This window comes from Sphingomonas changnyeongensis, assembly GCF_009913435.1.
In the GTDB taxonomy this organism is placed as follows: domain Bacteria; phylum Pseudomonadota; class Alphaproteobacteria; order Sphingomonadales; family Sphingomonadaceae; genus Sphingomonas_B; species Sphingomonas_B changnyeongensis.
The window spans coordinates 658,808-713,986 of the sequence record NZ_CP047895.1 but is presented as its reverse complement, the minus strand read 5'-3'; the positions used below and the strand labels follow the sequence as shown (position 1 = coordinate 713,986).

Annotated in this window: 56 protein-coding genes and 1 pseudogene (1 of these 57 running past the window's edge); 21 read left to right on the top strand and 36 right to left on the bottom strand. The window is 69.1% G+C overall.

Translation table 11 applies throughout. The annotated features are described in order from the left end of the window. The 5 genes from GVO57_RS03675 to GVO57_RS03655 form a co-directional block, all read right to left on the bottom strand. Positions 1–75, bottom strand: the 5' end (the start) of a protein-coding gene (locus GVO57_RS03675) for a hypothetical protein (protein ID WP_160591943.1). It extends 105 nt beyond the left edge of the window; 75 of the gene's 180 nt are visible here — the first part of the coding sequence; it begins with the start codon at positions 73–75; its stop codon lies off the left edge, out of view. Between the two features lie 29 nt (positions 76–104). Next, positions 105–764 carry an HAD-IA family hydrolase gene (locus GVO57_RS03670; protein ID WP_160591941.1) on the bottom strand — a complete coding sequence of 220 codons (660 nt, stop codon included), beginning with the start codon at positions 762–764 and terminating at the stop codon, positions 105–107. A gap of 6 nt (positions 765–770) precedes the next feature. Beyond that, complete coding sequence (locus GVO57_RS03665; RefSeq protein WP_160591939.1) at positions 771–1,859, bottom strand: RluA family pseudouridine synthase; 1,089 nt, start codon at positions 1,857–1,859, stop codon at positions 771–773. After that, on the bottom strand, positions 1,856–2,239 hold the full coding sequence (gene crcB / locus GVO57_RS03660) for a fluoride efflux transporter CrcB (RefSeq protein ID WP_160591937.1): 384 nt from the start codon (positions 2,237–2,239) through the stop codon (positions 1,856–1,858). The genes GVO57_RS03665 and crcB overlap by 4 nt, the downstream gene beginning before the upstream one ends. A gap of 84 nt (positions 2,240–2,323) precedes the next feature. Then, positions 2,324–2,776, bottom strand: coding sequence for a peptidylprolyl isomerase (locus tag GVO57_RS03655; RefSeq protein ID WP_160591935.1), 453 nt, complete (start codon positions 2,774–2,776; stop codon positions 2,324–2,326). Between the two features lie 122 nt (positions 2,777–2,898). On the opposite strand from GVO57_RS03655, the gene mgtE reads away from it, so the two are divergent. Together mgtE and GVO57_RS03645 are read left to right on the top strand one after the other, a co-directional pair. Further along, entirely contained in the window at positions 2,899–4,296 is a 1,398-nt protein-coding gene (gene mgtE, locus GVO57_RS03650) for a magnesium transporter (RefSeq protein ID WP_160591933.1), read from the top strand. Between the two features lie 2 nt (positions 4,297–4,298). Then, positions 4,299–4,691 carry a DUF1489 family protein gene (locus tag GVO57_RS03645; protein WP_160591931.1) on the top strand — a complete coding sequence of 131 codons (393 nt, stop codon included), beginning with the start codon at positions 4,299–4,301 and terminating at the stop codon, positions 4,689–4,691. Here the strand turns inward: GVO57_RS03645 and GVO57_RS03640 are convergent. The 5 genes from GVO57_RS03640 to GVO57_RS03620 form a co-directional block, all read right to left on the bottom strand. Then, complete coding sequence (locus tag GVO57_RS03640) at positions 4,683–5,375, bottom strand: GIN domain-containing protein (RefSeq protein WP_160591929.1); 693 nt, start codon at positions 5,373–5,375, stop codon at positions 4,683–4,685. The genes GVO57_RS03645 and GVO57_RS03640 overlap by 9 nt on opposite strands. A gap of 246 nt (positions 5,376–5,621) precedes the next feature. Beyond that, entirely contained in the window at positions 5,622–6,161 is a 540-nt protein-coding gene (locus tag GVO57_RS03635; RefSeq protein ID WP_160591927.1) for a CarD family transcriptional regulator, read from the bottom strand. A gap of 291 nt (positions 6,162–6,452) precedes the next feature. After that, on the bottom strand, positions 6,453–6,791 hold the full coding sequence (fdxA, locus tag GVO57_RS03630; RefSeq protein WP_160591925.1) for a ferredoxin FdxA: 339 nt from the start codon (positions 6,789–6,791) through the stop codon (positions 6,453–6,455). Positions 6,792–6,824: 33 nt separating this feature from the next. After that, on the bottom strand, positions 6,825–7,127 hold the full coding sequence (locus tag GVO57_RS03625) for an RNA-binding S4 domain-containing protein (RefSeq protein ID WP_160591923.1): 303 nt from the start codon (positions 7,125–7,127) through the stop codon (positions 6,825–6,827). Then, positions 7,124–9,631, bottom strand: coding sequence for a helicase-related protein (locus GVO57_RS03620; protein ID WP_160591921.1), 2,508 nt, complete (start codon positions 9,629–9,631; stop codon positions 7,124–7,126). Before GVO57_RS03620 ends, GVO57_RS03625 begins: the two co-directional genes overlap by 4 nt. A gap of 204 nt (positions 9,632–9,835) precedes the next feature. Here GVO57_RS03620 and GVO57_RS03615 point away from each other — a divergent pair, with 204 nt between their 5' ends. The 4 genes from GVO57_RS03615 to rarD all read left to right on the top strand — a co-directional run bounded on the left by GVO57_RS03615 (position 9,836) and on the right by rarD (position 14,095). Next, entirely contained in the window at positions 9,836–11,476 is a 1,641-nt protein-coding gene (locus GVO57_RS03615) for a M23 family metallopeptidase (RefSeq protein ID WP_233281458.1), read from the top strand. A gap of 375 nt (positions 11,477–11,851) precedes the next feature. Continuing rightward, positions 11,852–12,985 (top strand): GNAT family N-acetyltransferase, encoded by a 1,134-nt coding sequence (locus tag GVO57_RS03610; protein WP_160591916.1) that lies wholly within the window; start codon positions 11,852–11,854, stop codon positions 12,983–12,985. Positions 12,986–12,995: 10 nt separating this feature from the next. Next, positions 12,996–13,217: a hypothetical protein gene (locus GVO57_RS03605; RefSeq protein ID WP_160591914.1), complete on the top strand. Its 222-nt coding sequence runs from the start codon at positions 12,996–12,998 to the stop codon at positions 13,215–13,217. Further along, on the top strand, positions 13,214–14,095 hold the full coding sequence (gene rarD, locus GVO57_RS03600; protein ID WP_160591911.1) for an EamA family transporter RarD: 882 nt from the start codon (positions 13,214–13,216) through the stop codon (positions 14,093–14,095). The genes GVO57_RS03605 and rarD overlap by 4 nt, the downstream gene beginning before the upstream one ends. A 12-nt stretch (positions 14,096–14,107) precedes the next feature. Here rarD and GVO57_RS03595 read toward each other — a convergent pair whose 3' ends face one another. From GVO57_RS03595 to GVO57_RS03575, 5 genes are all read right to left on the bottom strand, one after another. Continuing rightward, a complete protein-coding gene (locus GVO57_RS03595; RefSeq protein ID WP_160591909.1) occupies positions 14,108–14,635 on the bottom strand; it encodes a hypothetical protein in 528 nt (175 codons plus the stop codon). A 59-nt stretch (positions 14,636–14,694) separates the two neighbouring features. Then, entirely contained in the window at positions 14,695–15,423 is a 729-nt protein-coding gene (locus tag GVO57_RS03590; protein WP_160591907.1) for a DUF4893 domain-containing protein, read from the bottom strand. A 207-nt stretch (positions 15,424–15,630) separates the two neighbouring features. Next, on the bottom strand, positions 15,631–16,068 hold the full coding sequence (locus tag GVO57_RS03585) for a DUF1330 domain-containing protein (protein ID WP_160593807.1): 438 nt from the start codon (positions 16,066–16,068) through the stop codon (positions 15,631–15,633). A gap of 91 nt (positions 16,069–16,159) precedes the next feature. Beyond that, positions 16,160–17,212 (bottom strand): ribonucleotide-diphosphate reductase subunit beta, encoded by a 1,053-nt coding sequence (locus GVO57_RS03580; RefSeq protein WP_160591905.1) that lies wholly within the window; start codon positions 17,210–17,212, stop codon positions 16,160–16,162. Positions 17,213–17,261: 49 nt separating this feature from the next. Next, the gene (locus tag GVO57_RS03575) at positions 17,262–17,465 is read right to left on the bottom strand and encodes a hypothetical protein (RefSeq protein ID WP_233281457.1); all 204 of its coding nucleotides are present in this window, start codon (positions 17,463–17,465) and stop codon (positions 17,262–17,264) included. A 74-nt stretch (positions 17,466–17,539) separates the two neighbouring features. Between GVO57_RS03575 and GVO57_RS03570 the strand changes: the two genes are divergently transcribed. Continuing rightward, entirely contained in the window at positions 17,540–17,806 is a 267-nt protein-coding gene (locus GVO57_RS03570; RefSeq protein WP_160591901.1) for a DUF2171 domain-containing protein, read from the top strand. 76 nt (positions 17,807–17,882) lie between these two features. On the opposite strand, the gene GVO57_RS03565 is transcribed toward GVO57_RS03570, so the two are convergent. Both GVO57_RS03565 and GVO57_RS03560 read right to left on the bottom strand, forming a co-directional pair. Then, on the bottom strand, positions 17,883–18,209 hold the full coding sequence (locus GVO57_RS03565) for a hypothetical protein (RefSeq protein WP_233281456.1): 327 nt from the start codon (positions 18,207–18,209) through the stop codon (positions 17,883–17,885). Continuing rightward, positions 18,191–20,083 carry a ribonucleoside-diphosphate reductase subunit alpha gene (locus tag GVO57_RS03560; protein ID WP_160593805.1) on the bottom strand — a complete coding sequence of 631 codons (1,893 nt, stop codon included), beginning with the start codon at positions 20,081–20,083 and terminating at the stop codon, positions 18,191–18,193. The genes GVO57_RS03565 and GVO57_RS03560 overlap by 19 nt, the downstream gene beginning before the upstream one ends. A gap of 459 nt (positions 20,084–20,542) precedes the next feature. On the opposite strand from GVO57_RS03560, the gene GVO57_RS03555 reads away from it, so the two are divergent. Continuing rightward, complete coding sequence (locus tag GVO57_RS03555) at positions 20,543–22,063, top strand: fumarate hydratase (protein WP_160591899.1); 1,521 nt, start codon at positions 20,543–20,545, stop codon at positions 22,061–22,063. Between the two features lie 63 nt (positions 22,064–22,126). Here GVO57_RS03555 and GVO57_RS03550 read toward each other — a convergent pair whose 3' ends face one another. Beyond that, positions 22,127–23,116, bottom strand: a complete 990-nt coding sequence (locus GVO57_RS03550; RefSeq protein WP_160591897.1) for a P-loop NTPase — start codon at positions 23,114–23,116, stop codon at positions 22,127–22,129. Positions 23,117–23,189: 73 nt separating this feature from the next. On the opposite strand from GVO57_RS03550, the gene hflK reads away from it, so the two are divergent. The 5 genes from hflK (at position 23,190) to GVO57_RS03525 (ending at position 29,134) form a co-directional block, all read left to right on the top strand. Continuing rightward, the gene (hflK, locus tag GVO57_RS03545) at positions 23,190–24,293 is read left to right on the top strand and encodes an FtsH protease activity modulator HflK (protein ID WP_201752682.1); all 1,104 of its coding nucleotides are present in this window, start codon (positions 23,190–23,192) and stop codon (positions 24,291–24,293) included. Next, positions 24,290–25,156: a protease modulator HflC gene (gene hflC, locus GVO57_RS03540; protein ID WP_233281455.1), complete on the top strand. Its 867-nt coding sequence runs from the start codon at positions 24,290–24,292 to the stop codon at positions 25,154–25,156. The genes hflK and hflC overlap by 4 nt, the downstream gene beginning before the upstream one ends. A 110-nt stretch (positions 25,157–25,266) precedes the next feature. Beyond that, on the top strand, positions 25,267–26,772 hold the full coding sequence (locus GVO57_RS03535) for a Do family serine endopeptidase (protein WP_160591893.1): 1,506 nt from the start codon (positions 25,267–25,269) through the stop codon (positions 26,770–26,772). Between the two features lie 128 nt (positions 26,773–26,900). Continuing rightward, positions 26,901–28,460 carry a helicase HerA-like domain-containing protein gene (locus tag GVO57_RS03530; protein WP_160591891.1) on the top strand — a complete coding sequence of 520 codons (1,560 nt, stop codon included), beginning with the start codon at positions 26,901–26,903 and terminating at the stop codon, positions 28,458–28,460. A 41-nt stretch (positions 28,461–28,501) separates the two neighbouring features. After that, positions 28,502–29,134 carry a hypothetical protein gene (locus tag GVO57_RS03525; RefSeq protein ID WP_160591889.1) on the top strand — a complete coding sequence of 211 codons (633 nt, stop codon included), beginning with the start codon at positions 28,502–28,504 and terminating at the stop codon, positions 29,132–29,134. Between the two features lie 6 nt (positions 29,135–29,140). Here GVO57_RS03525 and GVO57_RS03520 read toward each other — a convergent pair whose 3' ends face one another. Both GVO57_RS03520 and queF read right to left on the bottom strand, forming a co-directional pair. Further along, complete coding sequence (locus GVO57_RS03520; protein ID WP_160591887.1) at positions 29,141–29,563, bottom strand: acyl-CoA thioesterase; 423 nt, start codon at positions 29,561–29,563, stop codon at positions 29,141–29,143. A 35-nt stretch (positions 29,564–29,598) separates the two neighbouring features. After that, positions 29,599–30,044: pseudogene (gene queF, locus GVO57_RS03515) on the bottom strand (preQ(1) synthase). Between the two features lie 160 nt (positions 30,045–30,204). Here queF and GVO57_RS03510 point away from each other — a divergent pair. Further along, positions 30,205–31,722, top strand: coding sequence for a S10 family peptidase (locus GVO57_RS03510; protein WP_233281454.1), 1,518 nt, complete (start codon positions 30,205–30,207; stop codon positions 31,720–31,722). 205 nt (positions 31,723–31,927) lie between these two features. Then, the gene (locus GVO57_RS03505) at positions 31,928–34,651 is read left to right on the top strand and encodes a TonB-dependent receptor (RefSeq protein ID WP_160591885.1); all 2,724 of its coding nucleotides are present in this window, start codon (positions 31,928–31,930) and stop codon (positions 34,649–34,651) included. 122 nt (positions 34,652–34,773) lie between these two features. On the opposite strand, the gene GVO57_RS03500 is transcribed toward GVO57_RS03505, so the two are convergent. Then, the gene (locus GVO57_RS03500; protein ID WP_160591883.1) at positions 34,774–37,524 is read right to left on the bottom strand and encodes a [protein-PII] uridylyltransferase; all 2,751 of its coding nucleotides are present in this window, start codon (positions 37,522–37,524) and stop codon (positions 34,774–34,776) included. 70 nt (positions 37,525–37,594) lie between these two features. Then, positions 37,595–40,192, bottom strand: coding sequence for a DNA mismatch repair protein MutS (gene mutS, locus GVO57_RS03495; protein WP_456115033.1), 2,598 nt, complete (start codon positions 40,190–40,192; stop codon positions 37,595–37,597). 84 nt (positions 40,193–40,276) lie between these two features. Here mutS and GVO57_RS03490 point away from each other — a divergent pair, with 84 nt between their 5' ends. From GVO57_RS03490 to GVO57_RS03470, 5 genes are all read left to right on the top strand, one after another. Next, the gene (locus tag GVO57_RS03490) at positions 40,277–41,392 is read left to right on the top strand and encodes a type III polyketide synthase (protein ID WP_233281453.1); all 1,116 of its coding nucleotides are present in this window, start codon (positions 40,277–40,279) and stop codon (positions 41,390–41,392) included. Then, positions 41,389–42,093, top strand: coding sequence for a methyltransferase domain-containing protein (locus tag GVO57_RS03485; RefSeq protein WP_201752681.1), 705 nt, complete (start codon positions 41,389–41,391; stop codon positions 42,091–42,093). Before GVO57_RS03490 ends, GVO57_RS03485 begins: the two co-directional genes overlap by 4 nt. Beyond that, a complete protein-coding gene (locus GVO57_RS03480) occupies positions 42,072–43,160 on the top strand; it encodes an NAD(P)/FAD-dependent oxidoreductase (protein WP_160591881.1) in 1,089 nt (362 codons plus the stop codon). The genes GVO57_RS03485 and GVO57_RS03480 overlap by 22 nt, the downstream gene beginning before the upstream one ends. Before the next feature lie 63 nt (positions 43,161–43,223). After that, a complete protein-coding gene (gene msrB / locus GVO57_RS03475; protein WP_160591879.1) occupies positions 43,224–43,619 on the top strand; it encodes a peptide-methionine (R)-S-oxide reductase MsrB in 396 nt (131 codons plus the stop codon). Positions 43,620–43,722: 103 nt separating this feature from the next. Further along, on the top strand, positions 43,723–45,840 hold the full coding sequence (locus GVO57_RS03470; protein ID WP_160591877.1) for a transglycosylase domain-containing protein: 2,118 nt from the start codon (positions 43,723–43,725) through the stop codon (positions 45,838–45,840). On the opposite strand, the gene GVO57_RS03465 is transcribed toward GVO57_RS03470, so the two are convergent. The 3 genes from GVO57_RS03465 to GVO57_RS03455 are packed head-to-tail and all read right to left on the bottom strand — an operon-like array spanning position 45,769 to position 47,525. Then, positions 45,769–46,527, bottom strand: coding sequence for a M48 family metallopeptidase (locus GVO57_RS03465; protein WP_160591875.1), 759 nt, complete (start codon positions 46,525–46,527; stop codon positions 45,769–45,771). The genes GVO57_RS03470 and GVO57_RS03465 overlap by 72 nt on opposite strands. Continuing rightward, complete coding sequence (locus tag GVO57_RS03460) at positions 46,490–46,927, bottom strand: YcgN family cysteine cluster protein (protein ID WP_160591873.1); 438 nt, start codon at positions 46,925–46,927, stop codon at positions 46,490–46,492. Before GVO57_RS03460 ends, GVO57_RS03465 begins: the two co-directional genes overlap by 38 nt. Before the next feature lies 1 nt (position 46,928). Next, positions 46,929–47,525, bottom strand: a complete 597-nt coding sequence (locus GVO57_RS03455; RefSeq protein WP_201752680.1) for an SCO family protein — start codon at positions 47,523–47,525, stop codon at positions 46,929–46,931. Positions 47,526–47,586: 61 nt separating this feature from the next. Between GVO57_RS03455 and GVO57_RS03450 the strand changes: the two genes are divergently transcribed. Then, positions 47,587–48,177 (top strand): ankyrin repeat domain-containing protein, encoded by a 591-nt coding sequence (locus GVO57_RS03450; protein ID WP_160591870.1) that lies wholly within the window; start codon positions 47,587–47,589, stop codon positions 48,175–48,177. Positions 48,178–48,205: 28 nt separating this feature from the next. On the opposite strand, the gene GVO57_RS03445 is transcribed toward GVO57_RS03450, so the two are convergent. The 11 genes from GVO57_RS03445 to GVO57_RS03395 form a co-directional block, all read right to left on the bottom strand. Beyond that, positions 48,206–48,715: an MmcB family DNA repair protein gene (locus GVO57_RS03445; protein WP_160591868.1), complete on the bottom strand. Its 510-nt coding sequence runs from the start codon at positions 48,713–48,715 to the stop codon at positions 48,206–48,208. Between the two features lie 71 nt (positions 48,716–48,786). Further along, positions 48,787–49,416, bottom strand: coding sequence for a cell wall hydrolase (locus GVO57_RS03440; protein WP_233281452.1), 630 nt, complete (start codon positions 49,414–49,416; stop codon positions 48,787–48,789). A 205-nt stretch (positions 49,417–49,621) separates the two neighbouring features. Next, a complete protein-coding gene (locus GVO57_RS03435; protein WP_201752679.1) occupies positions 49,622–49,963 on the bottom strand; it encodes a DUF1491 family protein in 342 nt (113 codons plus the stop codon). Further along, on the bottom strand, positions 49,960–50,433 hold the full coding sequence (locus tag GVO57_RS03430; RefSeq protein WP_160591864.1) for a PaaI family thioesterase: 474 nt from the start codon (positions 50,431–50,433) through the stop codon (positions 49,960–49,962). The genes GVO57_RS03435 and GVO57_RS03430 overlap by 4 nt, the downstream gene beginning before the upstream one ends. Next, entirely contained in the window at positions 50,423–50,890 is a 468-nt protein-coding gene (locus GVO57_RS03425) for a PTS sugar transporter subunit IIA (RefSeq protein WP_160591862.1), read from the bottom strand. Before GVO57_RS03425 ends, GVO57_RS03430 begins: the two co-directional genes overlap by 11 nt. Before the next feature lie 113 nt (positions 50,891–51,003). Beyond that, the gene (gene hpf, locus GVO57_RS03420; protein ID WP_160591860.1) at positions 51,004–51,585 is read right to left on the bottom strand and encodes a ribosome hibernation-promoting factor, HPF/YfiA family; all 582 of its coding nucleotides are present in this window, start codon (positions 51,583–51,585) and stop codon (positions 51,004–51,006) included. A gap of 50 nt (positions 51,586–51,635) precedes the next feature. Further along, the gene (gene dnaQ / locus GVO57_RS03415) at positions 51,636–52,349 is read right to left on the bottom strand and encodes a DNA polymerase III subunit epsilon (protein WP_160591858.1); all 714 of its coding nucleotides are present in this window, start codon (positions 52,347–52,349) and stop codon (positions 51,636–51,638) included. Further along, positions 52,262–52,951 (bottom strand): dephospho-CoA kinase, encoded by a 690-nt coding sequence (gene coaE / locus GVO57_RS03410; RefSeq protein ID WP_160591856.1) that lies wholly within the window; start codon positions 52,949–52,951, stop codon positions 52,262–52,264. The genes dnaQ and coaE overlap by 88 nt, the downstream gene beginning before the upstream one ends. Beyond that, the gene (locus GVO57_RS03405; RefSeq protein ID WP_160591855.1) at positions 52,948–53,757 is read right to left on the bottom strand and encodes a shikimate dehydrogenase family protein; all 810 of its coding nucleotides are present in this window, start codon (positions 53,755–53,757) and stop codon (positions 52,948–52,950) included. The genes coaE and GVO57_RS03405 overlap by 4 nt, the downstream gene beginning before the upstream one ends. Then, positions 53,754–54,347, bottom strand: a complete 594-nt coding sequence (locus tag GVO57_RS03400) for a Maf family protein (RefSeq protein ID WP_160591853.1) — start codon at positions 54,345–54,347, stop codon at positions 53,754–53,756. Before GVO57_RS03400 ends, GVO57_RS03405 begins: the two co-directional genes overlap by 4 nt. Then, positions 54,341–55,156 (bottom strand): pyruvate, water dikinase regulatory protein, encoded by an 816-nt coding sequence (locus GVO57_RS03395; protein WP_233281451.1) that lies wholly within the window; start codon positions 55,154–55,156, stop codon positions 54,341–54,343. Before GVO57_RS03395 ends, GVO57_RS03400 begins: the two co-directional genes overlap by 7 nt. Positions 55,157–55,179 lie beyond the last annotated feature (23 nt).

Here is a 55,179-nt window from a genome sequence, read left to right as displayed (position 1 = left end):
CTCGAAGCGGCCCGACGCCGCCGCCAGCCCGAGCATCAGCAGCACCGCGCCGCCCAGCCGGAGAAACGACAACATGAAAAAACGCGCGCGCGCAGGATCGTCGCTCATGCCATCTGCTCCAGCCAGCCGGGCAGATCGGCGGCGGTCACCGCCACCGCCCGCGCGCCCGCCGCCTTGAGTTCGGCGGCATCATGATAGCCCCAATCGACGCCCAGTGCATGGGCGCCGCCCGTCACCGCCATCGCCATGTCGAACACCGTGTCACCGATCATCACCGTGGTCGCAGGCCCCGACCCGGCCTCTGCCATCGCGGCGTGGAGCATCGACGGATCGGGCTTGGAGGGATGGCGGTCAGCGGTCTGCAGCGTGATGAAATGGCCGGCCAGGCCATGGCGTTCGAGGCACAGTTTCAGCCCGCGATCCGACTTGCCGGTCGCCACGCCGAGCAGCCAGCCCGAGGCCGCCAGCGCGTCGAGCGCCTCGGCAATCCCGTCGAACAGCGGCTCTTCGACCAGCCCGGCCCCGCGATGGCGCTGAAAGGCGAGCTTGTAGCTGTCGGTGAGCGCGCGGTGCAGCGCATGATCGCCACCCGGCACCAGCGCGCGCATCGCCTCCATCAGGCTCAGCCCGACGATGCGGCGCACCCGGTGCCGGTCGGGCGGCACCAGCCCCAGTTCGGCAAAGCAATCGTCCATCGCGCGACAGATCGCGGCCTGGCTGTCGACCAGCGTGCCGTCGCAATCGAACAGGGCAAGACGGTTCACAGCCGGTCAGCCCCGCCCGCGCCCGCGCCTTTCGCCGCGCCTTGCCCGGCGACGGTCGCGCGCGGCGGCAGTCGCCGCACGGCGGCGCGCATCCGGCGCATCGGCGGCGCGCGGCTCATCGAGCGGCAGGTCGCCATCGGCGGGATCAAAGCCCAAAGTCGCCAGGCTGGCGGCGAAATGATCGGGCAGCTCGGCGGTCACGTCGATACGCCCGCCATCGGGATGGTCGATGCGGATGCGCCGGGCGTGGAGATGCAGCTTGCGGCTGATCCCGCCGCTCAGAAACGCGTCCTGGCCGCCATATTTGCCATCGCCGATGATCGGATGGCCGATCGCCGCCATATGGACGCGCAGCTGATGGGTGCGGCCGGTATAGGGCTGCAGCTCGACCCAGGCGGCGCGGTTGCCCGCCCGGTCGATCACCCGGTAACGGGTGCGCGCCGGGCTGCCTTCCTTGTCATCGACATGCATCTTTTCGCCGCCGGTGCCCGGCTGCTTGGCGATCGGCAGTTCGATTATGCCGTCATCGATCGACGGCACGCCCGCGACGATCGCCCAATAGACCTTGCGCGCGGTGCGGCTGGAAAAGCTCTTGGCGAACCAGGCCGCCGAACGCGCGGTGCGCGCGATCAGCAACGCGCCCGACGTGTCCTTGTCGAGCCGGTGGACGAGCTTGGGCCGCCCCTCCGCCTCATATTGCAGCGCATCGAGCAGGCCATCGACATGCTCATGCGTCTTGGTGCCGCCCTGGGTGGCAAGGCCCGGCGGCTTGGCGATGACGATCGCCTGCGCGTCCTTGTGGATCACAAGGTCGCGGGCAAAGGCGATCTGATCGTCGCTGAGCGGCGGGCGCGCGCGCTTCGGGCGCAGCTTTTCGGGCTGGGGCGGCTCGGCCGGCGGGACGCGGATCGCCTGCCCCTGTTCGATCCGGTCGCCCGGCGTCGCCCGCTTGCCGTCGACGCGCAGCTGGCCGGTGCGCGCCCAGCGCGACACCTGCGCAAAGCTGACATCGGGCAGATGGCGCTTGAACCAGCGGTCGAGGCGGATGCCGTCGTCATCGGGCCCGACGGTGAAGCTTCTGACCTCGCCCGTCATGCCGGCTGTCCGAGACGCAGGCCAAGCCACAGCGCGGCGAGCGCACCGACCACCGATGCCGCGACATAGGCGGCGGCCCAGCCGAATGCGCCGCGTTCGATCAGCATGACCGTTTCAAGGCTGAACGCCGAAAAGGTGGTGAAGCCGCCGAGCAGCCCGACGCCGAGGAACAGCCGCCAACCTTCGCTCAGACCGCTCTCACCCAGCCCGCGCGCGGCGAGTGCTGCCACCAGCCCCATGGCGAGCGCGCCGGTGACGTTGACGATGAGCGTGCCCCAGGGCAGCCCGGACCAGAAAACGCGCGCCGCCCAGCCGCCCAGCTGGAAACGGGCGGCTGCGCCCAGCGCACCGCCGATCATGACGAGGAAGAGGGAGTTCATGCCCCGCCCTTAGCGCATGCGCCGGCAAAGGGGGAGAGGCGCAGGCGCGCCTCTCCGATGCGGGGCATTCGACCCGAGGCGCGATCAGGAAATGACCGCCTTCAGGATCTTGCCCGGCTGACGCGGCGGCTCGCCCTTGGGCAGCGCGTCGACATGTTCCATGCCTTCGATCACCTGGCCCCAGACCGTATATTGCCGGTCAAGGAAGGTCGCATCGTCAAAGCAGATGAAGAACTGGCTGTTGGCGCTGTGCGGATCGTTGGTGCGCGCCATCGAGCAGACGCCGCGAACATGCGGCTCGCCGTTGAACTCGGCCTTCAGGTTGGGCTTGTCCGATCCGCCCATGCCGGTGCCGCTCGGGTCGCCGCCCTGCGCCATGAAGCCCGGAATGACGCGGTGGAACACCACGCCGTCGTAAAAGCCTTCCTGCGCCAGTTCGGTGATGCGCGCGACATGGCCGGGTGCCAGGTCAGGGCGCAGCCGGATGACGACATCGCCGCCGGTATCGAGCGTGAAGGTGAGCGTGTCTCCGGCCATGGTAACTCCTCCAGATTGGCAGACCCCGCCCATATCGGGCGAAGGCCGGGCTGGAAAGCTTGCCTTTTCGCGGCCCTGCGCCTTAAGCCCCTCACGCCATCACGCGATCGGAGGGGCCGGCGATGAACGAGACCGAACTCGGCAGCATCGATGCGACCGGCCAGCTCGACGCCGATGACCGGCTGAAGCCCGAATTCGTCCGTTCGGTCATCGACCGGGTCGAGGCGGGCGATGCCGATGGCGCGCGCGCGCTGGTCCAGCCGCTGCACCCGGCCGATATCGCCGATCTGTTCGAACTGGCGCCGGCCGAATGGCGTCCGTCGCTTGCCGCCGCGATCACCGACCTGCTCGACGGCGACGTGTTCGCGGAAATGAACGACTATGTCCGCGAAGAGCTGATCGACGCGCTCGAGCCGGCACAGGTCGCCGACATCGCATCGGAACTCGATACCGACGATGCGGTCGCGATCATCGAGGACATGGAACCGGACGACCAGCGCGAAGTGCTGCGCGCGATGGAGCCGGACGACCGCGCGGCGATCGAGGAGGCGCTGTCCTACCCCGAGGAATCAGCCGGGCGGCTGATGCAGCGCGACCTGATCGCCGTGCCCGAACACTGGTCGGTCGGCGACGTCATCGACTATCTGCGCGGCAACGAGGATCTGACCACCGATTTCTGGGAAATCTTCGTCGTCGATCCGGCGCACCGGCCGGCGGGCACCTGCCAGCTCAGCTGGATCCTGCGCACGCCGCGCAACGTGGCGATCAGTGACGTCATGAAGCGCGAACAGACGCTGATCGCCGTCGACATGGATCAGGAGGAAGTGGCGCTGCGCTTCCAGAAATATGCGCTGATCTCCGCCGCCGTGGTCGATGGCGCGGGGCGGCTGGTGGGCATGATCACCGTCGACGACATCGTCCACATCATCCAGCAGGAAGCGGGCGAGGACATTCTGAAGCTGTCGGGCGCGGGCGAAGGCGACATCAACGAGCCGGTGGTCGAAAGCTATAAGAGCCGGGTGCGCTGGCTGATCGCCAATCTGGCGACCGCGCTGCTGGCCTCGACCGTCATCAGCCTGTTCGAAGGGACGATCGAGCGGATGGTCGCGCTCGCCACGCTGATGCCGATCGTCGCGGGCGTGGGCGGCAATGCCGGCACCCAGACCATGGCCGTCACCGTGCGCGCGCTGGCGACCAACCAGCTGACCCGGTCCAACACCTGGCGGTCGATCGCGCGCGAGATCCGGGTCGCGGTGCTCAATGGCGGCACCGTGGCGGCGGTGATCGGGCTGGGCGTGTCGCTGGTGTTCGCCAATCCGCAGCTGGGGCTGGTGATTGCAGCCGCGATGCTGACCAACATCATCGTCGCGGGCATGGCCGGCGTGCTGGTGCCGCTGACGCTCGACCGGCTGCAGCAGGATCCGGCGGTCGCATCGTCGGTATTCGTGACGATGCTGACCGATTCGATGGGCTTTTTCGCCTTTCTCGGGCTGGCGACGGCGGCGGGGCTGGCGGGCTGACGATGCTGCATCTGACCAAGGTCGCGGTCGGCGCGCCCTCGCTCGACGCGCTGTGCGCGGCGATGGCGGCGCGGACGATGGGGGGCGAGGTGTTCGTCACCACCCGCAACCGCCCGACCCGCCATGCCGAGCTGATCGGCGGGTCGATCTACTGGATCATCAAGCACCGGCTGGTCGCGCGCCAGACGATCATCGGCTTTGGCGACGATGCCGGGCGCTGCGCGATCCGGCTCGATCCGCGCGTCGTGCCGGTGCGCGCCCAGCCGCGCCGCGCGCATCAGGGCTGGCGCTATCTGGCCGCCGCCGACGCCCCGGCCGATTTCACCGGCGTCGACGCCGATGCCGCCCTGCCCGAAGCGCTGCTGCGCGAACTGGCCGAACTCGCGCTAATCTGATCCGCAGCGCACCGGCCCCGCGCCGGTCTGCGCAACGGTGCAGGCCGCCCCGCCGCCGATCTCCACCGGCCCCAGCCCCGATGCCGTCACCCGCGCGCTGCGCGTGGCCGACAGGGCGACGGCCCCGGCGCTCTGGCTGGTGACGACCAGATCGACGACCTGCAGCCCGGCGGCGCGGATGTCGGCGGCACCGCGCGCCAGCACATTTGCCATGCGCGCGCGCCCGGCGGCCTCGATCCGTCCCGCGCCGGAAATGCCCATCACGAGCGTGTCGGTCTCGAGCGTCCCGACGCTCAGCCCGCCACTGCCTTCGACCGTCAGCACCAGCCGCGCGCCGCGCATCCGGTCGATCGCCAGCCTGCCGCTGCCGAGCAGGATCGCGGTCGAGAGTTCGGGGGTGGTGAGGGTGAGCGCGATGGGCCCCGAATCGCCCCGCGGCGCGCCGCCCCAGGCCGGGCCGGCGCGGACCAGCAGGGTCCGCCCCTCGACGCGCAGCTGCACCCGGTCGAGCGCCTGCGGGCTGCCGGACGCCCGCGCCGATACCGGCCTGCCGGTTGCCAGCGTGATGGCGAACGGGCCTTCGACACGGATCCGGTCGAAACTGGTGATGCTGTAGCCGCGCTCGGCCGCAGCCGCGGGGCTGGCGGCGAAACACAGCAGCGCGGCAGGCAGCAAGGCCCGCACCGGTGACCGACACCGCGTGGCCAGATCGCCAATATGTCGCCGCAATCCGCCCGGCATCCGCCTCTCCCGCCCGGGAGCGGCTGTCGCCGCTCCAGCTTTTTTCCAGTCCCGCTGTCGGGACCGCATAGCCGGCGCAGCGGCGGCGCGACAGGCGGCACCGGATCATGCCGGGTCCGGACATGGAAAGGGCGGCCCTTCCAGCCGGAGGACCGCCCCTTGCATGCGAACCAAAAAGGACCGGCCGGGTTATTCGCCGGCGCTGTCCTTGGCCTTGTTGTAGATCGCCGCCGCCTTGTTCAGGATCTCGAGCAGCTTCTTCATCGCGCTCGGCTCGTCGGTCTGCTCCATCGCCGCGAGTTCGCGGGCGAGGCGGCTGGCCGCGGCTTCGAAAATCTGGCGCTCGGAATAGCTCTGCTCGGGCTGGTCGTCGGCGCGGAACAGGTCGCGCACCACCTCGGCGATCGACACCAGATCGCCCGAGTTGATCTTGGCTTCATATTCCTGGGCGCGGCGCGACCACATGGTGCGCTTGACCTTGGGCTTGCCCTTGAGCGTATCGAGCGCTTCGCGCAGCGTCTTGTCCGACGACAGCTTGCGCATGCCCACGCTCTCGGCCTTGTTGGTCGGCACGCGCAGGGTCATCCGCTCCTTTTCGAAGCGCAGCACGTAAAGTTCGAGGCTCGCCCCCGCGATTTCCTGCCGCTGCAGCTCGATCACCCGACCGACGCCATGCTTGGGATACACAACATAATCGCCAACATCGAAGCTGAGCGCCTTGGCAGCCATGCTATACCTTTCTGTCATCAATCGGGCCGCGCCGCTGGCCGGGAATGCGCCCGATCACAGGTTTCGGGCGCGGACAACCGGAGCAGCACGGACGTTCGGAGAGATAGGGTCCTTTCCGCAGTGCGCCGGGTTCAGCGCACGGAAGAATGACTCCGGCCCACAGCCGGCGGCATCCACTTAACAGATTCGCAATAAAATTGCCAGCCCGTCTCTCGGACACCGGGGTCAAGCGGATCAGGATCGGAAATGGCGGCGATCAGCGCGAATCGCCGCGCGTTCCGAACGGACCGCTCAGTCGCCCTGGCCGGGCTCCGGCGAGAAATACTTCTCATACTTGCCCTCGACGCCCTTGAACTCGTCGGCATCGTCCGGCGCGCCGCGGTTGCGGGTCACGTTCGGCCACTGGGCGGAGAAGGTGGCGTTCAGCTCCAGCCATTTTTCGAGGCCGTTTTCGGTGTCGGGCAGGATGGCCTCGGCAGGGCATTCGGGTTCGCACACGCCGCAGTCGATGCACTCGCTGGGATTGATCACCAGCATGTTCTCGCCTTCGTAGAAACAATCGACCGGGCAGACCTCGACGCAGTCCATATATTTGCAGCGAATGCAGGCGTCGGTGACGACGTAGGTCATAGAGCTCCCCTGATGCGGATTCGGCTCCCTGCGCTATGTCGGCGGCTCGCGTCCGTCAACCGCATCGCCGATCTCGACGTAGCAGAGCGCCGCCTCCGCCGCCGGCCCGCGGCGCGCGGGCAGCGCCAAGATACGGATCACCCGCACCCGCCCGTGCAGGGCAAAGGTCAGCACATCGCCGACGCGCACCGCCAGATGGGCACGGTCGACCAGGCGGCCGCCCAGCCGCATCCGCCCCTCGGCGCACAGCAGCTGCGCGGCCGCCCGCGTCTTGGTCAGCCGCGCAAACCACAGATATTTGTCGAGCCGGAGCGACTCCGCGCCCGGTGACGTCATGGCAGCAGGCCAGCCAGTGCCGCGAACGGGCTGTCGGGCCGCGCGGCGCGCGTGCCGGCCGCCGCGCGCCGCGGACGGCCCTGCCAGCGCCAGGCAGGCGGCGATTCGCCGCCCCCGGCTGCGGCGACCGGACGGAAACCGAGCTGGGTCATCAGCCGGGCAAACGCCGCCGGGACAAGGCCGAGCGACACGCCAAGCGCGGGATCGGGAACGACCGGCGCGCCCGGCCGGCGCGCATCATGGACAGTGCGGGCGATGCGTTCGGCCATGTCGACGCGCAGCGCCTGCGGGCCGAGCGCGCGGAAGCCCGGCGGCGGCGTGCCCCCTGACAAGGCGATCACGACCGCGCCCGGCGGGGCGAGCGCCGGCATCGGGGCCTGCTGCCTGACCGCGAGCAGTGCGGCGCACCAGCGTGCCGCCTCGGGCTTCAGCAGCGGGGCGACGAACAGGTCGAGCGCGCCGATGGTGACGCCCGCCGCGCGCAGCCGCGACCGCGCGCCCCGGTCAAGTGCGGCGATGACCGGATCGAGCGGCGCGCGTGCGCACAGTCCCCCCGCCTCCGCCAGCGGGGCGAGCAGCGCGCGCAGGCCAGCGGGGGTCGCCATGTCGGTCGCGGCGGCGGCGATCCGGCGCAGCGGCCCCAGATGCCGGGCGGTCTGCCCGTCCAGCCAGCGGTCGAGCCGGGCAAGGATCAGGTCGCGGCTGGCCGGATCGAGCGCGGCGGCCGCGCGGTCGAGCACCAGCCTCGGCCGCAACAGCTCGCGCGTCGCCGCCAGCCCGGCGACCGGACGCCCCTGCCAGCACAGCAGCGGCGCGGCCCCGGCTTCGGTCGCCAGCGCAAAATCGGCATCGGGGCTGTCGGCCAGCGCGCGGGCGCGGCGCGCCCGTTCCCCGGCCAGCCGCCGGTCCGCCGCCGCGATCAGGCGCCGGGCATCGGCATGGCGCGCGCCGGGCAGCGGGGTGAAGGTGAACCCGTCGAGCCGGCCGATCGGCTCGTCATCGACGCGCACCTCGCCATCATCGCCGATCCCGACCGGCAGCTCGGCCAGCCCGGCGCCGATTTCGCGCAACAGCACGCTGGTGCGCCGGTCGACGAAACGCTGGGTGAGCGCGGCGTGGAGCGCATCGGACAGGCGCTCCTCGATCGCCCGTGTGCGTTCGGCCCAGTGCAGCGGATCGGCCAGCCAGTCGGGCCGATGGGCGATATAGGCCCAGCTGCGGATCGCCGCGATCCGGTCGGCGAGTGCATCGACATCGCCGGCCACGCGGTCGAGCCGCGCGATTTCATCGGCGAACCATTGATGGGGCACATGCCCCTCGCTCAGATGGGCAAAGATGCGGCCGACGAACCGGGCATGATGCTCGGCCCCGGTCTTGCGGAAATCGGGCAGGCCGCAGGCGGCCCAGAGCCGCCGGACCATCGCCGGCGTGCGCACCCGCGCGCGCACCCAGTCCTCGCCCGCCAGCCGCCTGAGCACCGCCAGATCGACCGCCTCGGGCGCGGCGCGCAGCTGCGGCGCGGTCGGGCGCGCGTCGAGAGCGGCGAGCAGCGCATCAAGGCTCGACAGATCAGGCGCGCCGTCGCGCCAGTACAGGCTTTCGAGCGGGGGAAAGACATGCGCCTCGATCGCCTCGATCTCCTCGGGCGCAAACGCGCCCGGCCCGTCTTCGGCCCCCAGCGTCCCGAACGTGCCATCGCGCTGGTGGCGGCCCGCCCGGCCGGCGATCTGCGCCATTTCGGCGATGGTCAGCCGCCGCGCGCGCCGCCCGTCATATTTGCGCAGCGAGGCGAAGGCGACATGGGCGACATCCATGTTCAGCCCCATGCCGATCGCGTCGGTCGCGACCAGATAATCGACCTCGCCGGCCTGGAACATCGCCACCTGGGCGTTGCGCGTGCGCGGGCTGAGCGCGCCCATCACCACCGCCGCCCCGCCGCGCAGCCGCCGGATCGTCTCGGCGACCGCATAGACCTCCTCGGCCGAAAAGGCGACGATGGCCGAGCGGCGCGGCAGCCGGGTCAGTTTCTTCGCCCCGGCATAGCTGAGCGTCGAAAAGCGCGGCCGGCCGACAATCTCGGTATCGGGCAGCAGCGCGCGGATCATCGGCCGCAACGCCTCTGACCCCAGGATCAGCGTTTCCTCCCGCCCGCGCGCGCGCAGCAGCCGGTCGGTGAACACATGGCCGCGTTCGGGATCGGCACCCAGCTGCGCCTCGTCGAGCGCGACAAAGGCGACATCGCGGTCGAGCGGCATCGATTCGGCGGTGCACAGGAACCAGCGCGCGCCGGGCGGCACGATGCGTTCCTCGCCGGTGATCAGCGCGACCTGCTCCGCCCCCTTGATCGCGACCACCCGGTCATAGACCTCGCGCGCCAGCAGGCGGAGCGGAAAGCCGATCATCCCGCTTGAATGCGCGCACATGCGCTCGACCGCGAGGTGCGTCTTGCCGGTGTTGGTCGGACCGAGAATGGCGGCCACGGGCGAGGACGCGAAACGGCTCATGGGCTGACAGATCGGGGCTTTGGCGGCCAAAGGCAATGGCCCGCCGCCCCCCGTCCGCGGCTGCCGCGCCACCGTCCGCCGCCCCGGCCGGGCGGCTCGCCGCTTGCATGGTCTGCGGAGCGGCGCGTTAGTTTGACATTAACCCCCGGCTTTCACAGGGACGTAAGCGATGCCGCCGGCGCAATGCCGCGGCGCGCAGGGGGCGTGGATTTGTATCAACGCGGCGACCAGTTTGCGGGACCGGCCGGCGGCACGGCGGCGCTCGCGCTCGACGCGCCCGGCCTTGCCCGACCCACAGCGCATGGCGGCATTCCCCCGCGCAACACCGGACCGTTCACCGCCGCCCCGTTCACCGCCACCCGGCTGCGCGGGGCAGGACCGGGCGGGGCAGGACCAGGTGGGGCACAGGGCGCGTTCGACCGCTTTGGCGGGCGCTTTGCCGATCTCGACCTGGCCCCGGATCTGGGCGCGCGCATCGGCTCGGCCGAATGGTGGCGCGGGCTGGCGACGCTCGGCGCGCTGCTCGGCGCGGCATGGCTGCTGTCGCCCGGCGGGCTGCGTCCCCTGCCCGGCCCGGTGCCGGCACTGCCCGATGACGCGAGCCTGGCCGCCGGGCGCGCCCAGGCGATCGCGCCGCTCGCCTGGGGGGCGGACAGCGGCAGCCGGATGGCGGCGACCGATCTTGTCCGTCCACTCGCCGAAACCCCCGAACGCCCGGTCATCGAACTGACGGCAACCGTCGGCGCGGGCGACGGCTTTCGCCGCGCGCTCGCGCGCGCAGGCGTGGGGCGCGAGGATCTGGCGACCGTCACCCGGCTGATCGGCGACGCTGTGCCGGCGGGCGACATCCGCCCCGGCACGCGGATCGACATCCGGCTGGGGCGGCGGCCCGACAAAAGGGTGGCCCGCCCGCTGGACGCGCTGGCGTTCCGCGCCCGGTTCGACCTGCGGCTGGAAGTGACGCGCGGCGACACCGGCCTGACGCTCACCCGCGTGCCGATCGCGGTCGACCGCACGCCGCTGCGCATTACGGGCGTGGTCGGATCGAGCCTCTATCGCGCCGCGCGCGCGGCCGGCGCACCGGCGCGCGCGGTCGAGACCTATCTGCGCGCGGTGGCGACCAAGATGTCGGTCGGCGAAATCGGCAGCGATGCGCGGTTCGACCTGATCATCGCCCAGCAGCGCGCCGCGACCGGCGAGGTCGAGCTGGGCGAGCTGCTCTATGCCGGGCTGTCGCAGGGGCGGCGGCGCGTGCAGCTGCTCAAATGGACGGTCGATGGCCGCGACCAGTGGTTCGAGGCATCGGGCGTCGGCGAACGGCGCGGCGCGCTCGCGCGGCCGGTCAGCGGGCGGCAGACCTCGGGCTTCGGCATGCGGCTGCACCCGCTGCTCGGCTATAACCGCTTCCATCGCGGCATCGATTTCGGCGCGCCGCACGGTGCGCCCGTCTATGCGGTGACCGATGGCCGCGTCGCCTTTGCCGGGCGGTCGGGCGGGCATGGCAATCATGTCCGGCTGAACCATGATGGCGGGCTGGGCAGCGGCTATTCGCATCTGAGCCGCATCGCCGTGCGCCCGGGCCAGCCGGTGCGGCGCGGGCAGGTGATCGGCTATGTCGGCTCGACCGGCCTGTCGACCGGCCCGCATCTGCATTTCGAGGTCTATCGCCAGGGCCAGGCGATCGATCCGCGCAAGGTCAGCTTTACCAGCACCGCGCTGCTGGCGGGGGCGGAGCTGCGCGCCTTCCGCGCCCGGCTGGCGGGGCTGATGGCGGTGCGCCCCGGTGCGCCGCCGGCCTTTGCCAAAGCGCCTGCCGGATCGGGCGGCGGCAAGGCGGCCGAATAACCGCCATTTGATCATCGTCAATGCGCGCCGCACCCGGTGCGCGATGATCGGGGCCATCCGCCAGGGAGGCCCATCATGACCCATTTCATCGCCAGCCAGTTTCCCCTGATCGCCGCCGGCATCGCCGGGCTGTTCATGCTCGTGCTGATGGGCGCAAGCATCGAGGACGCGCTGTCGCGGCGGTGATGCCGGCCGGGCGGCGGCGAGTCGCCCGGCTCTGTCGGCCCCGCCGCCCGTCCCGATCACCCGTTTCCCAGCCCGGGATGCTTTGGCAATCACCCGGGCCGGCGGCGGACAGGATCGCGGCGGGTCGCGGGGCTTCCGGTGCGCGCGCGCGCCCTGTAAGGGTGGCCGCATGCCGGAGCCTTGCCTGTCATGACGGACCGCACGGCGCGGATCGCAGATGGCGTCGCCGCCATCGATCCCGATCAGTGGAATGGCTGTGCCGGGCCGGACAATCCGTTCGTCAGCCATGATTTCCTGTCGATTCTGGAAGAATCGGGCAGCGCGACGGCGCAGGCCGGCTGGCAGCCGGTGCCGATCCTGATCGACGGGGCGGACGGGCGGCTGGCCGGGGCTGCCCCCGCCTATCTGAAAAGCCACAGCCAGGGCGAATATGTGTTCGATCATGGCTGGGCCGATGCCTATCAGCGCGCCGGCGGCCGCTATTACCCGAAGCTGCAGATCGCCAGCCCCTTCTCGCCCGTGCCCGGCCCGCGGCTGCTGCTGCGCGACCCCGGTGTGGCCGCCGATCTGATCGCGGCGATCGAGGCGGTGACCGTGCAGAACGGCCTGTCCTCTGCCCATGCGACCTTCGTTGCGCCCGCACAGCTGCCGCTGTTCGAGGCGGCGGGCTGGCTGATCCGCACCGACAGCCAGTTCCACTGGCAGAATCAGGGCTATGCCGGGTTTGAGGATTTTCTGTCGGCACTCGCCGCGCGCAAGCGCAAGGCGATCCGCAAGGAACGCGCGGCGGCGGTCGCGGGGCTGGAGATCCGCCATCTGACCGGTGCGGAACTGACCGAGGCGGTGTGGGACGATTTCTGGGCCTTTTACCAGGACACCGGCGCACGCAAATGGGGCCGCCCCTATCTGACGCGGCGTTTCTTTTCCCTGCTGGGCGAGCGGATGGGCGACCGGGTGCTGCTGATCCTCGCGCTGCGCGGCGGGCGGCCGATTGCCGGCGCGCTCAACCTGATCGGCACGACGACGCTTTACGGCCGCTATTGGGGCGCGACCGAGGACGTGCCGTTCCTGCATTTCGAGCTGTGCTATTATCAGGCGATCGACGCCGCGATCGCGCGCGGGCTGGCGGTGGTCGAGGCCGGGGCGCAGGGCGCGCACAAGCTGGCGCGCGGCTATGTGCCGGTGCCGACCTATTCGGCGCATTTCATTCCCGATCGCGGCTTTCGCGCCGCGATTGCCGATTTCCTCGCCCGCGAACGCGCGGCGGTGGCCGAGGATATGGCGGCGATGGGCGAACTGGCGCCGTTCCGGCGCGACTGCTAGGCAGGCACAGATGCTCAACATCCTGTCCCTGTTCATCGGCTTTTTGGCGCTGGTGCCCGCGATCTTCGCGTTCGTGCCGTTCCTTGGCTGGGCCTATTGGATGATCCTGCCGGTCGCGGTGCTCGGGCTGGCGCTCGGCGTGGTGTCCAGCCGCAACGAGGGGCGCAACCTCAATCTGGTGGTGATCCTGGTCGGGCTGGCCCGGCTGGTCCTTGGCGGCGGCGTGATTTGAGCGGCGGTGCGGCGGCCCGGCGCGGCATCGCGCTGGGGCTGGGGGCCTATTTCTGGTGGGGATTCCTGCCGCTTTACTTCAAGCTGTTTCCCGGCGTCGATCCGGGGGAGATTGTCGCGCAGCGGATCATCTGGTCGGTGGTGCTGCTGGCGGCGATGATCGCGCTGCTCGGGCGCACGGCAAAGCTGCGCGCGGCGCTCGGCGATCCGCGCGCGCGGATCGTGCTGCTGGCAAGCGCGGCGCTGATCGCGCTCAACTGGCTGGTCTATGTCTGGGCGGTCAGCCGCGCCCATGTGCTGGAAACCAGCCTTGGCTATTTCCTCAACCCGCTGGTCAATGTCGTGCTGGGGATGGCGGTGCTCAAGGAAAGGCTGGGGCGCGCGCAGGGCATCGCCGTGCTGCTGGCGGCGGTCGGCGTCACCATCCTTGCCGCCAGCGCGGCGGCCGGGCTGTGGATCAGCCTGACGCTGGCGTTCAGCTTTTCGCTCTACGGGCTGCTGCGCAAGATCGCGCCGGTCGAATCGCTTGAAGGGCTGATGATCGAAACGCTGATCCTGTGCCCGGCGGCCTTTGCCTGGCTGGCGGTGCTGGATGCCGGCGGCGGCCTCGCCTTTGGGCGGGAGGTCGGCGAAAGCGTGCTGCTGGCGCTGGGCGGGCTGGTGACGGCGGCCCCGCTGCTGCTGTTCGCGGCGGCGGCACGGCTGCTGCCCTATTCGACGCTCGGCCTGCTGCAATATCTGGCCCCCACCATCCAGTTCCTGCTGGCGGTGCTGGTGTTCGGGGAGCCGCTGCGCCCGGCCCATATGCTGTGTTTCGGGCTGATCTGGACCGGGCTTGCGATCTTTGCCGCCGACGGGCTGCGGCGGTCGCGATCATGAAGCGGGCGCGGGTCAGCGTTTCACAAAGCTGATCTCGCCGCGGCTGCGCCCCGGCCCGGCATCGGCAAAGCGCATCTCCACCTGCTCGCCCTCCGGTCCCGTGCCGGCAAGCGTCATCGCCTCGCCGGCAAGGGCAAAGCCCGCCACCTTCCCCTGTTCGACGAACCAGCCACGCACGCGTGCCGCATCGGCGGGAGCGGTGAAGGCGATAATGGCGCGCTTTTCCCCCGATTCGGCCGGGGCCTTGCTGATGTCGATGCGTTCGACCTCGGTGCCGGGATAAGGCTTCATCCCCGCCAGATCGAGATCCTTGGCCTTCACCTTGAGCCCCGGCAGGTCGACATTGGCCTTGAACCCCGGCACGGCGATGGCAACGCCCCCGCCCTTGGCCGAGGTATCGGCCCTGGCCCCGCCGCCCGACACGGTGATCGCGGTGCCATTGCCCCCCTCAGCCCCCGAACCGCAGGCGGCAAGGACAGGCAGCAGCGCGACGAGCGCCCCGGCAGGCAGGAGGAAGGAAGGCACGCGGATCGCAGTCATCGTCTGGGCGTCCTTGGTGTGTTATTTGTCCAATACAGTGCCGCGGTCCCACCGGGCTGTCAATGCGGGGCGGCAGGACGCATCGCCGGGCCGGGCGGCGGCACGGGCACCAGCTCATAGACGTGCAGCGCGATCCCCGGCGCCGGATAGGGCATGGCAAGCCGCCAGCGGAACGGGCCAACCCGCTCGACCAGCCCGGCAAGATCGCCTGCGGGATTTTCGGCATAAGCGGGGGTTGCGACCGTGGCGGGGCCGGACCGGGCGACCGCCCCGAGGAAGACCAGCCGCGTCGGCCGGTCAGGCCAGAGCCGCCCGGCCGGGCGGCTGCTTCCGGTCTGCTTGACGAGGGTAAGCAGCTCCCCCTCCGCCTCGACATAACAGTCCCATGGCCGGAAGGCGGCGAAGCCCGGCTGGGGCCCTCGCGCCGCGCCGCCCGCCGCGCCGGCCGCAAGCGCGACGAGGCGACAGCGATAGGGCCCGGGTGGCGGATCGGGCCGGGGCAGGGCGGCGGCGGGATCGAGCAGCGCGCCTTCGGCGCGGATCGCGGCGGCAAAGCGCCGCCCGGCCACCGCCAGCCCGTCGGTCCAGGCGGCATCGATGCGGGCAAGGCGCAGCCGGTCGGCAGCGGTGATGACGACGCGCCAGTCGAGCGGAACCGGATCGTCGATCATCTGCACCAGCGGCGGGGTCTGCGTGGCCGGTGCCCCACGCCCGCCCGGACCGGGACGGGGTGCAGCACAGCCGGCGAACAGCGCGGCGATGAGCAGGACGGGGACGGGACGCGCCAAGTGCGCGGTCGGGGCATCGCCCGGCAAGGGTGCATCCGCTGATCGCAAATCCGGCCGCATCGACGCTTCCTCCGCGCGCAGGCCCCGCAGCAACGAGCGTCGCCGCACCTGCCTTGCCGAAAGGCTGACAGCGATGGTGAACCTGTCCTTAGAGCAGTTTCAGGCCGGGCGCGGTTGGCGGCGGGGGGCGGGGGGCGGGGCGGCCCCTCAGGCGAAGCTGTCGGTCGGTCCTGCGTCGTTAACGGCCATGCGGATCAGCCGTGACGTCATGACGGCGGCCTGGCGGTGGACGACGGCCAGGCGGTAGGCAGGGTCGGTCACCATGGCGAGAAAGGCCGATGCGGTCGGATAGCGGGCGATGAACGCGGCGTCCCAGCGTTCGTCCGCCGGGCCGATCAGCACCAGCTCGGGGCGGCCCGACCACAATATGGTGCCGCCGACGCCGCGAAACACCGGGCCGCTCTCTGCCCCGTAAAGACGATAGGCCTCCGCCCCCGACAGGGTGTCGCCGGCCCGCGCATGACCGGCCGGATATTCGGCCCGGTCGCGGAAGCGGAGCAGATTGAGCATCGCCACCGGCACATCGCGCGGCAAGGCCTTGAACGCCTCAAATGCTGCACGTTCGGGATCGACATGCGCATCCATCACGACCACCCCTGCCGTTGGTGACTGCCCCGCCTGCCCCATAAGGTCCGCGCGGCGCGCCCCTGATGGGGCAGGCACCGCGCGTTGCGCCTTACTCCGCCGCCACGCCGGCGCGGGCGAACATGTCCTCGCCGGCGGCGTCTTCATTGGCCGGCGCGGCGAGCTTTGCGGCCTTGCGGCGATCAAAGCTGTCCCAGACCTCGTTCCAGTTGCCGCGCGTCGCGGCCTTGGAATATTCGGTGGCGCGGGTTTCAAAGAAGTTCGCATGCTCGACGCCGTTCAGCAGCGGGGCGAGCCAGGGCAGCGGGTGTTCGTCGATCATGTAAACCGGCGCAAAGCCCAGCTGGCCCAGCCGCCAATCGGCGATGTAGCGGATATACTTCTTGATTTCCTTGGGCGTCATGCCGGGCACCGGGCCCATTTCGAACGCCAGATCGATGAACGCGTCTTCGAGCCGGACGGTCTTCTGGCACACGTCGATGATTTCTTCCTTCACCGACTTGGTCAGGCAGTCGCGTTCCTTCACAAAAGCGTGGAACAGGCGGACAATGCCTTCGCAGTGCAGGCTTTCGTCGCGCACCGACCAGCTGACGATCTGACCCATGCCCTTCATCTTGTTGAAGCGCGGGAAGTTCATCAACATGGCGAAGCTGGCGAACAGCTGCAGCCCTTCGGTGAAGCCGCCGAACATGGCGAGCGTCTTGGCGATATCCTCGTCGGTATCGACGCCGAAGGTCGACAGATAGTCATGCTTGTCCTTCATCTCCTTATACTGGAGGAAGGCGCTGTATTCGCTCTCCGGCATGCCGATGGTGTCGAGCAGGTGCGAATAGGCGGCGATGTGCACCGTTTCCATATTGGAAAAGGCGGTCAGCATCATCTTCACTTCGGTCGGCTTGAACACCCGGCCATATTTGTCGTGATAACAGTCCTGCACCTCAACATCCGCCTGGGTGAAGAAGCGGAAGATCTGGGTGAGCAGATTGCGTTCATGCTGGGTCAGCTTCTGCGCCCAGTCGCGGCAATCCTCGCCCAGCGGCACTTCCTCGGGCATCCAGTGGATCTGCTGCTGGCGCTTCCAATATTCGAACGCCCAGGGGTATTCGAACGGCTTGTAGGACTTGGAGGCGGAAAGAAGCGGCATCGCGGTTACTCCGAGGCAAAAAGGGTGGAAGGGGCAAAGGCCACGCGCATCACGCCGCCCGCCCCTGCATCTGAACAAATCCGACCGCCATCAGGCCCAGCCCGACAGCGAAAAGAAACAGCCCGAGGCCGCGCAGCAGCCCCTGGGCGCGCGCCATCGGCACCTCGATCCGCCCGAGCCGACGGGCGCGGGCAAGGTTGAGGCTGCCAAAGGCAAAGAAGATCGCGGCCAGCGCGAACCACATGCCGTTCACGTCACGCCCCCGGAACATCCCTTACCGACAGCGCGTTTGCGGCCGTTAGGCTCGCAGGCTGAGGAGGACGTGACATGAGCAAGCATCACGACATTCGCGAGGACATGGAAGTCATCAGCGCCGACGGCGCCCATGTCGGCACCGTGGACGAGATCAGCCATCACCGCATCAAGCTGAAAAAGCGCGATGGCGGGCATCCGGCAATCGGCGGCGGCAGCCATGACGGGCATCATCATTACCTGTCCCTCGGGCTGGTCGCCGAGGTCGAGGGCGACAGGGTGCGCCTGACCGTCAGCAGCGAGAATGTGTCGGGCTTTCTGGAAGAAAAGCACGAAGTCTGAACCGACTGGGCCTGAACCGACTGGGTCTGACCGGATTGGGCCCGAACGGGCCGCGACCGGACGGGGCGGCGGGGCATCAGTCCTGCCCCCCGTGCCTGGCCGAACGGCGCGAGCGGCTTCCGAACCATGAACCGCCGCCCAGCACGGTGATGCCGACGAAATAGCCGAAATCATACCAGCCGCCGCGGTTGGGCACGGCGTAGATGGCGACATCGGCATCGAACAGCGACACGATCCAGGCGAACGGAAAGATGAAGCCGTGCCACACCCCGGCGACAAAGCCGGGCGCGCCGGGCGCGGTCGCCGCCGGCACCGCGCGCGCACAGGCCGCAAGCCCCAGCGCCAGCCCGAAGGCCAGCGCTGCGCGCGCCGCGCCAGCCCCGTTTACTGGCAGGCCAGACATTCGTCATAATCCGTCGACGGGCCGAGATCGAATGTGGGTTTTTCGATCGTGTTGTCGGCCTCCACGCCGCCGGCAAAGCCCGCGCGCTGGACGGATTTGGAGCGCAGATAATAAAGCGATTTGATGCCCAGTTCCCACGCCCGGTAGTGGAGCATCAGCAGATCCCATTTCTCGACATCGGCCGGGATGAACAGGTTGAGCGAGGCCGACTGGTCGATATAGGGTGTGCGGTCCGCCGCCAGCTCGAGCAGCCAGCGCTGGTCGATCTCGAAGCTGGTCTTGTAGCAATCCTTTTCCTCCTGCGAGAGGAAATCGAGATGCTGGACCGAGCCGCCCTTTTCGAGGATCGAGTTCCAGACCGCGTCGGAGTTCTTCGACTTTTCGATCAGCAGCTTTTCCAGATAGGGATTGCGGACCACAAAGCTGCCCGACAGCGTCTTGTGGGTATAGATATTGGCCGGGATCGGCTCGATACAGGCCGAGGTGCCGCCGCAGATGATCGAGATCGACGCCGTGGGCGCGATCGCCATCTTGCACGAAAACCGCTCCATCACGCCGCGCTCGGCGGCATCCGGGCACGGGCCGCGCTCGGTCGCGAGCAGCATCGACGCCTCATCCGCCTTGGCGCGGATGTGCTTGAACATCTTGAGGTTCCAGCTCTTGGCCATCGCGCTTTCAAACGGGATGCCGCGCGCCTGCAGGAAGGAGTGGAAACCCATCACCCCAAGGCCCACCGAACGCTCGCGCCCGGCCGAATATTTCGCCCGCGCCATCTCGTCCGGCGCGCGCTCGATATAGTCGGTCAGCACATTGTCGAGGAAGCGCATCACATCCTCGATGAACTGCTTGTCGCCGTTCCATTCGTCCCAGGTTTCCAGGTTCAGCGACGACAGGCAGCACACCGCCGTGCGGTCATTGCCCAGATGGTCGCGCCCGGTGGGCAGGGTGATTTCCGAACACAGGTTCGACGTCGACACCTTGAGGCCCAGCTCGCGGTGGTGGCGCGGCATCGCCTGGTTCACATGGTCGGAGAAGACGATGTACGGCTCGCCGGTCGCCAGCCGGGTCTCGACCAGCTTCTGGAACAGGCTGCGCGCATCGACCTTGGCCCGCACCGACCCGTCCTTGGGGCTCTTCAGCTCCCATTCCGCGCCCTCGCGCACCGCGACCATGAACGCATCGGGGATCAGCACGCCGTGATGCAGGTTGAGCGCCTTGCGGTTGAAGTCGCCCGACGGCTTGCGGATCTCGAGGAACTCCTCGATCTCGGGGTGCGAGATGTCGAGATAGCAGGCAGCCGAGCCGCGGCGCAGCGACCCCTGGCTGATCGCCAGCGTCAGCGAATCCATCACGCGCACGAACGGGATGATGCCGCTGGTCTTGCCGTTGAGGCCGACCGGCTCGCCAATGCCGCGCACCGAACCCCAATAGGTGCCGATGCCGCCCCCGCGCGAGGCCAGCCAGACATTCTCGTTCCAGGTGTTGACGATGCCTTCCAGGCTGTCGTCGACCGAGTTCAGATAGCAGCTGATCGGCAGGCCGCGCCCCGTGCCGCCATTGGACAGCACCGGCGTCGCCGGCATGAACCACAGGCGCGAGATATAATCGTAGAGCCGCTGCGCATGGCCGGCATCATCGGCATAGGCCGAGGCGACACGCACGAACAGGTCCTGATAGCTTTCGCCCGGCAGCAGATAACGGTCGTTCAGCGTTTCCTTGCCGAAATCGGTGAGCAGTGCGTCGCGGCCATGATCGACCTCGACCGGAAAGGGCCGGGGGCGCACCTCATGGCTGCCGGACCCGTTTGCGACCATTGCGGGCGCCTCGATCGTCGTCGCGCTCACATCCGCCTCCTGCGTGTCCCTGAAATCCATCATCCGCGCCTTTTGTTCCTGATACGTTCGATTCGAACAAGTCACCTTGTGGTAACACCGGATGCCCGATCGCGGGTGCGGCTTTTTCAGCCTGTCCCCATGATCCACAGGGCGCGCGACATCCCGTGCACGAATTGGTCATTCGCGCCCGAAATACCAGTGCTTGTGCTTGCCCCCGCCGTTACCGCAACAGATTGTGCCATGCTGTGAGGCCGCGCAAGATGGTAATTGCGCAATCAAGCACACGGTTCGTCGCTCGCCGGATTCGTTTCGTCGCACCCGTCACGGAGCGTCCAGACGCACCGACAAACCCCGCGTCCAGCCCGCTGGACACCCGCCCGCCCCGCCCGTCACAATGGCTGCCGCAGATCAGCGCGCACCGCGCCGGGGTGGTTCCATCGCCCGGAAAATCCCTCTAGGCGGGCAGGACATTTTCCGTCTCCAGAGGATCCGCGTCCCATGACGACCATCATCCGCGAAGCCGACCTGATCGACAGCGTCGCCGATGCCCTGCAGTATATCTCCTACTATCACCCGATGGATTATATCCGCGCGCTCGGTGCCGCTTACGAGGCCGAACAGTCGCCGGCGGCCAAGGACGCGATCGCGCAGATCCTGACCAACAGCCGCATGTGCGCCGAGGGGCATCGCCCGATCTGCCAGGACACCGGCATCGTCACCGTGTTCGTCAAATGGGGCCAGAACTGCCGGCTGGAGTCGGACCGGTCGCTGCAGGAGGTGATCGACGAGGGCGTGCGCCGCGCCTATCTGCACCCGGAGAACCGGCTGCGCGCCTCGATCCTGCGCGATCCCGCCTTTTCCCGCGTCAACACGCGCGACAACACGCCGTCGGTGCTGCATGTCGAAATGGTGCCGGGCCATCATGTCCATGTGACGGTCGCGGCCAAGGGCGGCGGCTCGGAAAACAAGTCCAAGTTCAAGATGCTGAACCCGTCCGATTCGATCGTCGACTGGGTGCTCGAAATGGTGCCGCAGATGGGCGCGGGCTGGTGCCCGCCGGGGATGCTGGGGATCGGCATCGGCGGCACCGCCGAAAAGGCGATGCTGCTCGCCAAGGAATCGCTGATGGGCGATATCGACATGGCGCAGCTCAAGGCGCGCGGCCCGGCCAGCAAGCTGGAAGAACTGCGCATCGAGATCTTCGACAAGGTCAATGCGCTCGGCATCGGCGCGCAGGGCCTGGGCGGGCTGGCGACGATCCTCGATGTGAAGATCCTCGACTGGCCGACCCATGCCGCATCGAAGCCGGTGGCGATGATCCCCAACTGCGCCGCCACCCGCCACGCGCATTTTGCGCTCGACGGGTCCGGCCCCGCCTATCTCGACCCGCCGAGCCTCGATGAATGGCCCAAGGTCGAATGGACGCCCAGCAAGGAGGCGATCCGCGTCGACCTCGACACGCTGACGCCGGAGATCGTCGCCAGCTGGAAGCCGGGCGACCGGCTGCTGCTGAATGGCCGGATGCTCACCGGCCGCGATGCCGCGCACAAGCGCATCCAGGACATGCTGGCCAAGGGCGAGGAGCTGCCGGTCAGCTTCCGCGGGCGGGTCATTTATTATGTCGGTCCGGTCGATCCGGTCGGTGACGAGGTGGTCGGCCCGGCCGGCCCCACGACCGCGACGCGGATGGACAAATTCACCGGCATGATGCTCGATCAGGGGCTGCTCGCCATGGTCGGCAAGGCCGAGCGCGGCGCGGTGGCGATCGAGGCGATCAAGGGTGCCAAGGCCGCCTATCTGATGGCGGTCGGCGGGGCCGCCTATCTGGTCGCGCGCGCGATCAAGGGCGCGAAGGTCGTCGGCTTTGAAGATCTGGGCATGGAAGCGATCTACGAGTTCGACGTGAAGGACATGCCGGTCACCGTCGCCGTGGACGCGACCGGCGAAAGCGTCCACCACACCGCGCCGCTCGTCTGGCGGGAAAAGATCGCCCGCGAAGGCCTGCTCGCCGGGGCCTGAGCGGGCGGCACGCCCGGGGGATGGCGCAGCAGATCCGCCGCGCGCGGCGCGGGGACTGCGGCGTCAAACGCCCGGACGGGGCGTGCGATCCAGCCAGTCATTCACCTGCCCCGCCAGCCCGGCGAACAGCGTCGCCAGCGCATCGTCACCCGCCGCCGGGGGCTGGCCGGCGTCGGATGCGGTGCGGAGCGCGATGTCGAGCGGGATGCGCCCTAGAAAGCCGATGCCAAGCCGCGCCGCCGCCGCCTCGGCCCCGCCCTGGCCGAACGGGTCGCTGCCCTTGCCGCAATGCGGGCAGAGATAGCCGGCCATATTCTCGACCAGCCCGATCACCGGCACATTGGCCTGATTGAACAGATCGATCGCGCGGGTGGCGTCGATCAGCGCCAGATCCTGCGGCGTCGACACGATCACCGCGCCCGCCGGCCGCCATTTGCTGATCATCGACAGCTGCACATCGCCGGTGCCCGGCGGCAGATCGACGACCAGCAGCTCGACATCGCCCCAGGCGGAGTCGATCAGCTGGCCGAGCGCGCTTGCCGCCATCGGGCCGCGCCAGGCCAGCGCCTGGCCGGGGCGCACAAGCTGCCCCATCGACAGCACCGGGATCCCCGCCGGCGTCATCACCGGGATCAGCGTCTTGTCCTCAGCCTCGGGCCGCGTGCCTTCGACCGCCATCAGCCGGGGGACCGACGGACCATAGATATCGGCGTCAACCAGCCCGACCCGGCGGCCGGCGCGCGCCAGCGCGACCGCGAGATTGGCCGCCAGCGTCGATTTGCCGACCCCGCCCTTGCCGCTGCCGACGGCAATGATGCGGCGGTCGACCCGTTCGCTGGTCATCGCCACGCGCACCTCGGCGACGCCCGGCACCGCGCGCAGCGCAGCGGTCGCGGCCTCGGCCATACCGTCGCGGCCCGCCGCGCTCAGGCCGGTCACGTCGAGGATCAGGCTGACCCGCCCCTGATGAATGCGCGGGGCGGCGGCGCGGCTGCCGGTGATCGGGGCGATCGCGGCCAGCAACTGGTCGGGCGTGGGAGCGGGAATGTCCATGATCTGCCGATAAGCGACGGGGATGCGCCACGGAACACTGTTTTTCTGAAACCCGCTCCCTATAAAGGGTCACATGAGCAGGACGACGGGGTGGTTCAGGCCACGAGGCGCGATGTTGAACGATGCTGGCGGTCCCTGGGGCGGCGGGCAAGGCGGCAACAATAATGGCAGCGGCGGCAACGGGGGCGGTGACGGCGGCCCCCCGCGCAACCCGTGGAGCACGCCCCCGGGCGGTCGGCCCCGCGGACCCCGGCCCGGCGGACCCACTGCGCTGGACGAGCTGCTGCGCCGCGGGCGCGCGGGCTTTGGCCGCGGCGGGATGCCCGATTTCGGCGGACGGCCGATCTGGCTCTATGCGGTGCTCGCCCTTGCCGGGGCGTGGGTGCTGTTCACCAGCCTGCACCGCATCGGGCCGCAGGAACGCGGCGTGATCCTGAGGCTGGGCAGCTATGCCGGCACCATGGGTCCGGGCGTCAACATCAGTTTCCCGGCCCCCATCGACCGGGTGGTCAAGCAGGACATCGAGGCGATCCGCACCGTCGATATCGGCTCACCCTCCGCCGAATCGGAAAATCTGATGCTGACCGGCGACCAGAACATCGTCGATCTCGCCTATTCGGTGCGCTGGAACATCAGCGACCCGGCGCTGTTCCTGTTCCAGCTCGCAGAGCCCGAGGAAACCATCCGCGAGGTCGGCGAAAGCGCGATGCGCGCGGTGATCGGCACGGTCAATCTGAACGATGCGATCGGCTCCGGCCGCACCGCGATCGAGACCCAGGTCGCGCAGCGGATGCAGGAAATCCTGAACGATTATCGTGCCGGGGTGCGCATCCAGGGTGTCGCCATCCGCCAGGCCGATCCGCCCCAGGCGGTCAATGAAAGCTTCAAGCGCGTGTCCGCCTCGCAGCAGCAGGCGATCCGCTATCTGAACGATGCCCGCGCCTATGCGCAGCAGGTGACGGCCCGCGCCCAGGGCGAGGCGGCGTCGTTCGACAAGGTGTATGCCGAATACCGGCTGGCGCCCGACGTGACCCGCCGGCGCATGTATTACGAGACGATGGAGCAGGTTCTGTCCAAGGTCGACAAGACGATCGTCGAAGCACCGGGCGTCGTGCCCTATCTGCCGTTGCCCGAGGCCGCGCGCCGCGCCCGTCCGGTCGAGGAGCCGGCGCAGTGAACCCGGCCCTGAACTGGCGCAACCCGGCGGTGCTGGCGGTCGCGGCGATCGCCCTGCTCGTCATCCTCGCCTCGACGCTGGCCGTGGTTCCCGAAACGCGGCAGGCGGTGATCGTCCGCTTCGGCGAGCCGATCAGCATCGTCAACCGTTACCGCCCCGGCGAAAACTTCGGCACATCGGGTGCCGGCCTGATCGCGCGGCTGCCGTTCGTCGACCAGATCGTCTGGGTCGACAAGCGGGTGATGGATATCGAGATGGACCGGCAGCAGGTGCTGTCGACCGACCAGCTGCGGCTGAATGTCGATGCCTATGCGCGGTTCCGCATCATCGATCCGCTGCGCACCTACATCACTGCCGGCAATGAGCGCCGCGTCGCCGATCAGCTGCGCCCGATTCTCGGTTCGGCGCTGCGCAACGAACTGGGCAAGGTGCCGTTCGCGCGGCTGCTCAGCCCGGAACGCGGCCAGATCATGGACAATATCCAGGCCGGGCTGAACCGGGTCGCGCGCCAATATGGCGCGGAAATCGTCGATGTGCGGATCAAGCGCGCCGACCTGCCCGAGGGCACGCCGCTCGATTCGGCGTTCGAGCGGATGCGCTCGGCGCGCGAGCAGGAGGCGCTCACCATCGACGCCCAGGGCCGCAAACAGGCGCAGATCATCCGCGCCGAAGCCGATGCCGAAGCGGCACGCACCTATGCCGCCAGTTTCGGCAAGGATGCAGATTTCTATGAATTCTACCGGGCAATGCAGTCCTATCGCCAGACCTTCGGCGCCAATGGCCAGACCCCGGAAGCGGCGACAAACATCATCCTGTCGCCCGGCAATGCCTATCTGCGGGAGTTCAACGGGCGCGGCCGGTGACGTTCATGTCGATGACAAACGTCATTCAAAATCCGTTCAGCCGCCCTGTTCCACGGGGAAGAGGCTGCGGTTCCGGTCCGCACCGCTGTGACACGAGAGGATAAGATCACGTGCGCTACGCCTATGCCATCACTTCCGCGCTGCTGCTTGGCGGTGTCGCCTCTTCGCTGACGCTGCATCAGCCGCTGGGCGCCCAGCAGGCCCAGACGGCGGCTGCCGCGCCGCGCGGCGCGCCGCAGAGCTTTGCCGATCTCGCGGCGCGCCTGCAGCCTGCGGTCGTCAACATCTCGACCACCCAGCGGGTCCAGGTCCGCTCCGCCAATCCCTTTGCGGGCACGCCCTTTGCCGATCTGTTCGGCGGCGGCGAAGCCGGCCGGCCGGTCACCCGTCAGGCCCAGTCGCTCGGCTCCGGCTTCATCATTTCGGCCGACGGGTACATCGTCACCAACAATCACGTCGTCGCCCCGGGGCGTGAGGGCGCGGTGGTCGAAACCATCACCGTCACCCTGCCCGACCGGCGCGAGTTCAAGGCGCGGCTGATCGGCCGCGACCTCGCGTCGGACCTCGCGGTGCTCAAGATCGATGCGGCCAACATGCCGTTCGTCCAGTTCGGCGATTCGACGCGCACCCGCGTCGGCGACTGGGTGCTTGCGATCGGCAACCCGTTCGGCCTTGGCGGCACGGTGACCGCGGGCATCGTCTCGGCGCTGCATCGCAACACCGGCCAGGGCGGCGCCTATGACCGCTACATCCAGACCGATGCCTCGATCAATCAGGGCAATTCGGGCGGGCCGATGTTCGACCTCAATGGCAATGTCATCGGCATCAACACCGCGATCTTCTCGCCCTCCGGCGGCAATGTCGGCATCGGCTTTGCGATTCCCGCCGAACAGGCGAAGCCGGTGATCGACCAGCTGATGAAGGGCGGGCGCGTCAAGCGCGGCTATCTGGGCGTCCAGATCCAGCCGATCGACGAGACGATCGCGGAATCGCTCGGCCTTGAAAAGAACCGGGGCGAGCTGATCGCCGGCGTCGAGCCCGGCCAGGCCGCCGAACGCGCCGGCATCCGCCAGGGCGACGTCGTCGTGTCGGTCGGCGGCGAGCCGGTGACCCCGGACCAGACCCTGTCCTATCTCGTCTCGAACAGCGCCATCGGGGCCAAGGTGCCGATCGAGCTGCTCCGCGACGGCCGCCGCATGACGGTGACGGTCACGGTCGGCGAGCGTCCGCCCGAAGAGCAGCTGGCACAGCGCTTCGGCGGCGAAGACGGCCAGTTCGGCAATGAGGAGAATGACGAAGACACCCAGGCCGCCGCGCAGGCGGCGATCGGGCTTGCCGTGCAGCCGCTGACCCCGGCGATCGCGCGTCAGGTCGGCGCGCCGGCGAACACGCGCGGGTTGGTGATCGGCGGCATCGATCCGTCGAGCGATGCGGCGACCAAGGGGCTGCAGCGCGGCGACATCATCATCGCGATCAACCGCCGTCCGGCGGCGAGCCTGGACGATGTCCGGGCGGCCGTGGCCGAGGCCAAGGCCGCCGAGCGCGGCAGCGTGCTGCTGCTCGTCCAGCGCGGGGCCAATCCGCCGCGCTATATCGGCGTGCGCATCAAGAAGTAACGCCGCAATCCGGCACGAAAGCCCTCTCCCGCCCGGTGCGGGGGAGGGTTTTTCTTTGCCCCCGTCACCCCCCGGCGCTACCAAGAGAAGCTGGACGATTGCGGCCGGGCAAGGGGGAGCGAAGGGCGATGGCCGAAGACGGGATCTTCATCGGCGCAGCGATGGGCGCGACGGGTCTGGCCGACAGCCCGCAGCTGCTCAACTTCCGCCGCGCGAACCGCCACGGGCTGATCGCGGGGGCGACCGGAACCGGCAAGACCGTGACGCTGCAGGGGCTGGTCGAAGGGTTCAGCAGGGCGGGCGTTCCGTCCTTCGTCGCCGATGTGAAGGGCGATCTGGCCGGGCTGGCCATGCCGGGATCGCCACTCGCCAAGACCCATGCGATCTTCGCCGCGCGCGCCGCCGAGATCGGCATGACCGACTGGGCCTATGCCGACACGCCGGTGCAGTTCTGGGACCTGTTCGGCGAACAGGGGCATCCGGTGCGCGCCACCGTGTCGGACATGGGGCCGGTGCTGCTCGCCCGGCTGATGAACCTCAACGACACGCAGGAAGGCGTGCTGACCATCGCCTTTCACGTCGCCGATCAGGACGGGCTGCTGCTGCTCGACCTTGATGATCTGCAGGCGATGCTCGCCCATTGCGCGGAACGGGCGGCCGAGCTGACGACCAGCTTCGGCAATGTGTCGAAGCAGAGCGTGGGCGCCATCCAGCGCGCGCTGCTGCAGCTGCGCGCGCAGGGGGGCGACCATTTCTTCGGCGAACCGGCGCTCGACCTCGCCGATTTCCTGAAGACCGACGAGGCCGGGCGCGGTGTCGTCAATCTGCTCGCCGCCGACCGGCTGATGGCGAGCCCGCGCCTCTATTCGACCTTTTTGCTGTGGTTGCTGTCCGAACTGTTCGAGCGGCTGCCCGAAGTCGGCGATCCGGACCGGCCGAAGCTGGTGTTCTTTTTCGACGAGGCGCACCTGCTGTTCAACGAGGCCCCGCCTGCGCTGATCGAGAAGATCGAGCAGGTGGTGCGGCTGATCCGCTCCAAGGGCGTCGGCGTCTATTTCATCACCCAGAATCCCGTGGATATTCCCGACACCGTCGCCGGGCAGCTGGGCAACCGCGTCCAGCATGCGCTGCGCGCCTTCACCCCGCGCGACCAGAAGGCGATCCGCGCCGCCGCCGAGACGTTTCGCGCCAATCCCGGCGTCGATGTCGCAACCGCGATCACCGAGCTGAAGGTCGGGGAGGCGCTGGTGTCGCTGCTCCAGCCCGATGGCGCGCCGAGCCCGGTCGCGCGCACGCTGATCAAGCCGCCCGCCTCGCGCGTCGGCCCGCTGACGGCGGAGGAACGGGCGGCGGTGCGTGCCGCCGATGCGATTGGCGGGCGATATGCGACGCGCATCGACCGCGAATCGGCCGAGGAAATGCTGGCCGCCCGGGCCGAGGCGGCAGCGGCGCGGGCCGCGCAGACGAGGACGGCAAACGAGGAGCCGGACGATGCGCGCGGATCGGGTCAGGGCACGCTCGACATCGCGCTGCGCTCGGCGGCGCGCGCTGCATCCTCGTCGCTCGGCCGGCAGGTCGCGAACGAAATCGGCCGCGCCATGTTTGGCGGCGGTGGACGGCGACGGCGCAGCGAAGGCGGGCTGGCGGGCCAGCTGCTGCGCGGGATGCTGGGCACGCTGCTCAAATAGGACCGGGAGGCGATGACAACCGATATGGAGACCAAGGCGCGATGATGAGCGGCGTGCAGATCGGCGCGATGCTGGCAGTGCTTGCGGCTGCGCCGACGGAGGCGGCGGGGCCGGGCATCTATGTCGCCCACCAGCCCGAAATCGCCGCCCAGCTCGATCTGGGGGCCGATGGCCGGTTCCGCTTCGCGCTCAGCTATGGCGGGCTGGACGAGGCAGCGCGCGGGCGCTGGGCGGCGGCGGATGGCGGGATCGTGCTGACCACCGAGCCGGCGGTCAGGCCGCCGCGCTTTGCCGTGGTCAGCGACCTCGCCAGCACGGACGGTGCGCTGCATGTGTCGCTCAGCGACCCCGATCTGCTGCAGGGCGCGCCGCTGACGCTTGCCGTCACCTATGCCGATGCCCCGCGGCCGGTGTTCGTCGAGGCGGAGGAGGATGGCCGCGTGCCGCTCGATCCGGCGCGCCGGGTGGTGGCGATCGTCCCCGACCTGCCGGTCTTTCCGGTGCCGCTCGCCGCGCACCCCCTGGCCGGGCCGGCGCGGCGGATCCAGTTCCGGTTCGAACCCAATGACATGGGTGTCGCCGATTTCAGGGGCGAGAGACTGGCGGTGGAAGGCGGCGCGCTCGTCCTGACGCGCCATGGCCGGGCGATCCGGCTGGACCGCGAAGGCCGGTAACGCCGGTCAGGCGCGGTCGCCGACCTCTTCCATCCGCTGCATGAAGCGGGCGATCAGATCGGCGGCCAGCCGCACAGGACGCCGGGTGTTGACGTCGATGCAGCACCAGCTCGAGCGCACTTCGGCCAGCACCTCCTCGCCGCGCTTGATCAGCGTCTCGTAAAAGGCGCGCGCGCCTTCGACCTTTTCCAGCATCACCGTCGCGATCACCTGATCGTCGATGAAGGCGGGCTTGCGATAGGTGATCTCGTGCTTGAGCGCGACCCACAGCTTGGCCGCCACCTCGTCCGCCGGGGCGAAGCGCCGCCAATGGCTGACGACCGCATCCTGCACCCAGTTCAGATAACGGCTGTTGTTCACATGGCCCATGAAATCAATGTCGTCGGGCAGGATGCGAATCGGGTGCTCGTGCGGGGCGGCGGTCGTCATGTCCGGCAGCTTACACCATTGTCATTAACGGGTCATCACCCGCGGCCGCGATAGCCGGGCACGCCCTGATCGGGCAGCCACAGCCCTCGGGCGGCGGGCCGGACTGCCAGAACACGTCGATCGGAATGCCGCCGCGCGGATACCAATAGCCGCCGATGCGCAGCCAGAGCGGCTGCATTTCCGCCACCAGCCGCTCGGCGATGCCGACCGTGCAATCCTCGTGAAAGCCGGAATGGTTGCGGAACGCGCCCAGGAACAGCTTCAGCGACTTGGATTCGACGATCGTGGCGGCGGGCGCATAATCGATGACGATGTGCGCGAAATCCGGCTGGCCGGTGACCGGGCACAGCGAGGTGAACTCCGGCGCGGTGAAGCGCACCAGATAGGGGCGGCCCGGGCGCGGATTGGGCACGTAATCGAGCACCGCATCCTCGGGCCGGGCGGGCAGGGCGGAGGTCTGGCCAAGATGAAGGGGGGTCATGCCCGGCCCATAGCGGCTTTCGCGGCGTGCGCCAAACCTGCGCCGGACCCGGCAGGCGGCCTGCGGCTTGTGGTTCGTCGAAAATGGGCTTTTGCCCGCGCCCGGCCGATGACACATAGGCTGCGCGCCGCCGGGCCGATGCCGCGGCGAAAAGGGAGAGATGATGTTGCAGAACAGGATCGCCGCCTTGCTCGCCGCAAGCCTGCTGGCCACCCCGCTTGGTGCCCCGCTTGCCGCGCAGGACAAGCCCAAGGACGAAAGCCGCGCCGAAAAGTCCGCCGAACGCGCGCCCCAGATCGTGACCGTGCGCCGCACCGGCACCTTTGGCGGCCAGCGCATCAGCTATGCCGCGACCGCCGGCGAAATGTTCCTGAAGGACAATGACGGCACGCCCAAGGCGGCGATCAATTACTACAGCTATGTCAAGGAACCGCGCGACCCCAGCCGGCCCGTGACCTTCCTGTTCAACGGCGGCCCCGGCTCCGGCTCGGTCTGGCTGCACATGGGCGCGTTCGGCCCCAAGCGGGTCGCCATCCCGTCGGATGGCCGTGACGACGGCGCCCCGCCCTATCCGATCGTCGACAATCCGGATTCGCTGCTCGACGTCACCGACATCGTGTTCATCGATCCGGTCGGCACCGGCTTCAGCCATGCGCTCGGCAAGACCGACCCCAAGGAATATTGGGGCGTGACCAAGGACGCGAAAGCCGTCGCCCAGTTCATCCGCCTGTGGCTCAATGACAATGGCCGGTGGAACAGCCCGAAATTCCTCGGCGGCGAAAGCTATGGCACCACCCGTTCGGCCGCGGTCGCGAACGAGCTGGAGGGCCAGTATAACGATGTCGGGCTCAACGGGATCATCCTGATCTCGGCCATTCTCGATTTCGGCGCGCAGGCCGAGGTCGAGGGCAATGACATGCCCTATGTCATCGCCGTGCCGTCGATGGCGGCGGTCGCCTGGTATCACAACAAGGTCGCCGACCGGCCGGCGAGCCTTGCCGCGTTCGTTGCCGAGGCGCGCGCCTTTGCCACCGGCCCCTACGCCACCGCGCTGCTCAAGGGCGTGGCGCTGGCCGGCGAGGAACGCGCGGCGGTGCGTCGCCAGCTCGCCCGCTTCACCGGTCTGTCGGAAGAGTTTCTGGAACGCACCGATCTGCGGCCCGCGCCCGGCCGGTTCTGGAAGGAGCTGCTGCGCGACCGGGGGCTCGTCGTCGGGCGGCTCGACAGCCGCTATACCGGCCGCGACCGCGACAATGCCGGCGAGGGGTTCGACAATGACCCGAGCTTCTACGGCATCGATGCCGGCTATGCGGCGGCGATCAACGCCTATGTGCGCGACGATCTGGGGTTCAAGACCGACCGCCAATATGTGACCATCGGTTCGGTCCAGCCCTGGGACTGGGATCTGGGCCGGGGCGAGGACGTCTATTACAAGTCGGTCGCGCCCTATCTGGGCCGGTCGCTGCGCGAGAATAGCGGTCTCAGGATCTTCGTCGGCCAGGGCTATTATGACTTCGCCACCCCGTTCTTCGGGGCCGAATATGCCCTCAGCCGCACCGGCTTTCCGGCCGACCGGATCAAGTTCGAATATTATGAATCCGGCCACATGATGTATGTGCGCGACGAGGACCGGGCCAAGCTGACCCGCGACATCCGCGCCTTTATCCGCAGCCGTTGACGCTGACCGGGGTGCGGGAGGGCCTCCCGCACCCCGGCCATCCGACCGTTGCCGTAGCGTCAGACGTGATCCCGATCCCTCAGTGTGGCAAAAACGCCGCGCCGGGGCGGAATTTCATGCGCCCAGACGCTGACGGCGCTGGATATGGGAGACGACCGCCTCTAGGTTTTCTCCCCAAAGAACAAGAAATCCTATGGAGGGGTTGATGAAAAAAGCATCTTGGCTGATCTCTGCTGCCTGCCTGTTCACGGCCGCCCCGGCCTTTGCCCAGGAAGCCCAGACGGGCGCCGGGCAGGACCAGGCGGCGTCCGCACAGGATGATCGCGGGCTGAATGCCGGCGACATCGTCGTCACCGCCACCCGCCGCGCCGAGGCGCTGTCCGACATTCCGATCGCCGTGTCCGCCGTGACCGGGGAATCGCTGCGCAACTCGGGCGCGTTCGACATCCGCCAGCTCAACCAGATCGCTCCGTCGCTGCTCGTGTCGTCGACCGGCACCGAAGCGAACGGCTCGGCCCGTATCCGCGGCATCGGCACGGTCGGCGACAATCCCGGCCTTGAAAGCTCGGTCGCGGTGTTCATCGACGGGGTCTATCGCTCACGCTCTGGCATCGGTCTGAACGAACTCGGCGAGATCGAGCGGATCGAAGTGCTGCGCGGCCCGCAGGGCACGCTGTTCGGCCGCAACGCCTCGGCCGGTCTCATCCATGTCATCTCGAAAAAGCCGAGCTTCGATCTGGGCGGCTATGTCGAGGGCGAGTACGGCAATTATGATTACTACCGCCTGGCGGGCGCGATCACCGGCGGGCTGACCGACACCCTCGCGGCGCGGCTCGACGCGGTCTATTCGAAGCGCGACGGCTTTCTGCGCGACACGGTCAGCGGGCGCGATCTCAACAACCGCGACCGCCTGTTCCTGCGCGGCCAGCTGCTGTTCGAGCCGAGCGAGGACCTGACCGTCCGCCTGATCGGCGACTATACCGACCGCAACGAGGAATGCTGCGCCGCCGTCTATCTCGACCAGGCGACCGTGCCGCAGGTCGGCGGGCTGCTCAGCAACGCCAACTCGATCATTCCGGTGCTGACCGCGCTCGGCCAGCCGACCGCTCGGTTCAGCAATCCCTATTCGCGCGATATCGCCATCACCCCGGGCCGGTCCTATGCCGGCATCACCAAGGATTGGGGCCTGTCGGGCGAAGTGAACTGGAACCTCGGCAACACCACGCTGACCTCGATCACCGCCTATCGCAGCTATCGCACCAACCAGGCGGGCGATGTCGACTATGGCTTTGTCGACATTCTCTACCGCGCCCCGGGCAACAGCGCCCAGCAGCGCGAGTTCAAGACCTTCACCCAGGAACTGCGCCTCAACGGCTCGGCGTTCGACGACAAGCTGGACTGGCTCGTCGGCGGCTTTTTCTCGGATGAAGACCTGACGCTGACCGACAATCTGCGCTTCGGCGCGCAATATGGCCGGTTCGCCAGCTGCCGCTTCGTGAATGCGGCGCTGTCGCCCTTCTTCTCGCCGGGCAACACCGGCTGTCTGTCGCCGACCGGCCGTGCCGCGCTCAATGCGGGGCTGACATCGCTCGGCGCGGGCGGCGCGCTGGCGGTGGCCGGGCTCGACCGGCTCGACACGCTCAACGACCGGGGCACCATCCGCGACCGTTATTTCCAGAACAGCCGCAACTGGGCGCTGTTCACCCACAACATCTTCCACATCACCAGCAAGCTCGATCTGACGATCGGCCTGCGCTACACCAATGAACGCAAGCGGCTGAACGCCAGCTTCGCCAACGACAACACCGTCTGCACCCAGAACCAGGCGCTGCTCAGCGGCCTGCTGGCGACGCCGCTTGCCAGCGTGGCGAGCGGGATCCTCGGCCTGAGCTGCCAGGGCAACTCGACCGCCGAGCTGAATGGGGTGACGATCAACGATCGCCGCAACGAAAGCGAGTTCACCGGCACCGGCGTGCTGTCGTGGAAGCCGACCGACGACCTGCTCGTCTATGGCAGCTATTCGCGCGGCTATAAGGCGGGCGGCTTCAACCTCGACCGTTCGGGCCTGAAGGCGCCGGTCGCGACCTTTGCCAGCCTGGGCGGCGCGCAGGCGCTGGTCCGCAACCTGCAGTTCGACCAGGAAATCAACGACGCCTTCGAACTGGGCCTGAAATATTCCACCCGCACCTTCTCGCTCAACGCGGCGATCTTCCGGCAGGAATTCCAGAACTTCCAGCTCAACACGTTCAACGGCGCGTTCTTCATCGTCCAGAACATCAATGGCTGCGGCAGCGATCTGGGCGGCGCGGATCGTGACACGAGCGCGACCACCGGTCAGTGCGGTGCCAACGACATCGTTCCGGGCGTGCTCAGCCAGGGTGTCGAACTCGAAGCCTCGCTGCGGCCGACCCGCTATCTGTCGATCGGCCTTGGCTATACCTATGCCGACACCAAGTTCGAATCGAACCTTGTCGGCACCGACAATGGCGCTCCGCTCGATCCGGCGCTGCGCCTGCTGCCGGGTCAGCAGCTGTCGCTCGCGCCGCAGTCGGTCGCGACCGCCTCGCTCAGCTGGACGCCGCCGATCGGCAGCAACGGCATGTCGGGCCTCGTCTATTTCGACGCGCGCACGCAGAACGACTTCAACACCGGCTCCGACCTGTTCCCGCAAAAGGAACAGGATGGCTTCACGGTGGTGAATGCCCGTATCGGCCTGCGCGGCAAGGATGAGCTCTGGTCGCTCGAACTGTGGGCGCAGAACCTGTTCAACACCCGCTTCACCCAGGTGGCGTTCAACTCGCCCTTCCAGGCGGGCGGCACCAACCTGACCGCCTTCCCGGCGGCGCAGTTCCCCGGCGGCACGCAGATCTTCTCGGCGTTCCTCGGCGAACCGCGCACCTATGGCCTGACGCTGCGCAGCCGCTTCTGAGCGGCGCCGGCCCGACCGGCCGGAACGAAACAAGGGGGCGGCACCCGAGTGCCGCCCCCTTTTTCATGGCTCAACAAGCGTCGTCGCGGCGGTGCGACCGGATCGAAAGCCGTTCCTGCCCGTCAGGCTGCCGCGCGGTCGGGCGGTGCGCCCTCTGCAGCTTCGAGCAGCCGCCGCTCCAGCGCCTTCAGCCGCTGCGGCGCGCTGATCTTGTCGCCGATCAGATCGGTCAGATAGAAGGTATCGACCGCACGTTCGCCATAGGTGGCGATGTGCGCGGAATGGATCGTCACCTTCGACTGGAACAGCGCATAGGCGAGCGCGTTGAGCAGCGCCGGGCGGTCGCGGGCATTGACCTCGATCACCGTGAAGCGGTTCGACGCCTTGTTGTCGATCAGCACCACCGGTTCGATGCGGAAGGCATCGGCGCGCGGGCGCGGCAGCGGCTTGGCGGCCAGCCGGTCGGCCAGCCGGTTGCGGTTGGCGAGCGCATCCTCGATCGCCGCACGCAGCCGCGCCAGCCGGTCGTCTTCGTCAAACGGCCGTCCGAACGGATCCTGGACGAGAAAATTGTCGAGCGCCATGCCGTCGCGCGTGGTGTGGATGCGCGCATCGATGATGGTCGCGCCGGCCAGATGGATGGCACCGGCGATCCGGTAGAACAGCCCCGGATGGTCGGCGGCATAGACGGTGACCAAAGTCGCCCCGCGTTCGGGATAGACCTGCGCCGCGATCGACAGCGTGCCGTCGCCGGCATCGGCGACATGGCGGGCATTGCGTTCAAGGATGTCGGCCGGCTCCGCGATCCAGTAAGGCTCGGGCAGCCGGTCGGCAAAGGCGGCAAAGGCCGCAGCACTCCAGCCCAGCCGCTCCTTCAGCTCCGCCTGCTTGGCGGCGATCCGCTCGCGCCGCCCGGTCTGCTTGTGGCCGAGCCGCAGCACCTCCTCGGCGGCTTCGAACAGATCGGCGAGCAGCTGGCGCTTCCACCCGTTCCACACGCCGGGGCCGACGGCGCGGATGTCGACGATGGTCAGCAGCATCAGCAGCCGCAGCCGCTCCGGGCTCTGCACGGTTTCGGCGAAATCGAGGATGGTCTTGAAATCGGCCAGGTCGCGCTTGAACGCGGTGGCCGACATCAGCAGATGGTGGCGCACCAGCCAGGCGACCATTTCGGTTTCCGCCGGGCTCAGCCCCAGACGCGGGCACAGCCGCATCGCGACCTCGGCCCCCAGCACGCTGTGATCGCCCCCCCGGCCCTTGGCGATGTCGTGCAGCAGCACGGCGACATAGAGCACGCGGCGCGACACGATCTGGTGGATGATCTGGCTGGCGATCGGATGATCGGCCCTGAGCTGCCCGGCCTCGATCCGCGCCAACAGGCCGATCGCGCGGATCGAATGCTCGTCGACCGTATAATGATGATACATGTCGAACTGCATCTGCGCGACGACGCGGCCGAAATCGGGCACGAAGCGGCCGAACACCTCCGCCTCGTTCATCCAGCGCAGCACGGTTTCGGGATCGCGCGGGCTGGTCAGCACATCGAGGAACAGCGCATTGGCGCGCGCATCGGCGCGCACCCGCGCATCGATCAGCCGCGCATCGCGCCGCGCGGCGCGCATCGCCTGGGGATGGATTTCCAGCCCGTGCCGGTCGGCCAGCGCGAACAGCTCGACCAGACGCACCGGATCCTCGGCAAAGAAACCGTCATCGGGCAGCGCCAGCCGCCCGCGTTCGAGCCGGAAGCCGTTGAGCTTGCGCGGCCGGCGCGGGATCGCGGCTAGGGTGAACCGCCGGCCGGCACGCGCGAATTGCTCGTCCAGATGGGCCAGGAACACCCCGGTCAGGTCGCCCACCATCTTCGCCTGCAGGAAATAATGCTGCATGAACCGTTCGACTGGGGCACGGCCGGGGCGCTGCGCATAATGCATGCGCTCGGCAATCTCGCGCTGCAGATCGAAGGTCAGCCGCTCCTCGGCCCGGCGGGCGGCCAGATGCAGGTGACAGCGCACCGCCCACAGAAAGTTTTCCGCCCGCTGGAACTGGCGCAGCTCGGTCGGCGTCAGCAGCCCGGCATCGACCAGCCCTTCGACGCGGTCGAGCCGGTTCACATATTTGCCGATCCAGAACAGGGTATGCAGGTCGCGCAGCCCGCCCTTGCCCTCCTTGATGTTGGGTTCAACGACATAGCGGCTGTCGCCCATCCGCTTATGCCGCTCGTCACGCTCGGCGAGCTTGGCGGCGACAAAGGCGCGGTCGGTGCCGGCCACGACCTCGCGGCGGAACCGCGCCTGCGCCTCGTCGGCCAGCGCCTGATCGCCCCAGACATAACGGGATTCGAGCAGCGCGGTGCGGATTGTGAGGTCGGCGCGCGCCAGCCGCACCATATCGTCGAGCGACCGGCTGGAATGGCCGACCGTCAGCCCCAGATCCCAGAGCGTGTAGAGCATCGATTCGATCACCTGCTCGCTCCACCCGGTCTGCTTCCAGGGGGTGAGAAAGGCGATGTCGACGTCCGAATAGGGGGCCATTTCGCCCCGGCCATAGCCGCCGACCGCCAACAGGCAGAGCCGTTCCCCGGCGGTCGGGTTGCTGACCGGATAGAGCCGCTTGGTCGTGAGGTCGAAGACCAGCCGCAGCAGCTGGTCGATCAGAAATGCCTGGCCGGCTGCCGCCTCCAGCCCCTGCGAGGGCCGCGCCTCCAGCCGCCGGGCGATTTCCGCCCGCCCGGCCTCAAGCGCCTGTTTGAGCAGCGCGACCATCTGCGCCCTGAGCGCCGGGCCGTCGCCGTCAAGCGCCGCCAGCGCGTCGGACAAAGCACGCCGGTCGATGATCGCCCGGCGATTGGCGAGGGTTTCAAGACGCGCGGCCATGCCAGAGCTTTAGGCGCTTTGCCGGCAAAGCCCAACCGGCAGGGCCGGCTTTCGTGCCGGCCGGGCCAGTTCAGCCGTCCCGTGCCGCCGCGCGCGCCAGCCGTTTGAGCGCATAAAGCGCATCGAGCGCCTCGCGCGGCGTCATGGCGTCAGGATCAAGCGCGTCCAGCGCATCGGCCAGCGGATCGGCCGCCGGGGCCTCGGGCGGCGCGGCGGCGAACAACGGCAGATCATCGAGCCCGGCCGCAATCCCCCCGGTGCGCGCGCGCCCCGCCTCCAGCCGCCCCAGCACGTCGCGGGCGCGCGCCAGCACCGCCGGCGGCAACCCGGCAAGCTTGGCGACCGCGAGGCCATAGGAACGGTCGGCCGGCCCCGGCGCAACCTCGTGCAGCAGCACCAGATCGCCCTTCCATTCGCGCGCGCGGACATGGTGGAGCGACAGCGACTCAAGGCTGCCGGCGAGCCGCGTCAGCTCGTGATAATGGGTGGCGAACAGGCAGCGGCTGCGGTTGAGGCCGTGTACCGCCTCGACAACCGCCCAGGCGATCGCCAGCCCGTCATAGGTCGAGGTGCCGCGGCCGACCTCGTCCAGGATCACGAAGCTGTTCGGCGTCGCCTGCGCCAGGATGGCGGCGGTTTCGACCATTTCGACCATGAAGGTCGAACGCCCGCGCGCCAGATTGTCGGACGCGCCGACACGGCTGAACAGCCGGTCGACAATGCCCAGCCGCGCCGTTTCCGCCGGCACATGGCTGCCCGCCTGGGCGAGCAGCACGATCAGCGCATTCTGGCGCAGAAAGGTCGATTTGCCGCCCATGTTCGGCCCGGTGACCAGCCACAGCCGCGACTCGTCGCCAAGCGCGCAGTCATTGGCGACAAACCGGCCGCCGGTCGCCGCGACCGCCGCTTCGACCACCGGATGCCGGCCCCCGCCAATCTCCAGCACCGGCCGGTCGGCGAGCGCCGGGCGCGTCCAGCCGCCCTCGACCGCGCGTTCGGCAAGCCCCGCTGCGACATCGAGCCGCGCCAGCGCATCCGCCGCCGCCGCAATCGGCTCGCGCCGGCCGAGCGCCTCGGCGGTCAGCTCCTCCAGATGCGCGGCCTCGGCGGCGAGCGCATGCGCCCCGGCATGGGCGACCTTCTGCGCCTGATCGTGCAGCTCGGGCGCGTTGAAGCGGACGACCCCGGCCAGCGTCTGGCGATGGGTAAAGCCCGAATCGGCCGCCATCAGCCGGTCGGCATGCCGGGCCGGCACCTCGATATGATAGCCGAGCACCGCATTGTGGCGGATCTTGAGCGCGGCGATCCCCGTCTGGTCGCGGAAGCGCGCCTCCAGCGCGGCAATGGCCCGCCGCCCTTCCCCGCCAAGCCCGCGCAGCGCGTCGAGCGCGGCGTCATAGCCTTCGGCGATGTAACCGCCCTGCGCGGCATCGAGCGGCGGGCTGGGCACCAGCGCACGGCTCAGCAGATCGACAAAGGCGGCATGGCCGCCAAGCGCCGGCAGCAGCGCGGCAAGCAGCGCCGGCGGATCGGGCAGCCGGTCCAGCCGGTCGCGCAGCCGCCGCGCCTCGGCCAGCCCGTCGCGCAGCTGCGCCAGCTCGCGCGGGCCGCCGCGTCCCGCGACCAGCCGGCCCAGCGCGCGGCCCAGATCCGGCAGCGCGCGCAGCGTCGCGCGGACATCATGGCGCAGCGCGGGATCATGGAACAGGCCGACCAGATCGAGCCGCGCCTCGATCGCCCCCCGGTCGGTGAGCGGCGCGCCGAGATCGGCGGCGAGCAGCCGCGCCCCCGCCCCCGTCACCGTGCGATCGACGGCATCGAGCAGGCTGCCGGCGCGGCCGCCGCCCTGGGCCTGGACGATTTCCAGGCTGTCGCGCGTCGCCGCATCGATCAGCATGTGCTGCGCGACCATGCGCTGCTGCGGCCGCTGGAGAAACGGCAGCCGCCCGCGCCCGACATGGTCGAGATAGGCGATCAGCCCGCCCGCCGCCGCCAGCCCGGCGCGGCCAAAGCCGCCCAGCCCGTCGGGCGTCGCCACGCCGAACAGGTCGCACAGCCGCCTTTCCCCGGCCACGCTGTCGAAATCGGCGCGGGGACGCGGCTGCACGTCGCCGCGCGGCCAGCCCTCGGGCGCGATCAGCTCGGCGGCGGCATAATGGGCAAGTTCGGCGTCGAGCAGCTCGGGGGGCAGCTCGACAATCTCGAACCGGCCGGTCGAGATATCGGCCGCCGCCAGCCCGGTCTGCCCCCCCGCGTCGGCGAGCGCGACCAGCCAGTTGGCGCGCCGCGCGTCGAGCAGCGCATCCTCGGTCAGCGTGCCTGCGGTCACGAACCGCACGATCGCGCGTTCAACGAGCGCCTTGGATCCGCGCGCCCGCGCCTCGGCGGGGCTTTCGGTCTGCTCGGCGATGGCGACGCTGAACCCGGCCTTGATCAGCCGGGCGAGATAGGTCTCCGCAGCATGGACGGGGACGCCGCACATCGGCACCTTCTGCCCGTCATGCTCGCCGCGCGCGGTGAGCGCGATGTCGAGCGCCGCGGCGGCCCGGCGGGCATCGTCGAAGAACAGCTCGAAAAAATCGCCCATGCGGTAGAACAACAGGCAGTCGCCGGCTTCTGCCTTGAGCCGAAGATACTGGGCCATCATCGGCGTGGGGGCGCTCGTCATCCGCTGGCGATTAGCGCGGCGGACCCGGCTTTCCAACCGGTGCGTTGTCGGGCAGTGTAACACAGGTCAATCGGGACAGCGCCCTTGCCTGACGTCTATCTGAACGCGATCGGGACGGCGACGCCGGGCCATGACATCCACCGGGCATTTGTCGGCTGGGCATCGGCCCGCATCCCCGATCCGCGTGAACGCCGGCTGTTCGACCGGATGGCGGCCCGCGCCGGGATCGACCACCGTTTCTCGGTGCTGCCCATCGGCCCGGACGGCGCCAGCCCGGTTGCCCCCGGCGGTTTCTATGCCGATCCGGTGTTGCCGGGCACCGCCGCGCGCATGGCCGTTTACGCCGATGCCGCCCCGGCGCTGGCGCTCAGGGCCATTGCCGCTCTCGGCCCGGCGGTCAGCGCGGATCCGGGGGCGATCACCCATATTGTCGTTGCCAGCTGCACCGGCTTCACCGCCCCCGGCATCGACCAGATCATCGCGCGGGCGCTTGGCCTTGCGCCAACGGTCGAACGGCTGCTGATCGGCTTTATGGGCTGTTATGCGGCGGTGACGGCGCTGCGCAGCGCGCGCCACATCGTCCGGTCGGTGCCGGGGGCGCGCGTGCTGGTCGTCACGGTCGAGCTGTCCTCGCTGCATCTGCAGGACACGCCGGCGCTGGAACCGCTGCTGGCGATGCTGCAGTTCGGCGATGGCGCGGCTGCCGCGCTGGTGTCGGGCGAGGCGCGGGGGCTGCGGATCGATGCGCCCTTTGCCGCGACCCTGCCCGATTCGGCCGACCTCATTCGCTGGGACATTGGCGATCAGGGCTTTGCGATGCACCTGTCGGGCGAGGTGCCGGGCCGCATCGCCCGCGCACTCGCCGCCGCCGATCTGCGCGCCCTGCTGCTTGGGGAGGGACCAGATGGGAAGGGGGCAGATAGGGACGGGCCAGACGTGATCGAGGCCGTGCCGCCCGTCGACGGCTGGGCCGTCCATGCCGGTGGCCGGTCGATCCTCGATGCGGTGGAGGCCGCGCTCGGCCTGCCGGACGATGCGCTGGATGCCTCGCGTGCGGTGCTGCGCAGCCATGGCAACATGTCGTCGGCGACGCTGATGTTCGTCCTGGCCCGCATGATCGGCCAGCCGATCGCAAACGGCGTCGCCCTCGCCTTCGGGCCGGGGCTGGCCGCCGAAGGGTTCAGGTTCCGCGCGGCATGAGCGGGGCCGCACCTGTCCGCAGCCTCGCGGTGCGCAGCGAGGCGGAGGAGCAGATGGACGCCCCCGATCTGCCGGCCAGTGTCTATGCCGCCGTGCTCGCCGATCTGGCGCGGGTGAACCGGGTGACGCTGGCGGCGCGGCCGACGCTCGGCTTCGTGCGCCGGGTGAGCCGGGGGCGGCCATTCCGGCTGCTCGATGTCGGGTTCGGTCAGGGCGACATGCTGCGCGCCATCGCCCGCGATGCGGCGCGGCGCGGCCAGCCCTGCGAACTGGTGGGCGTCGATCTCAATCCGCGCAGCGCGCCGGCCGCGGCGGCCGCCACGCCCGCCGGGCTGCCGATCCGCTATCTAACCGGCGACTATGCCGATCTGGCCGGCGAGCCATGGGATATGGTCGTGTCGAGCCTGGTCGCCCATCACATGGATGCGGACCAGCTGCGCGCATTCCTGCGCTTCATGGACCGGCATGCGCGGATGGGGTGGCTGATCAACGATCTGCACCGGCACGGCTTTGCCTATCACGGCTATCCGCTGCTCGCCGCGCTGATGCGCTGGCACCCGATCGTCCGCGCCGACGGGCGGCTGTCGATTGCCCGCGCCTATCGCCCCGCCGAATGGCCGCCCATTCTGGCCGATGCCGGCGTGACCGCCCGGGTCATGCGCGTCTTCCCGTTCCGCCTGTGCGTCGCGGCGGAACGCTGATCCTGGGCGGCGGCCCGGCAGGGTCGGCCGCCGCGATCGCGCTGGTGCAGGGCGGCATCGACCCATCGGCGCGCCCGCTGCTGATCGAACGGCAGCGCGAGATGGGCGATGCGATCTGCGGCGGTTTTCTGTCGTGGCAGAGCCTGGCGGCGCTCGACCGGCTGGGGCTGACAAAGTTGCGCGGCGCGACTCTTGATCATCTGCGCCTGTTCACGCCGCGGGGCCGTGCCGATGCGCCGCTGCCGCGCCCGGCGCTGGGCGTGTCGCGCCGCCAGCTCGATTCGGCGCTGCTCGATCTGGCGACCAGCGCCGGGGCGGCGGTGGAACGCGGCGTCGCCGTCGCGCGGGCCGAGGGCCGGCAGCTCTGGCTGGCCGACGGGACCCAGCTTGCCGCCGACACGCTGCTGCTCGCGACCGGCAAGCATGATCTGCGCGGCCATGGCCGGCCGCGCGACGACGCCGACCCGTCGCTCGGCCTGCGCGTGCGGCTCGGCCCGGCAGCCGGGCTGTCGCGGCTGGTGGGCAGCGCAATCGAGCTGCATCTGTTCGACCGGGGCTATGCCGGGCTGTCGCTGCAGGAAGATGGCAGCGCCAATCTGTGCCTCGCGCTGCGCAAGTCGCGGCTGATCGAGACCGGCGGCCCGGCGGGGCTGCTGGCGGCGATCGGCCGGGAAAGCCCGGCGCTCGCCGACCGCATCGCCCATCTTGCCCCCGGCCAGCCGATCGATGCGATCGCCGCCGTCCCCTATGGCTGGCGGACAGGGCGCACGACGCCGGGCATTTTCCGGCTGGGCGATCAATGTGGCGTCATTCCGTCACTGGCCGGCGAGGGGATGGGCATTGCGCTGGCAAGCGGCATCGCCGCCGCCCGCGCGCTTACCGCCGGGCACGGCGCGGAACAGTTCCAGGCCGGGTTCGCCGCGCGCACCCGGCGCCCGATCCTGGTCGCGCGCACGGTGCTGATGGTCGCCGAACGCCCCTCCCTCGCCCCGGCGCTGCTGGCGCTGACCCGGCTGGCGCCGGGGCTGGCGGGGCTGGTCGCGCGGGCGACGCGGATCGGCGCGTGAACGGGCGTCTGCCGACAGCGCGCGGCCATTGAAGCCACAGGCAGACACGCCCACATTGCCGCCATGGACAAGGACGAGCTGCCCGAGTCGGCGTGGCGCGAAAAGCTGACGCCCGAGCAATATCATGTGCTGCGCGAGGCGGGGACCGAGCGCGCCTTTACCGGCGCCTATTGGGACCATCATGGCGATGGCACCTATCGCTGCGCCGGCTGCGGTGCCGACCTGTTCGACAGCAGCGCGAAATATGAATCCGGCTCGGGCTGGCCCAGCTTCACCCACCCCTTTGCGCCGGAGGCCGTGACCGGCCATGAAGACGTGTCACACGGCATGCGGCGGATCGAGGTGCGCTGCGCCGGCTGCGGCGGGCATCTGGGCCATGTGTTTCCCGACGGGCCGGAGCCGACGGGCCTGCGCTTCTGCATTAACAGCGCCGCGCTCAGCTTTGCACCGCATGAATGACGCACGCGGATAGGCGGCGGGCCCGCCGGCAGGCTCGCCGTCAGGCTCCGGGCCGCCCCGCACTTGTCGCCCGGCGGCTGACCCGCTAGCACCGGGATCACCCATGCCGGCCCAGCGTCCCCGCAGTCAGAAACCCCGCGCGCGGCGCGTGTTCGTCCGGTCGGTGCAGATCGGGCTGGGCCTCGCCCTTGCCGGCTTCATCGCGCTGGTCGTCGCCGTCTATCTGCAGGCCTCGACGCTGCCGAGCTTTTCGGAGCTCAAATCCTCGCCCAACGGGCAGATGATCCGCGTGCGCGCCGCCGATGGCACGGTGCTCGTTTCGCTGGGGCCAAGCTATGGCGAATGGCTGCCCTATGACCAGATTCCGCAGGTGATGAAGGATGCGATGGTGTCGGTCGAGGACCGGCGCTTCCGCTATCATCCCGGTGTCGATCCGATCGGCATCGCTCGGTCGGCGATGGTCCGGGTTCAGCGCGGCCGCTGGGTGCAGGGCGGGTCGACGATCACCCAGCAGCTTGCCCGCAACCTGTTCCTCAGCAACACCCGCACCTTCGGGCGCAAGGCGCGTGAATGGCTGCTGGCGCTGGCGATGGAGCGCAAATTCTCCAAGGACCAGATCCTCGAACTCTATCTGAACAAGGTTTATTTCGGCGGCGGGTCGTTCGGCATCGACGCGGCGGCGCGGCGCTTTTTCGGCCATCCCGGCAACCAGCTGTCGCTGGGCGAGGCGGCGGTGATCGCGGGGCTGGTCAAGGCGCCGTCGCGCTATTCGCCGACCGCCGATGCCGAAGCCGCGCTCGCCCGCGCCGAAATCGTGCTCAGCGAGATGCGCGAGGCGGGGGTGATCAGCGCGGCGGACATGCGCGCGGCCGATGCCGCCAATGTCCGGCTGAACGAGGATGCGAACCAGAACAGCGTCCGCTATTTCACCGACTGGGCGCTGCCCCAGCTCGAAGTGCTGATCGACGAGACGGTCGAGCCGCTCGACGTGTGGACAACGCTTGATCCCACGATGCAGAAAGCGGCCGATGCCGCGATCCGCGCCCATACGCCCGAGGCGGCGCAGGGCGCGCTGGTCGCGCTCGACCGCGACGGCGCGGTGCGGGCGATGATCGGCGGCAAGGATTATGTCACCTCGATCTACAACCGCGCCGCGCAGGCGACGCGCCAGCCGGGATCGGCGTTCAAGCTGTTCGTCTATCTGGCCGCGCTCGAGGCCGGGTATAAGCCCGAGGACCAGGTGGTCGACGAGCCGGTGACGATCGACGGCTGGAGCCCGCGCAACAACTCCGGCCGCTTCTCGGGGTCGATCTCGCTGCGCACCGCCTTCACCTATTCGATCAACACCGTGGCGGCGAAGATCGGCCAGGATGTCGGCACCGGCACGATCGCCGACATGGCGCGGCGGTTCGGCATTTCGACGCCGATCAATCTTGAACCCTCGATGGTGCTTGGCACGTCCGACGTGCGGCTGATCGACATGACGCGCGCCTATGCGGCAGTGGCGGCCAAGGGCGTTGCAGTTGCGCCCTATGGCATCACCAAGGTGACGACGACCGGCGGGCGCGTGCTCTACCGCCATCAGACGGACAGTTCGCGCGTGCTCGTCGCGCCCTGGGTGGCGGCCGGGATGACCGATCTGATGCAGAGCGCGGTCAGCGCCGGCACCGGGCGCGCGGCGCAGATCGGGCGGCCCGTTGCCGGCAAGACCGGCACCACCAGTTCCAACAAGGATGGCTGGTTCATGGGCTTTTCCTCGGGCCTGACCACGGGGGTGTGGATGGGCCGCGACGATGCCCGCCCGGTGCGCGGGTTGCAGGGCGGCACCGCCCCGGCGCGCGCCTTTGCCGATTTCATGCGCACCGCCGTCGCCCGCCGCCCGGTCGAACAGTTCGAAACCGAGGCGAAGCTGCCCGAATGGCAGCTGGAACCCGATGCCGAGGCCTATCTGGGCGAAGGCGATCCGCCGCTGGTGGACGAGGATGGCAACCCGGTGCAGCCCGAGGACGGGCCGGCGATCGAGGATCCGGCCGCCGGGTCACCCGAACGGCTCGACGAAAACTTCATCGACCGCGCGCTTGGCCGCGCCCCGCGCGACGCGCCGGTCGATCCCGCCCAGCCGCGCGACCGGCCACGGCCCGAGGCGGTGCTACGCCCGGCGGAGCGCGCCCCAGCGGTGCAACGCCGCCCCGTGCCGGCGGAGCCAGTCACGCCCCGCTGACAGGTCCGGGCCGGCCAGCCGCGCCTCGAGCGCGCGAAAGCCCGGCCCGTGATCCATGTGCAGCCGGTGGGCGACCTCATGCGCGACGACCGACCGGCGCACCGCATCGGGCGCAAGGATCAGCCGCCAGCTGTAACGGATGTCGCCATCGGCGCTGCAACTGCCCCAGCGCGTGCGCGGATCACCGACACCGACGCGCCCCACCGCGACGGGAATGCCCGCCGCCAGCAGGCGGGTTTCGGCATCGAGCAGGTTCAGCGCCTCGCGCCGCAGCCAGCGCATGACGGCGGCCGCGAACATGTCGTCCGGCCCGCCCAGCTCCAGCTGCGCCCCGCCAGGCTGATCGCCGACCGGATCGCCAGTCATCCGCGCGCCGCGCCGGCCCGGCACATGGACCAGCAACAGGCTGCCGCCGCGAAACGGGATCGTTGCACCGGGGACAAAGACGCAAGGCGCGGGGATGGCGGCCAGCTGCGCCTCGATCCAGTCCCGCTGGCTTTCGGCCCAGGCACAGGCGGCGCGGAGGCTGGCGCGCGCCGGCACGGTCAGGCGGATGCTGCCGTCGCGCGGATCGACCCTGAGCCTCAGCGCGCGGGCGCGGGCGTTGCGGACGATCCGCAGCGGCGTGTCCGCCGGCCCGAAGCGCGGCTCAGCCCGGGAGAATATGGTCTTCCAGCTCGCCGGCATCGTCTTCTGAGATCGTCCAGCCGCGCACCGACATGCCGGCGCGGTGCACCGCCTCACGGTCCCCGCACACCAGATAATGCCATTCGGGCAAAGGCTGGCCGGCGGCGCGCAGCCGATAGGCGCATGTCCCGGGCAGCCAGTCGAGCGTCCGCGCCAGCCGCGGGGTCAGCCGCACGCATTCGGGCACATAGGCGCGGCGATGGCGATAGTCGCGGCACTGGCCCTTGTGCCGGTCGAGCAGCTTGCACGCGACATTGGTCGCGAACATTTCGCCGGTCTCTTCGTCTTCCAGCTTGTGGACGCAGCATTTGCCGCAGCCATCGCACAGCGCCTCCCACTGGGCGCGGTCGAGCGCCTCGAGCGGCTGGTCTTCCCAGAAACGGCCGGCATCCGCCCCCAACTCAGCGCACCCATTGCTTGAGCTCGGCGGCGATCGCCTCCGGCTTGGCATCATGGGGCGCGAGCGCGATCGGCTTGCCGTCCGGGCCCATCAGATAGGCGATGCGGCTGTGGTTCATCAGATAATCGGCCGCCCCCGGCTTGCCCTCGCGCTGGTAGAAGACCGCATAATCCTTGGCGACGCGGGCGATTTCGGCGTCGGTGCCGGTCAGCCCGATCAGCCGGGGATGAAAAGCGCGGACATAGGTTTTGAGCTGGGCGGGCGTGTCACGCGCCGGATCGATGCTGACGAAGATCGGCTGGATGCGCGCGGCGACCGCCGGGTCGCTTTTCTCAAGCGCGGCAAAGCCGGCCATCAGATTCTGCAGATCGACCGGGCAGACATCGGGGCAATAGCTGTAGCCGAAATAGATCAGCCGGTATTTGCCGGCGAGATCGGCGTCGGTCAGCCTCTGGCCGTCCTGGGTGGTGAGCATGAGCGGCCCGCCGATGCGGGCATCGGCCAGCGGCGGCGCAGGTGCTGGGGCCGAGCAGGCGGCGATCATCAGCAGCGGCGCAAAAGCGGCGCAGGCGGCGCGGCGGAACAGGGGGAAGGTCATCGCGCCCGGACACATGCTGTGCTAGGCGCATGGTTTCAAGTGTAACCAGACGAGTAGGCCCGTGAACGCAGCACGTCTCATTCCCGCCGTCGCGGCACTGATCATCGCGGCGCCAGCGGTCGCGCAGTTTTCCGACAGCTACAACTTCCTGAAGGCGGTCCGCGACCGTGATGGCGGCAAGGCACAGGAATTGCTGGGCAACAACCCCTCGACGCTGATCGACACCCGCGATGTGTCGACCGGCGAACGCGCCGTGCATATCGTCACCCGCGCGCGCGACAGCAGCTGGCTGGCCTTTCTGCTGCAGAAAGGGGCGAACCCCAATGCCAAGGACGGGCGCGGCCAGACCCCGCTCAGCATCGCGGCCAGCATCGGCTATACCGAAGGGGCGGAACTGCTGATCCTGCGCGGCGCGCAGGTCGACCTGCCCAATGGTCAGGGCGAAACGCCGCTGATCCTTGCCGTGCAGCGGCGCGACATTGCGATGACCCGGCTGTTGCTGACCGAGGGCGCAAATCCGGCCAAGCGCGACACCGCGACGGGCATGTCGGCGCGCCAATATGCCGAACGCGACGGCCGGTCGCAGGTGATTTTGAAGCTGATGGACGACATCAAGCCCAAGACGAAAAAGCCCGCCGCCGGGCCGATGTGACCATATCCGGCAGCCGCCCGGCGGCCGGTCAGAACTGCGCGGCGTCGGGATCGAGATGGCCGATCAGCCGGTGCGCCGCCCGCCGGGCGAAACGCAGCGTTTCGGCCCGGCGACGCGCCGGGGGCATGGCCTGTACCCCGGCCTCGCGCCAATATTGCGCGTCATAGCGGTCAGCGACGATCAGCCCGGCCAGATCGGGCCTGAGGGCAGGCGCATCGAACGGATCGAGCGGGAAGCCGGCCGGCACCGCCCAGCAGAACCGGTCGCAATAATCGAGATATTCGGGCCATTTGCCGTCGCCGAGCAGATCGGCGCGCGACACCTTGATCTCGACGATCAGGATCTGGCCGCGGCTGTTGATCGCCATGATGTCGGCGCGGCGGCCATTGCCGAGCGGCACTTCGGTGAGCGCGGCATAATCATGCCGCAGCAACATCCGCGCAACGCCGCGCGCGACATCGGCCGCCGGGATCGCCGCACCGGCCGGGGCTGGCCGAAGATCGGCCACGACATGGCGTTCGGGATGGGCATCGACCATCCCAAAAGTCTAGAACATGTCAGGAACACTGAAAAGCCCGGCCGACACCCCAAGGCGCCGGCCGGTGCGGATCAGCGATAGAAATGATGGTTGCCGAGCGTCGCCACGCGCGTCTTGCGCCAGGACGGGCGGACATGGGCCGCGTGAAAGAACAGCGCGTCGGCCGCGCGCGATTCCCAGCGCTCGGCAATGGCGATCTGGGCGATGGCGACCGCGGTTTCCCATGCGGTGCTGGTCCGGTTGATCGGCGGAAAGCCGTTGCCGCGGACGAAGGAGAACTGGCTCGGCTGGAACACGACGCCGCAGATCGACGACGGGAAGCGTCCGCCGGAGTTGGCGCGGTTGAGCACCACTTCGGCAACCGCCAGCTGGCCTTCGAGCGGTTCGCTCTTTGATTCGAAATAGACGGAGGCCGCCAGACATTCGAGCTCGCGGTCGAGCCGCGCCGGAACCGGCTGGGCGGCGACCATCTCGGCAAGGCTCGCCGGCTGGGCGGCGGACGGAGAATCCTGAAGCGCGCTGGCGTCGACCGCCAGGCTGGGCACGATGCCGTCGGTCGAGACGGTCACATCGGCCGGAACCGACTGGCCCTGAAGCGATTGGCCCTGAAGGGTCTGGGCCGTCAGGGGGCCGACCTTCTGGTCGGCGGGAAGTGCCAGGCCCGGAGCCCCGGCGATTCCGAAAATGGTGGCGATCGTCATGGCCATGAGGCCGGCGATGCGCTGGGCGTTACTCATTCCGAATTCGTTCTGTGCGGTGGGTCGATCGACTGACAGGGCCGCGAGATACGGGCGGTGCCCTGCTGATCTTCCCCCCGACTACGCTATCGCTCCGGAACAGGCTGGTGTTCGGCGGGCGATCTGGCGCAATGCGGATGGCGCGCTTTCTGCCCAACCGGGCCGGGGGTCAATCCGTCGCGGTCATTTCAGCGGCGAACCGTTCGGCTTGTGCGACGTCCAGTTCGATTAACCAAAGGTCGGGATCGCGGGCGCGCCGGCGCGCCATATAGTCGGACAGCGCCTGCGCAGACGCCATATCCTGTGGTCCGCACGGGCTCCAGCGATAGGCGCCGGCCGGATCGAGCGCCCGTTCGAGCAGCTGGCGCACGACGCCGCGCTCGGCACAGGCGATCAGGATCGCCCCGGCCTGATCGTCACCACGGGCAAGCACGGTCGCAAACCCGCCCTCGGCCGCGACCCGGCGGCACAGCGCGTCGATCGTCATCCGGCTGGACAGCCGGGGCGTCATGCCCCGTCCGCATAGCCGGGCAGCGACGACAGCGCCATGCGCGAGCGCATGAACGTGCCGGTGCCGCGCGCCGCTTCCTCGCCGTCCGGCCCGATCAGCCGGGCATCGGCGACGAGCACGCGGCGGCGGCCGCTGACCCAGCGGCCTTCGGCAATCACCGGGCCGGCATGAAGCGGCCGGGTGAACAGCAGGTTGAAGGCGGTGGTGAGCAGAAACCGGTCGGTCACCAGGCTGTTCGCCGCGTAAAAGGCGGCATCGTCCAGCATCTTGAAATAGCTGGTGCCATGGGCGGCACCGGCGGCGTGATAGACGGTCTCGTCAATGTCGAAATGGATGCGCGCCACGCCCTCTTCGGGGATCTCGAGGCGCGAGCGGAACAGCCGGTTGATCGGCGCCGCGAGATACAGGCTTTCAAGCGCCCGGTAATGCGCCTCCGCGCCCCCGCCGCCACGCCCGCCGTCAGGCTGCATCGCGGGTTTCGGTCGCCGTGAACAGCGCATAGAGCGCATCGGGGGAGGCAGCACCGCGCAGCTTGGCAAGAAAGGCACGGTCGCGCATCCTGCGGCTGACCTGCGCCAGCGCCTTCAGATGGTCGGCCCCGGCATCGGCGGGCGACATCAGCATGAACACCATGTCGACCGGCAGATCGTCGATCGCACCATAATCAATCGGCCGTGCCAGCCGCACAAAGGCACCGCGCACCCGGTCCAGCCCCGGCATCCGGCCATGGGGAATGGCGACGCCGCCGCCGAAACCGGTGGTGCCAAGCCGCTCCCGCTCGTTCAGCCGGTCGAGCACCTGCTTGCCATCCAGGCCCATCACCCGTTCGGCAAGCGATGAAAGCGACTGGAACAGCGTTTTCTTATTGGCCGCCGCCAAGTCGGCCATGACCGCCTCATGGGGCAGGAACCGGCTGAAATCGTCCATCACACAACCCAAGCGCCCGAAACAGCCGGGCGCGCAAATGAGGAAACGCAATCGTTAAGATTGCGTCAGGGCCGGGATTGCGCCCGGCCCTCCGAATCAGGCCTGAACCGGCATCAGGCGGTGCGCTCTGGCTCCACCCAGCCGATCGTGCCGTCGCCGCGCCGATAGACCATATTCAATATGCCTGTCGCGCTGTTCTTGAACAAAAGCGCATTGGTGTTGCGCAGGTCCAGCATCAGCACGGCGTCGGACACGCTGGCATCGGGCACATCGACCCGGGTTTCGGCAATGATCGGCGCATTGTCGGCAAGCTGTTCATCCTCTTCCGGCTCAGGCAGGCTGAACACCGTATAGCCGGCATCGTCGAATGCTGCCTGAACCGCCGCGGCCTGGCCGGCGCGGTCCTTGATCCGGCGGTGATGCCGGCGCAGCTGCTTTTCGATCTTGGCGAGCGCTTCCTCGAACGCCGGCTGCGCCTCGTTCGCCCGCGTGCTGCCCTTCAGCACGACACCGCCGGGCACATAGATCACGATTTCGCAGTCGAACCGATGGTCATGCGGCCCCTTGCCGAACCGGACCTGGGCGGAAATCGCGCGGGCGAAGTACTTTTCGGCGATGCTGTGGACGCGCTCCTCGGCGTGCGAGCGCAGCGATTCTCCCACATCGACCTGATGGCCTGAGACGCGGACTTCCATCTTTCTCTCCTTCACCACGCCGGAACCGGGTGGCTGCCGGCGTCTTTCACTCAGGCGGCCGGGGCCGCCGCACCCTCCAGCCACAACGGATTGCTGATCTGCTGGAGAAAGGCCGCATGACGGGCAAGCTCGTCATGCGAAGCGGCGTGCGGCCGGGGCGGCCGCGCCGGGCGCGACGCCGGCTGCCCGGTTGCGGGCGCGGGCGCAGGCCCGGGGCCGGCCACGGCCTCGGCGCCGAGAGAAAGGCCGATCTGCCGGCCACCGGTCAGTTCGACATAGCATTGCGCAAGCAGCTGCGCGTCGAGCAGCGCGCCATGCTTGATCCGGTGGCTGCGATCGACGCCGTAGCGCGTGCACAGCGCATCAAGGCTGTGCTTGGCACCCGGATGCTTGGCGCGCGACAAGGCAAGCGTGTCGACCATCCGCGCGCGCGGGATGTGCAGCCGCCCGGCCACGCCCAGCTCATGGTTCAGAAAGGCGAAATCGAACGCCGCATTGTGCGCGACGAGCGGGCTGTCCTCCAGAAAGTCGAGCAGCTCCTCGCACAGCTCGACGAACAGCTTCTGACCCGACAGGAAGCTTTCCGACAGGCCGTGGACCGCCTGCGCCTCGGGCGGCATCGAGCGTTCGGGGTTGAAATAGGCATGGAACACCCGGCCGGTCTCGACTCGGTTGATCAGCTCGACGCACCCGATCTCGACCATCCGGTGCCCTTCTGAGACCTGGATGCCGGTGGTTTCGGTGTCGAAGACGATCTCGCGCATTGGCGGCAATATCGGACGCCGTGCGCGCGGAGGCAAGTGACGAGACGGTAAACATCGGCGCGCGTGCGATCGATCAGCCCGCCGGTGTCGATGACGAAATCCGCGCGGCGGCGTTTTTCGGCATCGGGCAGCTGGAGCGCGCGGACACGGGCGAGTTTGGCCGGGGTCATGCCCGGCCGCGCCAGCACCCGGCGGCGCTGCATCCAGGCCGGGGCGGACACCACGACCACGGCATCGACGGCGCGCCAGCCCTGTTTTTCATAGAGAAGCGGAATGTCGAGCACCGCCAGCCGCCGGGCCGCATGGCGGCGCAGGAACCGCGCCCGCGCCCGCGCGACCGCCGGGTGGATGAGCGATTCGAGGCGGTGAAGCGCGGCCTTGTCGTGCAGCACCACCCGGCCCAGCGCCTGACGGTCGACGCCAAGCGGACCCGTCGTCCCCGGAAAAAGCGCCTCGATCTCGGCGACCAGCGCCCCGCCCGGCCCCTGCAGCCGGTGCACCTCCTGATCGGCATCGAACACCGGCACGCCCAGCCGGCGGAACATCGCCGCGACCGTCGATTTGCCCATGCCGATGGAGCCGGTCAGCCCGAGCAGGATCATGCGCCGAGCAGATCCCGCAGCGCGTCGTCATGCTCGCGCGGGGCGGGCTGGCCGAACAGGATTTCAAACGCATAGGCCGCCTGGCCGATCAGCATCGCCAGCCCGTCGACAATGTCGAGCCCGCGTGCCGCCGCCGCGCGCAGCAGTGCCGTCTCGCGCGGGGCATAGACAATGTCATAGACGATGGCATCGCCGGGCAGCGGCGACAGATCGATGTCGAGCGGCGGCTGGCCGGTCATGCCGAGGGTGGAGGCGTTGACGAGCAGCCGCGCCGGCGGCAGCGGCGCGGACAATGGAAGGGCGCGGCCCTTCAGCCCGAAAGCGGCAAGCAGCGCGGCACCGCGCATCGGCGTGCGGTTGAGGATCGTGACCGGCCCCGCCCCCATCCGCGCGAGCGCGAACAGCACGGCGCGCGCCGCGCCACCCGCACCGATCACCGTCACCGGCTCACCGGTCAGGTCGAGCGCGGAAATCGGATCATAAAACCCCGCCGCATCGGTGTTCGCGCCGACGATCGCGCCGTCGCGGTCACGATAGGCAAGGTTGATCGCGCCGATCGTGCCGCGGACATCGCCGCGGTCGAGCACATGCGCCAGCGCCGCTTCCTTGTGCGGCACGGTGATGTTGCACCCGCGCCATGCGGGATCGGCAGCGCGCCCGGCGAAATAGCCGGCAAGGTCCTCGGGGCGGACATGGGCGGCGCGATAGGCACCGTCGAGGCCGAGCCGTTCGAGCCAGAAGCCATGGATCAGCGGCGATTTGGAATGGGCGATCGGATCCCCGATCACCTCGGCATAAGGCGTCATGACGTCAACAGTCCCCGGATGCGCAGATAATCGAGCAGCGGCAGCAGCGGCAGGCCCATGATGGTGAAATGGCTGCCGTCGATCCGCGTGAACAGCTGCGCCCCCGGCCCTTCGATCCGGTAGACGCCGACGCACCAGCGCACCGCTTCCCAGTCCTGATCGAGATAGTCCGCGATGAACGCGTCGGACAGCTTGCGCACATGCATCGCGGCGCGGTCGACGACCCGCCACACGGGACGGCCATTTTCGCAGATCACCGCCGCCGAATGCAGCTGATGGACGCGGCCCGACATGGCGCGCAGATGGGCGGCGGCCTCGGCCCGGTCGGCGGGCTTGTCGAGCACCGTGCCATCGTCGAGCGCGACCACCGAATCACAGCCGAGCACCAGCGCCCCCGGATGGCGCAGCGACAGGCGCATCGCCTTCAGCTCGGCCAGCGCATCGGCGAGCGCGCGGGGGTCCAGCCCCTCGGCGCGCAGCCCCTGCTTGGCGGCATCCTCATCGACCCCCGGGCTTTCGGCGGCAAACGCCACCCCGGCGGCGGTCAGCATCGCCCGCCGCGCGGCGCTTTGCGAGGCAAGGATCAGCATGGCCTGCGCTCATTGACGAAGTTGATGACCGCGGCTGCGGTTTCCTCGATCGAACGGCGGGTGACGTCGATCACCGGCCAGTCATGATCGGCGAAGATGCGCCGGGCGAACGCCAGCTCGGCGCGCACCGCATCCTGATCGACATAATCGGTCTCGGGCGTCTGATTGAGCGACAGCAGCCGGTTGCGGCGCACCGCGACCAGCCGCTCGACGCTGGTCGTCAGCCCGACGACCAGCGGGCGACGCAGCCGGTAAAGGCTGTCAGGCGGCGGCGATTCGACGACCAGCGGAATGTTCGCGACCTTATAACCCTTGTTGGCCAGATAGATGGACGTCGGCGTCTTCGACGTGCGCGAAATGCCGGCGAGCACGATATCGGCATCTTCCCAATCCTCGGCACCGATGCCGTCATCATGGGCGATGGTGAACTGGATCGCCTCGACCCGCGCGAAATAAGCAGCGTCGAGCGCATGCTGCCGCCCCGGCCGCGCCTTGGCCGCCTGCCCCAGCATCGACGACAGCGCATCGGTCACCGGATCGAGCGCGGCGACGATCGGCAGGCCGAGCGTGCGGCAGCGCGTCTCCAGCCGCTGCCGCGTTTCGGGATTGACCAGGGTGAACAGCACCAGCCCCGGATTCTGGCCGATTTCCTCGAGAATGCGCTCCAGATTGGCCTCGGAGCGGACCATCGGCCAGAAATGCCTGATCGTTTCCACCCCGTCGAACTGGGCAAGCGCCGCCTTGGCGATGGTCTCAAGCGTCTCGCCGGTCGAATCCGACAGCAGATGAAGGTGCAGGCGCGTGGTCACGGGGCATATCCCTGTGGAAAAGC

Excerpts from the sequence above, each read along its gene's own strand:
- GVO57_RS03620 (WP_160591921.1), bottom strand. The coding sequence starts at position 9,631 with ATGAGCCGTTTCGCGTCCTCGCCCGTGGCCGCCATTCTCGGTCCGACC.
- fdxA (WP_160591925.1), bottom strand. The coding sequence starts at position 6,791 with ATGACCTACGTCGTCACCGACGCCTGCATTCGCTGCAAATATATGGAC.
- GVO57_RS03635 (WP_160591927.1), bottom strand. The coding sequence starts at position 6,161 with ATGGCTGCCAAGGCGCTCAGCTTCGATGTTGGCGATTATGTTGTGTAT.
- GVO57_RS03585 (WP_160593807.1), bottom strand. The coding sequence starts at position 16,068 with ATGGATGCGCATGTCGATCCCGAACGTGCAGCATTTGAGGCGTTCAAG.
- GVO57_RS03440 (WP_233281452.1), bottom strand. The coding sequence starts at position 49,416 with ATGACGATCGCCACCATTTTCGGAATCGCCGGGGCTCCGGGCCTGGCA.
- mgtE (WP_160591933.1), top strand. The coding sequence starts at position 2,899 with ATGAACGAGACCGAACTCGGCAGCATCGATGCGACCGGCCAGCTCGAC.
- GVO57_RS03610 (WP_160591916.1), top strand. The coding sequence starts at position 11,852 with ATGACGGACCGCACGGCGCGGATCGCAGATGGCGTCGCCGCCATCGAT.
- GVO57_RS03655 (WP_160591935.1), bottom strand. The coding sequence starts at position 2,776 with ATGGCCGGAGACACGCTCACCTTCACGCTCGATACCGGCGGCGATGTC.
- GVO57_RS03525 (WP_160591889.1), top strand. The coding sequence starts at position 28,502 with ATGATGAGCGGCGTGCAGATCGGCGCGATGCTGGCAGTGCTTGCGGCT.
- mutS (WP_456115033.1), bottom strand. The coding sequence starts at position 40,192 with ATGACGAGCGCCCCCACGCCGATGATGGCCCAGTATCTTCGGCTCAAG.
- GVO57_RS03500 (WP_160591883.1), bottom strand. The coding sequence starts at position 37,524 with ATGGCCGCGCGTCTTGAAACCCTCGCCAATCGCCGGGCGATCATCGAC.
- coaE (WP_160591856.1), bottom strand. The coding sequence starts at position 52,951 with ATGATCCTGCTCGGGCTGACCGGCTCCATCGGCATGGGCAAATCGACG.
- GVO57_RS03400 (WP_160591853.1), bottom strand. The coding sequence starts at position 54,347 with ATGCTGATCCTTGCCTCGCAAAGCGCCGCGCGGCGGGCGATGCTGACC.
- GVO57_RS03430 (WP_160591864.1), bottom strand. The coding sequence starts at position 50,433 with ATGCAGCCTGACGGCGGGCGTGGCGGCGGGGGCGCGGAGGCGCATTAC.
- hpf (WP_160591860.1), bottom strand. The coding sequence starts at position 51,585 with ATGGAAGTCCGCGTCTCAGGCCATCAGGTCGATGTGGGAGAATCGCTG.
- GVO57_RS03555 (WP_160591899.1), top strand. The coding sequence starts at position 20,543 with ATGACGACCATCATCCGCGAAGCCGACCTGATCGACAGCGTCGCCGAT.
- GVO57_RS03530 (WP_160591891.1), top strand. The coding sequence starts at position 26,901 with ATGGCCGAAGACGGGATCTTCATCGGCGCAGCGATGGGCGCGACGGGT.
- msrB (WP_160591879.1), top strand. The coding sequence starts at position 43,224 with ATGGACAAGGACGAGCTGCCCGAGTCGGCGTGGCGCGAAAAGCTGACG.
- GVO57_RS03510 (WP_233281454.1), top strand. The coding sequence starts at position 30,205 with ATGATGTTGCAGAACAGGATCGCCGCCTTGCTCGCCGCAAGCCTGCTG.
- dnaQ (WP_160591858.1), bottom strand. The coding sequence starts at position 52,349 with ATGCGCGAGATCGTCTTCGACACCGAAACCACCGGCATCCAGGTCTCA.
- GVO57_RS03405 (WP_160591855.1), bottom strand. The coding sequence starts at position 53,757 with ATGACGCCTTATGCCGAGGTGATCGGGGATCCGATCGCCCATTCCAAA.
- GVO57_RS03560 (WP_160593805.1), bottom strand. The coding sequence starts at position 20,083 with ATGGATTTCAGGGACACGCAGGAGGCGGATGTGAGCGCGACGACGATC.
- GVO57_RS03465 (WP_160591875.1), bottom strand. The coding sequence starts at position 46,527 with ATGCCGGCGAGCTGGAAGACCATATTCTCCCGGGCTGAGCCGCGCTTC.
- GVO57_RS03455 (WP_201752680.1), bottom strand. The coding sequence starts at position 47,525 with ATGACCTTCCCCCTGTTCCGCCGCGCCGCCTGCGCCGCTTTTGCGCCG.
- hflK (WP_201752682.1), top strand. The coding sequence starts at position 23,190 with ATGAGCAGGACGACGGGGTGGTTCAGGCCACGAGGCGCGATGTTGAAC.
- GVO57_RS03470 (WP_160591877.1), top strand. The coding sequence starts at position 43,723 with ATGCCGGCCCAGCGTCCCCGCAGTCAGAAACCCCGCGCGCGGCGCGTG.
- GVO57_RS03425 (WP_160591862.1), bottom strand. The coding sequence starts at position 50,890 with ATGGACGATTTCAGCCGGTTCCTGCCCCATGAGGCGGTCATGGCCGAC.
- GVO57_RS03565 (WP_233281456.1), bottom strand. The coding sequence starts at position 18,209 with ATGTCTGGCCTGCCAGTAAACGGGGCTGGCGCGGCGCGCGCAGCGCTG.
- GVO57_RS03520 (WP_160591887.1), bottom strand. The coding sequence starts at position 29,563 with ATGACGACCGCCGCCCCGCACGAGCACCCGATTCGCATCCTGCCCGAC.
- GVO57_RS03435 (WP_201752679.1), bottom strand. The coding sequence starts at position 49,963 with ATGACGCCCCGGCTGTCCAGCCGGATGACGATCGACGCGCTGTGCCGC.
- GVO57_RS03645 (WP_160591931.1), top strand. The coding sequence starts at position 4,299 with ATGCTGCATCTGACCAAGGTCGCGGTCGGCGCGCCCTCGCTCGACGCG.
- GVO57_RS03665 (WP_160591939.1), bottom strand. The coding sequence starts at position 1,859 with ATGACGGGCGAGGTCAGAAGCTTCACCGTCGGGCCCGATGACGACGGC.
- GVO57_RS03485 (WP_201752681.1), top strand. The coding sequence starts at position 41,389 with ATGAGCGGGGCCGCACCTGTCCGCAGCCTCGCGGTGCGCAGCGAGGCG.
- GVO57_RS03570 (WP_160591901.1), top strand. The coding sequence starts at position 17,540 with ATGAGCAAGCATCACGACATTCGCGAGGACATGGAAGTCATCAGCGCC.
- GVO57_RS03580 (WP_160591905.1), bottom strand. The coding sequence starts at position 17,212 with ATGCCGCTTCTTTCCGCCTCCAAGTCCTACAAGCCGTTCGAATACCCC.
- GVO57_RS03625 (WP_160591923.1), bottom strand. The coding sequence starts at position 7,127 with ATGACGTCACCGGGCGCGGAGTCGCTCCGGCTCGACAAATATCTGTGG.
- crcB (WP_160591937.1), bottom strand. The coding sequence starts at position 2,239 with ATGAACTCCCTCTTCCTCGTCATGATCGGCGGTGCGCTGGGCGCAGCC.
- GVO57_RS03605 (WP_160591914.1), top strand. The coding sequence starts at position 12,996 with ATGCTCAACATCCTGTCCCTGTTCATCGGCTTTTTGGCGCTGGTGCCC.
- GVO57_RS03445 (WP_160591868.1), bottom strand. The coding sequence starts at position 48,715 with ATGGTCGATGCCCATCCCGAACGCCATGTCGTGGCCGATCTTCGGCCA.
- GVO57_RS03550 (WP_160591897.1), bottom strand. The coding sequence starts at position 23,116 with ATGGACATTCCCGCTCCCACGCCCGACCAGTTGCTGGCCGCGATCGCC.
- GVO57_RS03595 (WP_160591909.1), bottom strand. The coding sequence starts at position 14,635 with ATGACTGCGATCCGCGTGCCTTCCTTCCTCCTGCCTGCCGGGGCGCTC.
- GVO57_RS03505 (WP_160591885.1), top strand. The coding sequence starts at position 31,928 with ATGAAAAAAGCATCTTGGCTGATCTCTGCTGCCTGCCTGTTCACGGCC.